Annotated in this window: 58 protein-coding genes, 2 tRNA genes, 3 pseudogenes, 1 CRISPR repeat array and 1 other annotated feature (1 of these 65 cut by a window edge); of the genes and pseudogenes, 30 read left to right on the forward strand and 33 right to left on the reverse strand. The window is 41.6% G+C overall.

Annotation, left to right across the window (positions count from 1 at the left end; genetic code table 11):
• Window positions 1–98: 98 nt before the first annotated feature.
• The 5 genes from HWQ38_RS34860 to HWQ38_RS34880 all read right to left on the reverse strand — a co-directional run bounded on the left by HWQ38_RS34860 (window position 99) and on the right by HWQ38_RS34880 (window position 3630).
• Window positions 99–740: a hypothetical protein gene (locus HWQ38_RS34860; protein WP_292803301.1), complete on the reverse strand. Its 642-nt coding sequence runs from the start codon at window positions 738–740 to the stop codon at window positions 99–101.
• Complete coding sequence (locus HWQ38_RS34865; protein WP_292803304.1) at window positions 737–2203, reverse strand: hypothetical protein; 1467 nt, start codon at window positions 2201–2203, stop codon at window positions 737–739. Before HWQ38_RS34865 ends, HWQ38_RS34860 begins: the two co-directional genes overlap by 4 nt.
• Complete coding sequence (locus HWQ38_RS34870) at window positions 2190–2375, reverse strand: hypothetical protein (protein ID WP_292803307.1); 186 nt, start codon at window positions 2373–2375, stop codon at window positions 2190–2192. Before HWQ38_RS34870 ends, HWQ38_RS34865 begins: the two co-directional genes overlap by 14 nt.
• A 395-nt stretch (window positions 2376–2770) precedes the next feature.
• A complete protein-coding gene (locus HWQ38_RS34875) occupies window positions 2771–3163 on the reverse strand; it encodes a hypothetical protein (protein ID WP_292803309.1) in 393 nt (130 codons plus the stop codon).
• Window positions 3160–3630 carry a hypothetical protein gene (locus HWQ38_RS34880; RefSeq protein WP_292803311.1) on the reverse strand — a complete coding sequence of 157 codons (471 nt, stop codon included), beginning with the start codon at window positions 3628–3630 and terminating at the stop codon, window positions 3160–3162. Before HWQ38_RS34880 ends, HWQ38_RS34875 begins: the two co-directional genes overlap by 4 nt.
• A gap of 99 nt (window positions 3631–3729) precedes the next feature.
• Here HWQ38_RS34880 and HWQ38_RS34885 point away from each other — a divergent pair, with 99 nt between their 5' ends.
• Window positions 3730–4203: a helix-turn-helix transcriptional regulator gene (locus HWQ38_RS34885; RefSeq protein ID WP_292803314.1), complete on the forward strand. Its 474-nt coding sequence runs from the start codon at window positions 3730–3732 to the stop codon at window positions 4201–4203.
• A gap of 23 nt (window positions 4204–4226) precedes the next feature.
• Here HWQ38_RS34885 and HWQ38_RS34890 read toward each other — a convergent pair whose 3' ends face one another.
• Together HWQ38_RS34890 and HWQ38_RS34895 are read right to left on the reverse strand one after the other, a co-directional pair.
• A complete protein-coding gene (locus HWQ38_RS34890; RefSeq protein ID WP_292803317.1) occupies window positions 4227–5333 on the reverse strand; it encodes a hypothetical protein in 1107 nt (368 codons plus the stop codon).
• Window positions 5334–5464: 131 nt separating this feature from the next.
• Window positions 5465–5812, reverse strand: a pseudogene (locus tag HWQ38_RS34895) (UPF0758 domain-containing protein); the annotation flags it as partial.
• Between the two features lie 171 nt (window positions 5813–5983).
• On the opposite strand from HWQ38_RS34895, the gene HWQ38_RS34900 reads away from it, so the two are divergent.
• Window positions 5984–6214: a hypothetical protein gene (locus tag HWQ38_RS34900; protein WP_292803320.1), complete on the forward strand. Its 231-nt coding sequence runs from the start codon at window positions 5984–5986 to the stop codon at window positions 6212–6214.
• Window positions 6215–6251: 37 nt separating this feature from the next.
• Here HWQ38_RS34900 and HWQ38_RS34905 read toward each other — a convergent pair whose 3' ends face one another.
• The gene (locus HWQ38_RS34905) at window positions 6252–7190 is read right to left on the reverse strand and encodes a phosphoribulokinase (RefSeq protein WP_292803496.1); all 939 of its coding nucleotides are present in this window, start codon (window positions 7188–7190) and stop codon (window positions 6252–6254) included.
• A 266-nt stretch (window positions 7191–7456) separates the two neighbouring features.
• Window positions 7457–9448 (reverse strand): alpha-amylase family glycosyl hydrolase, encoded by a 1992-nt coding sequence (locus tag HWQ38_RS34910; protein WP_292803323.1) that lies wholly within the window; start codon window positions 9446–9448, stop codon window positions 7457–7459.
• 511 nt (window positions 9449–9959) lie between these two features.
• Between HWQ38_RS34910 and HWQ38_RS34915 the strand changes: the two genes are divergently transcribed.
• Entirely contained in the window at window positions 9960–10622 is a 663-nt protein-coding gene (locus tag HWQ38_RS34915; RefSeq protein WP_292803326.1) for a class I SAM-dependent methyltransferase, read from the forward strand.
• Window positions 10623–11058: 436 nt separating this feature from the next.
• On the opposite strand, the gene HWQ38_RS34920 is transcribed toward HWQ38_RS34915, so the two are convergent.
• The 3 genes from HWQ38_RS34920 to HWQ38_RS34930 all read right to left on the reverse strand — a co-directional run bounded on the left by HWQ38_RS34920 (window position 11059) and on the right by HWQ38_RS34930 (window position 13484).
• A complete protein-coding gene (locus HWQ38_RS34920; protein ID WP_292803329.1) occupies window positions 11059–12495 on the reverse strand; it encodes a DUF4157 domain-containing protein in 1437 nt (478 codons plus the stop codon).
• Window positions 12496–12550: 55 nt separating this feature from the next.
• A complete protein-coding gene (locus HWQ38_RS34925; RefSeq protein ID WP_292803332.1) occupies window positions 12551–12859 on the reverse strand; it encodes a hypothetical protein in 309 nt (102 codons plus the stop codon).
• Between the two features lie 490 nt (window positions 12860–13349).
• The gene (locus tag HWQ38_RS34930) at window positions 13350–13484 is read right to left on the reverse strand and encodes a hypothetical protein (RefSeq protein ID WP_292803335.1); all 135 of its coding nucleotides are present in this window, start codon (window positions 13482–13484) and stop codon (window positions 13350–13352) included.
• A 28-nt stretch (window positions 13485–13512) separates the two neighbouring features.
• On the opposite strand from HWQ38_RS34930, the gene recQ reads away from it, so the two are divergent.
• The gene (recQ, locus tag HWQ38_RS34935; RefSeq protein ID WP_292803338.1) at window positions 13513–15675 is read left to right on the forward strand and encodes a DNA helicase RecQ; all 2163 of its coding nucleotides are present in this window, start codon (window positions 13513–13515) and stop codon (window positions 15673–15675) included.
• Between the two features lie 44 nt (window positions 15676–15719).
• Here recQ and HWQ38_RS34940 read toward each other — a convergent pair whose 3' ends face one another.
• Entirely contained in the window at window positions 15720–17306 is a 1587-nt protein-coding gene (locus HWQ38_RS34940) for a glycosyltransferase family 39 protein (RefSeq protein ID WP_292803341.1), read from the reverse strand.
• Window positions 17307–17985: 679 nt separating this feature from the next.
• Here HWQ38_RS34940 and HWQ38_RS34945 point away from each other — a divergent pair.
• Window positions 17986–18570 (forward strand): CVNH domain-containing protein, encoded by a 585-nt coding sequence (locus tag HWQ38_RS34945; RefSeq protein ID WP_292803344.1) that lies wholly within the window; start codon window positions 17986–17988, stop codon window positions 18568–18570.
• 104 nt (window positions 18571–18674) lie between these two features.
• Here the strand turns inward: HWQ38_RS34945 and HWQ38_RS34950 are convergent, their stop codons facing one another.
• Window positions 18675–18920 (reverse strand): hypothetical protein, encoded by a 246-nt coding sequence (locus HWQ38_RS34950; protein WP_292803347.1) that lies wholly within the window; start codon window positions 18918–18920, stop codon window positions 18675–18677.
• Between the two features lie 230 nt (window positions 18921–19150).
• Between HWQ38_RS34950 and HWQ38_RS34955 the strand changes: the two genes are divergently transcribed.
• Together HWQ38_RS34955 and HWQ38_RS34960 are read left to right on the forward strand one after the other, a co-directional pair.
• Entirely contained in the window at window positions 19151–21127 is a 1977-nt protein-coding gene (locus tag HWQ38_RS34955; RefSeq protein WP_292803350.1) for an AMP-binding protein, read from the forward strand.
• A 41-nt stretch (window positions 21128–21168) separates the two neighbouring features.
• Window positions 21169–21618: a YlqD family protein gene (locus HWQ38_RS34960; RefSeq protein WP_292803498.1), complete on the forward strand. Its 450-nt coding sequence runs from the start codon at window positions 21169–21171 to the stop codon at window positions 21616–21618.
• Window positions 21619–21680: 62 nt separating this feature from the next.
• Here HWQ38_RS34960 and HWQ38_RS34965 read toward each other — a convergent pair whose 3' ends face one another.
• Window positions 21681–22202: a hypothetical protein gene (locus tag HWQ38_RS34965; protein ID WP_292803353.1), complete on the reverse strand. Its 522-nt coding sequence runs from the start codon at window positions 22200–22202 to the stop codon at window positions 21681–21683.
• A 442-nt stretch (window positions 22203–22644) separates the two neighbouring features.
• On the opposite strand from HWQ38_RS34965, the gene HWQ38_RS34970 reads away from it, so the two are divergent.
• Together HWQ38_RS34970 and HWQ38_RS34975 are read left to right on the forward strand one after the other, a co-directional pair.
• Window positions 22645–23946: a dihydrolipoamide acetyltransferase family protein gene (locus HWQ38_RS34970; protein ID WP_292803357.1), complete on the forward strand. Its 1302-nt coding sequence runs from the start codon at window positions 22645–22647 to the stop codon at window positions 23944–23946.
• A gap of 204 nt (window positions 23947–24150) precedes the next feature.
• Window positions 24151–25053: pseudogene (locus tag HWQ38_RS34975) on the forward strand (Rpn family recombination-promoting nuclease/putative transposase).
• A gap of 8 nt (window positions 25054–25061) precedes the next feature.
• Here HWQ38_RS34975 and HWQ38_RS34980 read toward each other — a convergent pair.
• From HWQ38_RS34980 to HWQ38_RS34990, 3 genes are all read right to left on the reverse strand, one after another.
• A complete protein-coding gene (locus HWQ38_RS34980) occupies window positions 25062–25874 on the reverse strand; it encodes a class I SAM-dependent methyltransferase (RefSeq protein WP_292803360.1) in 813 nt (270 codons plus the stop codon).
• Between the two features lie 107 nt (window positions 25875–25981).
• Window positions 25982–26878: an AraC family transcriptional regulator gene (locus tag HWQ38_RS34985; RefSeq protein WP_292803363.1), complete on the reverse strand. Its 897-nt coding sequence runs from the start codon at window positions 26876–26878 to the stop codon at window positions 25982–25984.
• Between the two features lie 220 nt (window positions 26879–27098).
• Entirely contained in the window at window positions 27099–28280 is a 1182-nt protein-coding gene (locus HWQ38_RS34990) for an RtcB family protein (protein ID WP_292803366.1), read from the reverse strand.
• A gap of 693 nt (window positions 28281–28973) precedes the next feature.
• On the opposite strand from HWQ38_RS34990, the gene HWQ38_RS34995 reads away from it, so the two are divergent.
• Both HWQ38_RS34995 and HWQ38_RS35000 read left to right on the forward strand, forming a co-directional pair.
• Window positions 28974–29702, forward strand: coding sequence for an HAD family phosphatase (locus tag HWQ38_RS34995; protein ID WP_292803369.1), 729 nt, complete (start codon window positions 28974–28976; stop codon window positions 29700–29702).
• A gap of 65 nt (window positions 29703–29767) precedes the next feature.
• A tRNA-Ala gene (locus HWQ38_RS35000) sits at window positions 29768–29840 on the forward strand.
• A 269-nt stretch (window positions 29841–30109) separates the two neighbouring features.
• Here HWQ38_RS35000 and HWQ38_RS35005 read toward each other — a convergent pair.
• Window positions 30110–30250 (reverse strand): hypothetical protein, encoded by a 141-nt coding sequence (locus HWQ38_RS35005; RefSeq protein ID WP_292803372.1) that lies wholly within the window; start codon window positions 30248–30250, stop codon window positions 30110–30112.
• A gap of 4 nt (window positions 30251–30254) precedes the next feature.
• A CRISPR array of direct repeats spans window positions 30255–30801; the repeat unit is 37 nt; unit sequence CTTTCAACCCACCACCTAGCGGGAGGGCTTTAGAAAC.
• Window positions 30802–31452: 651 nt separating this feature from the next.
• Complete coding sequence (gene cas12k / locus HWQ38_RS35010) at window positions 31453–33540, reverse strand: type V CRISPR-associated protein Cas12k (RefSeq protein ID WP_292803375.1); 2088 nt, start codon at window positions 33538–33540, stop codon at window positions 31453–31455.
• Window positions 33541–33758: 218 nt separating this feature from the next.
• Here cas12k and HWQ38_RS35015 point away from each other — a divergent pair, with 218 nt between their 5' ends.
• The 12 genes from HWQ38_RS35015 to HWQ38_RS35070 all read left to right on the forward strand — a co-directional run bounded on the left by HWQ38_RS35015 (window position 33759) and on the right by HWQ38_RS35070 (window position 43708).
• Window positions 33759–33959 carry a hypothetical protein gene (locus tag HWQ38_RS35015; protein WP_084227262.1) on the forward strand — a complete coding sequence of 67 codons (201 nt, stop codon included), beginning with the start codon at window positions 33759–33761 and terminating at the stop codon, window positions 33957–33959.
• A 197-nt stretch (window positions 33960–34156) separates the two neighbouring features.
• Window positions 34157–35650: a type I restriction-modification system subunit M gene (locus HWQ38_RS35020; protein WP_292803380.1), complete on the forward strand. Its 1494-nt coding sequence runs from the start codon at window positions 34157–34159 to the stop codon at window positions 35648–35650.
• Window positions 35572–36081, forward strand: coding sequence for a hypothetical protein (locus HWQ38_RS35025; RefSeq protein ID WP_292803383.1), 510 nt, complete (start codon window positions 35572–35574; stop codon window positions 36079–36081). Before HWQ38_RS35020 ends, HWQ38_RS35025 begins: the two co-directional genes overlap by 79 nt.
• On the forward strand, window positions 36075–36548 hold the full coding sequence (locus HWQ38_RS35030) for a hypothetical protein (protein ID WP_292803386.1): 474 nt from the start codon (window positions 36075–36077) through the stop codon (window positions 36546–36548). The genes HWQ38_RS35025 and HWQ38_RS35030 overlap by 7 nt, the downstream gene beginning before the upstream one ends.
• 15 nt (window positions 36549–36563) lie before the next feature.
• Window positions 36564–36761, forward strand: coding sequence for a hypothetical protein (locus HWQ38_RS35035; protein ID WP_366933381.1), 198 nt, complete (start codon window positions 36564–36566; stop codon window positions 36759–36761).
• 231 nt (window positions 36762–36992) lie between these two features.
• The gene (locus tag HWQ38_RS35040) at window positions 36993–38315 is read left to right on the forward strand and encodes a restriction endonuclease subunit S (protein ID WP_292803392.1); all 1323 of its coding nucleotides are present in this window, start codon (window positions 36993–36995) and stop codon (window positions 38313–38315) included.
• Window positions 38316–38324: 9 nt separating this feature from the next.
• A complete protein-coding gene (locus HWQ38_RS35045; protein ID WP_292803395.1) occupies window positions 38325–38810 on the forward strand; it encodes a PIN domain-containing protein in 486 nt (161 codons plus the stop codon).
• Window positions 38797–39012, forward strand: a complete 216-nt coding sequence (locus tag HWQ38_RS35050) for a hypothetical protein (protein WP_292803398.1) — start codon at window positions 38797–38799, stop codon at window positions 39010–39012. Before HWQ38_RS35045 ends, HWQ38_RS35050 begins: the two co-directional genes overlap by 14 nt.
• 219 nt (window positions 39013–39231) lie before the next feature.
• On the forward strand, window positions 39232–39468 hold the full coding sequence (locus tag HWQ38_RS35055; protein ID WP_292803401.1) for a type II toxin-antitoxin system Phd/YefM family antitoxin: 237 nt from the start codon (window positions 39232–39234) through the stop codon (window positions 39466–39468).
• Window positions 39465–39854: a type II toxin-antitoxin system VapC family toxin gene (locus HWQ38_RS35060; RefSeq protein ID WP_292803403.1), complete on the forward strand. Its 390-nt coding sequence runs from the start codon at window positions 39465–39467 to the stop codon at window positions 39852–39854. The genes HWQ38_RS35055 and HWQ38_RS35060 overlap by 4 nt, the downstream gene beginning before the upstream one ends.
• A gap of 103 nt (window positions 39855–39957) precedes the next feature.
• Window positions 39958–43002, forward strand: a complete 3045-nt coding sequence (locus HWQ38_RS35065; protein ID WP_292803406.1) for an HsdR family type I site-specific deoxyribonuclease — start codon at window positions 39958–39960, stop codon at window positions 43000–43002.
• A 1-nt stretch (window position 43003) separates the two neighbouring features.
• Window positions 43004–43708, forward strand: coding sequence for a SprT family zinc-dependent metalloprotease (locus HWQ38_RS35070; RefSeq protein ID WP_292803409.1), 705 nt, complete (start codon window positions 43004–43006; stop codon window positions 43706–43708).
• Between the two features lie 262 nt (window positions 43709–43970).
• Here the strand turns inward: HWQ38_RS35070 and HWQ38_RS35075 are convergent, their stop codons facing one another.
• Entirely contained in the window at window positions 43971–44882 is a 912-nt protein-coding gene (locus tag HWQ38_RS35075; protein ID WP_292803412.1) for a hypothetical protein, read from the reverse strand.
• Window positions 44883–45186: 304 nt separating this feature from the next.
• Complete coding sequence (locus HWQ38_RS35080; RefSeq protein ID WP_292803414.1) at window positions 45187–45699, reverse strand: TniQ family protein; 513 nt, start codon at window positions 45697–45699, stop codon at window positions 45187–45189.
• Window positions 45700–45883: 184 nt separating this feature from the next.
• On the opposite strand from HWQ38_RS35080, the gene HWQ38_RS35085 reads away from it, so the two are divergent.
• From HWQ38_RS35085 to HWQ38_RS35095, 3 genes are all read left to right on the forward strand, one after another.
• A complete protein-coding gene (locus tag HWQ38_RS35085) occupies window positions 45884–46084 on the forward strand; it encodes a hypothetical protein (protein WP_292803417.1) in 201 nt (66 codons plus the stop codon).
• A 100-nt stretch (window positions 46085–46184) separates the two neighbouring features.
• Window positions 46185–46496, forward strand: coding sequence for a hypothetical protein (locus tag HWQ38_RS35090; protein WP_292803420.1), 312 nt, complete (start codon window positions 46185–46187; stop codon window positions 46494–46496).
• The gene (locus HWQ38_RS35095) at window positions 46489–46773 is read left to right on the forward strand and encodes a helix-turn-helix domain-containing protein (protein ID WP_292803422.1); all 285 of its coding nucleotides are present in this window, start codon (window positions 46489–46491) and stop codon (window positions 46771–46773) included. The genes HWQ38_RS35090 and HWQ38_RS35095 overlap by 8 nt, the downstream gene beginning before the upstream one ends.
• Before the next feature lie 208 nt (window positions 46774–46981).
• Here the strand turns inward: HWQ38_RS35095 and HWQ38_RS35100 are convergent, their stop codons facing one another.
• From HWQ38_RS35100 to HWQ38_RS35110, 3 genes are read right to left on the reverse strand one after another with little or no spacing between them, the layout of a single operon-like run.
• Window positions 46982–47728, reverse strand: coding sequence for an ATP-binding protein (locus HWQ38_RS35100; protein WP_292803426.1), 747 nt, complete (start codon window positions 47726–47728; stop codon window positions 46982–46984).
• Window positions 47729–47733: 5 nt separating this feature from the next.
• Complete coding sequence (locus HWQ38_RS35105; protein WP_292803429.1) at window positions 47734–47931, reverse strand: hypothetical protein; 198 nt, start codon at window positions 47929–47931, stop codon at window positions 47734–47736.
• Between the two features lie 30 nt (window positions 47932–47961).
• Window positions 47962–49635 carry a Mu transposase C-terminal domain-containing protein gene (locus HWQ38_RS35110; protein ID WP_292803431.1) on the reverse strand — a complete coding sequence of 558 codons (1674 nt, stop codon included), beginning with the start codon at window positions 49633–49635 and terminating at the stop codon, window positions 47962–47964.
• A 518-nt stretch (window positions 49636–50153) separates the two neighbouring features.
• Here HWQ38_RS35110 and HWQ38_RS35115 point away from each other — a divergent pair.
• On the forward strand, window positions 50154–50453 hold the full coding sequence (locus HWQ38_RS35115) for a DUF1998 domain-containing protein (RefSeq protein WP_292803434.1): 300 nt from the start codon (window positions 50154–50156) through the stop codon (window positions 50451–50453).
• Window positions 50450–50701: a DNA-directed RNA polymerase subunit omega gene (rpoZ, locus tag HWQ38_RS35120; protein WP_292803437.1), complete on the forward strand. Its 252-nt coding sequence runs from the start codon at window positions 50450–50452 to the stop codon at window positions 50699–50701. The genes HWQ38_RS35115 and rpoZ overlap by 4 nt, the downstream gene beginning before the upstream one ends.
• An 87-nt stretch (window positions 50702–50788) precedes the next feature.
• On the opposite strand, the gene rplL is transcribed toward rpoZ, so the two are convergent.
• The 8 genes from rplL to rplS form a co-directional block, all read right to left on the reverse strand.
• Window positions 50789–51178, reverse strand: a complete 390-nt coding sequence (rplL, locus tag HWQ38_RS35125) for a 50S ribosomal protein L7/L12 (protein WP_292803440.1) — start codon at window positions 51176–51178, stop codon at window positions 50789–50791.
• A gap of 93 nt (window positions 51179–51271) precedes the next feature.
• The gene (gene rplJ / locus HWQ38_RS35130; RefSeq protein WP_292803443.1) at window positions 51272–51916 is read right to left on the reverse strand and encodes a 50S ribosomal protein L10; all 645 of its coding nucleotides are present in this window, start codon (window positions 51914–51916) and stop codon (window positions 51272–51274) included.
• 63 nt (window positions 51917–51979) lie between these two features.
• Window positions 51980–52147: a sequence feature (ribosomal protein L10 leader region), on the reverse strand.
• Between the two features lie 43 nt (window positions 52148–52190).
• Complete coding sequence (gene rplA, locus HWQ38_RS35135) at window positions 52191–52904, reverse strand: 50S ribosomal protein L1 (RefSeq protein WP_292803446.1); 714 nt, start codon at window positions 52902–52904, stop codon at window positions 52191–52193.
• A gap of 98 nt (window positions 52905–53002) precedes the next feature.
• Entirely contained in the window at window positions 53003–53428 is a 426-nt protein-coding gene (gene rplK, locus HWQ38_RS35140; RefSeq protein WP_292769481.1) for a 50S ribosomal protein L11, read from the reverse strand.
• Window positions 53429–53434: 6 nt separating this feature from the next.
• On the reverse strand, window positions 53435–54094 hold the full coding sequence (gene nusG / locus HWQ38_RS35145) for a transcription termination/antitermination protein NusG (RefSeq protein ID WP_292803449.1): 660 nt from the start codon (window positions 54092–54094) through the stop codon (window positions 53435–53437).
• Entirely contained in the window at window positions 54094–54315 is a 222-nt protein-coding gene (gene secE / locus HWQ38_RS35150; RefSeq protein WP_012412090.1) for a preprotein translocase subunit SecE, read from the reverse strand. Before secE ends, nusG begins: the two co-directional genes overlap by 1 nt.
• A gap of 283 nt (window positions 54316–54598) precedes the next feature.
• A tRNA-Trp gene (locus HWQ38_RS35155) sits at window positions 54599–54671 on the reverse strand.
• A gap of 151 nt (window positions 54672–54822) precedes the next feature.
• Window positions 54823–55185: a 50S ribosomal protein L19 gene (rplS, locus tag HWQ38_RS35160; RefSeq protein WP_273766612.1), complete on the reverse strand. Its 363-nt coding sequence runs from the start codon at window positions 55183–55185 to the stop codon at window positions 54823–54825.
• A 154-nt stretch (window positions 55186–55339) separates the two neighbouring features.
• Here rplS and HWQ38_RS35165 point away from each other — a divergent pair, with 154 nt between their 5' ends.
• Together HWQ38_RS35165 and HWQ38_RS35170 are read left to right on the forward strand one after the other, a co-directional pair.
• Entirely contained in the window at window positions 55340–56308 is a 969-nt protein-coding gene (locus HWQ38_RS35165; RefSeq protein ID WP_292803458.1) for a glycosyltransferase family 2 protein, read from the forward strand.
• Between the two features lie 178 nt (window positions 56309–56486).
• Window positions 56487–57037 (forward strand): annotated as a pseudogene (locus tag HWQ38_RS35170) (Rpn family recombination-promoting nuclease/putative transposase); it runs 250 nt beyond the window's last position.

Genomic DNA, 57037 nt, shown 5'->3' on the forward strand with positions numbered 1-57037 from the left:
TATTTCTAACCCTTTGAATCTAGCAGCATAGACCAGATGATTGTTCAAAATTCTGCCAAATATATACTCTGAAACAACAATGCTAGGGATATAGTTCGTCAAGCCACCTCCAGATTTCGCTTACCATTTCTGTTTCTGGACTTCTTCGCCTCTGGCATCCAGTTCCCAATTTGTACTAGCAGCCAAGTACCGGCGATCGCATTTCCATTGACAGCCTTAGCTACCAAGGGTGCACCCTCGATTGTGCAAGCCCAAATTGCAAAATCTCTAAGATGGATTTTGTAAGACGATCCCTCACGGGTTACTTTCAACCCCTGACGAATCCAGATGTGAACTGGGTCTTCAGAGATGCACAAGCAGTGACGAAGTTGATTGAGGGATAGCCAGCCAGCAGACTCATCTAGATTCCGCCTACCGTCAATCGCACCTTCTCGCTTTAATAAGGTAATGCGTCCATTCAGAGCATCATGAGATCGCGGCTTCCACCCCCTAATTTTGGCAAGTCGGTTCCACCTCTTATACAAATTAGGTGTGCGGTGAATATCAATCAAGTACGCCTCCTCCTTTGCCGACCAAACATCTCTGCCTGATGGCATTCTCCCCGGTGTTAGGGCGATCACTAGGGGATGTTTTTTAAGTCTCAAGCTAAAAGTAGTGCGGGTAATTCCGAGTTTTGCTGCCCACTCCTTCTTGCACAGTCGCTCTTTGGTTTGTGGGTGAGTGATGAAATTTTTATTCATACTGCCACCTCCGCAAGCTCCTGGGACATGATTAGCCTTAAGAATGAAACTCGGCAACACTTGATTTTCCTGAGTTCCCGCCAGTGTACGTCTACTTCGTTTGTATGCGGATAGACTTTTACGACCGTCCCATGCCATGAATAGGCTGGATTCTTAACATCACACGACGCTACATTACTACCCTGAGCGATGCCCGATATAGTAGGCAGCACCTCTATATCTGCAAGTCTGTAAACATCGTCTGGACTATCAGATTTAATTGGGAAGTCCCAGTCGATTACCGCAGTTTCGTTCTCATCGTCAATATCGGCTAGCGTCCCGTATCTGTCTTCATAGACAACTCTGCGCCCCGCCAATGGGACGCGATCCATCTGATATCTGATTTGTTCTAATAATTCTGATACCTCCGAGTACATTTTTCTCTTAGGGGGAACTAGGGCGATCACTCTCAAGTGTAATTCCGGCTCAAACTGCTCAATCCGTTTCACGGATGCCGCAACCTCGGCGTTGACTACTTTTTGCGCTTCTTTGGTAAAAGTGCTTTTTCCCCAATCTTGGCGCGGTTCCATCGCTCTCTCTAAATCAGCAATTCTCTGTAATAGCCTCTTGTTCTCCTCCTCAAGTAGCCGGAGGGATTCAAGCTCCATGATTTTTTGCTGCAACTCAATAACTTCTTTTGTCTTTGATTGCGCGATCGCCTGACTTGCAATTAATTGCTCTTTTACTGATGTGATCGCTTGTTCTTCTAGCTCCACTTTGAACCCAATTTTGGATTCGGCGATCGCGCGGTTGATCTCAGACTGCAATTCCTCTTCTGTGTAGGTTTTGGGTGTGACAATTCGTTCTACTGGTACTGTTACGCTCTCCTTCAAAGCATCCAAGTCTGTGCCGGCGTTGACGCAAGAATCAGAGTTTGAGTCCGGTAGATGTCCAGTACTGGACATCTTTTCTTTGTTTTCTCGCCGGACTTCTTTGCCGGACTGTATATGCTTCCGTTTCTCAAACTTAAGGATTTTCCCCATCTCCTCAAGCTCCTTCCTCGTGTCCCCGACCACAGTAGGCGAACACTCAACAATTTTGGCGATCGCCCGATTACTCCACTCCACAAACTGAGCATTTTCCAGCAAGAACCTGACAGCCGCCTTTTTGCTTGGCTGCTTATGGGCTTCAATGACATCCAATGCAAGCGATCGCACCAGCGTTGCAACCGGGGAATTTAACAGCAACCCCAACCGAATTGCCCCCCGTGGTGTCCACCCGTCATCATTAAGTTCCGAATCCTCCAATTCTTCATGATGACGGTCAACGACATCAAATATTTTTTGAACTTCTACCTCGTAATATTTGGCGATCGCTTCTGTCGATATTTTTCCATCGGGATTGTGCCAGATGGCAGCAAATATACACTCAGGCTTACTAAGAATGGAGTAATCAGGTTCAACAAAAGAGCTAGTTGCTAGCATTGGTAGCTCCTCTGTAAGTATTCAAATTAACTTCATCAATCCTTAATAAAACTTGTACGGCTAGCTGAAATCCCTTTTCCCTGGTTTCGATACCACTGATTACACAGTTTTCTAATTGTGTCTTTTCGACAGCTTCATCTCTGCTTAAAATTGCAATATTTGATACTGACATTATTTTCTTTCCTTTTTTGTACGTATATACGTAGTCGAGCGGAATGATGAAAGTAAACTGATATTTGCTGTAGTTGTAAAGGCTTGATATATGGCGGGTTTTGTGCCATAATTAGAGCCTAAACAAAGCGAGAAACGCGGTCTTGGGCAAAGCCCCAAGTGGAGCGATTTCTCAAGACCTAGTAACAAAAACCTGTTACATAGCAACCGCTAAGTAATGCTTGTTATTTGGTTTTTCGACTACAACGAAACAAAATTCTTCTAGGTCGTGAATGTGGCGTTCGCGACCTAGCTTTGTATAAGGGATTCACGTTCTCATCACTTCAGATGTACACGGAATAAGCACCCGCTCAATATTTATGCACCAAGATTTGTAGCACACCTCTGATGATTTATTCATGCTGCTTTCCTGCCTTTTCGCTTGACTGGTGGTGTCGCTAAACGAGCTTCACATTTGGTGAGATGAAATTGATAGTGCGGAAGCTTTGCATCAGGCGATCGCACGTCTCGCACCTCATCATCCCTACCTACCCTCAAGATGCCGTCTGCGACCATCTTTCGCAGTTGCTTAGACGAAGAAAGCCCCAGTAGCCGATATGCCGGATTTGTGTCATACCATTCGCGTTGGGATTGTTGTGGCGTTGTGGTGTTGACACCTAGCATTTCTGCTAAGATTTCTCGGATTGCTTCCCTGAGTTGGGATTTAGGAATTAATCTTTCCGTTATATAAGAAGATCCAACGCGATCAATAGATAGTCCATCTTGCGGATCTAAGTCGTTTTCTCTCATGCTGCTACCCGTGAGAAAGATGAGTCTTGGTAAGCTTGCGCCTGATAAGAAAGCGTCTTTTTTTTAGATCCTAGTAATTCTAGAGGTGCGTCTGAATTCATTAATTCAATAAATTGCTGTGGAGTTTCGCATCCCCATTTAGAAATTCGTTCATCAATCTCTAAAATTAAACATTTTTCTAAAACATGAGATACGGGAATTTGTTCAAACTTTTTCAAAAGTTCATCCAACTCTCTGTCTATGTAAATGCTTGTCGGATTTTCTCTTCTCCCTATAGACTGTTTGATTTTGAAATGCAATGGTAAAAGTCCAACAATCTGCTTTTTGCAGGATTTTAGAGTATAGATAGAAATTGGCTCTTTACTAATCGCTGCAAATATATGCAAACAATGGCGATATTCGTTATTGGGCGAATAAACAGTTTTGTCAACTACAAAACCCTCTATTTCCTTTTTTCTAACGCGCATAAACTTTTGCGAAACACTATGTGTTGCACTCTAATACGAAACACTATGTGGGGCAAGTGCATCTTGTAAAGTTTCACGTACAACAGCAAAGCTGGGTGTATGGCTAAAACTGTGTACACTCATGAAGGCATACAAAAACTAGCGGAAATTATTCGTGCCGCAAGGGGACATCTGTCGGGAAGGGCTTTTGCGAAAAAAGTGGGTCTAAGTCCGACATCCATTGATCGCATCTTGAATGGCGAGGTGATGGAGCCGGAGCTTAAAACCTTGGAAAAACTCGCGCCGCATTTAGGCTATACAAGAGATGAACTGATAGCCATTTGTGCTGATGATAATTCGCCGCAGCCAGTGAGAGAGTACAAGCTTGCTGAAGATGTTATCCCAGTTATTGACCAGCTGCCAGATCGGGAAGCTGCAAAAGTTGCACAGTATATAATTGCCCGATTGACACAGCCTAAAGTTTCACTCAATGGTGTCAAGGGTGAGGGGGTATCGTTTCACCTTGAGCTGATGTCACAAACTGATTTAGCGGATTTGCTGAGAGCGATCGCAACAAGGGTGGAAAAAGAGTAGAGAAAACAAGTTGGGTTCGCTATTTACGGCGCTTCGCCATCAAACCGTGCGATCGCTCTTTCCACTGCTTTAGAATTGGTTTTCTCATCAATGTGGCGCTGGTAAGTTTTCAAGTGTTCCGTCACCGAATGCCCCATGAGTTTAGCTGAGGTAGTCACAGGCAATTCAAATACAACGCTAACTCGAATTGCATAACAGTGACGTAAATCGTAGGGAGCTAGGTTGGCTCCTTCGATTTTTTTGAAGTAATAGTATAGCCCTTGGTAAACTCGCTTCCCCAATTCCCAATATTCCACTTTTTGGGTGCGAAACTCTTGCTGCTCCCAGAGCTTCCAGCGATCTGCCCACTCAGGGTAAAAAGGGGCGATCGTTCTTGCTCCGGTTTTGCCCTCTGAAAGGTGGCACTTGAAAGGTGGTTTGGGTTCAACTGTGGCAAAAAATATTTCATGGGGACGGAGTCCGTAGGCTGCAAGCATCCCATAGCCCCATTGCCATCGAACACTTGTGATTTGCTCCCGAATTCGGGCGATCGCTTCGTCAGTTGGTAAGTCCTTAATTATGTCCGTGGAATTGTATTTGCCTTTGTAGGGGCGCAAGTCAATATCAATCCCTGCAAAAACAGCGAGTTTACTATAACTGCTGGCGGTGTGGTATCTAGTCCAAGTGTTGGCAGGTAAGGATAATAGCGTTCTTAGCAGCAAATCTTTGGTTAGTTCGGCTTTCGCTGGAAGCCTATGAAATTGCAGCGAATAATGCCTTTTCCACGTACCAAGAGAGAATTGCTGCTGTTTGATTAAAAATTCTTCCTTAAACGCTTCTACCCAGTATTCACAAGTACTTCCTTGGGTTAGTTTCCCGGAAATCCAGTTATTCCAGGGAAATACTTGTCCAGCTTTCCACTTTACAATGTCAGCCGCTAATTCTATCGCCTTATCCTCTGCTGCTTTTAGTCCAGCAGGGTTGGCGTACATCCCCAATGCTATATCTTGCTGATGTGATTTATTTTTATTGCTATTTGGGCGCGGTGGCAGTGTTGCTCTAAGACTCAGCGTATCTCCTCTTTGCCTCAGAGATACGCCCCTCTTGCTTGCTTTGAGACGCTTATTTATTTCTTCTAACGAATACTTCATCGCCCTAAATTTGCCCTAATTATTTGGGATAATTTAGGACATTTTAGGATATTTAAGGACATTCAAGATATCCTAAATCACGAAATGAAAAACAGCCTAGCTTGCTTTACAAGCGATTGCAGAGGTTTTAGGCTATCAATTAATGTGCCGTCATTAGGACGAGATTGAAAGGCGCGTTTGCCCAATTCAATTGCTGCTAAGATACTTGTCGCCTTCGCTGGCCCAACACCAGAAATTTGCATCAATTCGGCGGGGGTAACTTCTCGCAGAACTACCAAAGGATCGCGTTGGTGTTTGCCTAATTCGCTCAAGATATATTGTCCCAAACCCACAGCAGAGAGTTTTCCCGGACCTTGACCGGTGCCTAAAAGAATTGCAATTAATTCTGCTGTGGCTAAAATTTTGGCACCATGCGTCATTAGTCGTTCACGCGGACGCTCATTTGTAGGTAAGTCGGCAATTCTGAGGCAATAAGTCATAGAAAACTAAGAAAATCGTCACTAAAGATGTAACTATCCTTAGTTATCCCTTGTTTGCTCTAAAAATCATCTTTATTTGAGAAAATCTTTAATTTTGGGAAATTTTCTCTATTTATGTATATTTTTTACCTATAAGTTTAATAAAAGAATTTTATATGAGAGCAACACACCATGTCATCCGCAGCGATCGCTACTGTAGTGAAGATGATGGAGTCTTTATCTGTTGAGGTACAGGATAAAGTTGCAGAGCATCTTCGAGAATACATTAATGACTTACAAGATGAAACTCAGTGGAACGAATCTTTCCAGAGAACGCAACAAAAACTTGTAGCTGCTGCACAGCGTGCTAAACAAGAAATCGCTGAGGGACAAGCTAAGGCGTTGGATTATGACCAACTATGAAATCGGCAGTGCTACCCTGATTTTGGTCTGAATATAGTTATTGGTACATTTGCGTTGCTTTGAGCATGTGGTAGGTAATTATTAACTGAGTCAGAGCCAGGGGATAACTTTGGATTGTTTCCCCAGTTGTACCAGCAATTTTACCCAGTTCTGGATTACTTTCGCGATCGCAAATATTTCGTAAATGAGGCATATCGGAACAAATAATATGCTCTAGCTGATTCACCTGTTCTAAGGTGGCATGACCATCAACTTCTAAGACATCTACGGGCTTACTCATATCTCTGTCTAGCCCCAAGCGGATCGCTGAGTCGGAATTACCATAGCCAGAGTTAATAATCTGAGTAAAATCTGGATGGGGAATTGTCGGACGTAGTACCAAACGCACATTTAAATGTCCATTAGTTTCATCATCTTCCCCGGTGGGTGGATAAAAACTAATGACGATATCAGACCATTGCCGTTGCGGACGAATAAATTGTGCTGAGTCTGGTTCGCGCTTTTCTAGTTCCGCTAGTACCTGTTCAGCAGAGTAGCCCCGCTTTTGGGTATCCCGATTGACTTTCCACTTAGCGCGTAGTGTTTCCGGGGGTGCAAGGTAAACTTTCACGTCGTAAGAGTCACGCGCCGCACGAGTAGAATAACCGAGTAATCCCTCAATAATCACGAATTTATTCGGCTTGATATACTGCGGCGCCTCGAATGTGCCGGTTTTATGGCTGTAAACTGGTTTGAGAATCGGCTGTCCTGTGCGTAGCAACGACAGGTGTTGCTGCATAATATCTAGGTGGTTGCAGTCCGGGTGGAGAGCAGTGATGTTAATATCTGCACGTTGTTGGCGATCGTAACGGTGATAATCATCTGTACAAATGATTGTGACATTTTCTGGGCCGAGTACCTGAGCGATTCCTCGCGTTAGTGTTGTTTTCCCAGCAGCGCTGTCGCCGACAATACCAAGAATTATTGGACGACTCATCATACCTCCCAGAATCAAAGCAAGTTTATTAATAAAATTCCCGACGATAGTTTTAATTCTAGAAGGGTTTAGGCGAGTAACTCAAACAAAGGCTTGCTATGCAATATCTCTACATATAGAATGTCTGTGCGCTGGTTTATGGATGTAGCTGCTGAGTTTTAGAATCAGCGTCCGAATTTTGTGGTATTTCACTCTGGCGATCGCTTTAAGTCAGGTTGAAGTAACAAACCTGACCTAAGATTATCTTTCACTGAGCGGCATCAAGATTAAACTAGAGCGTAGACTTTAGCTTCCCAGGGGAAAATACCTTCTCTGCCTACCCATTCAGATGCAACTATCCGCTCTTGAGTAATTTCCTGCCACTGCTTACCAACTGGGGTTGCAGGCCAATTCGGGACTCTGTACTCAGAACCAACAGAAGTGCCATAGTCAGAGAAATTCGCCACAACAACTACTAATTCATCGGCTTTATTACCACGCTGCCAGACTATAACTCGTTTACCATCATTAAAGTCAACATGAATAAATTGAGTATCATTTACAGCTAAAGCATTGGAAGTTTTACGCAAGCGAACCAACCTAACAACGTATTGGAAAATGCGTTGCCGCCAATCATCTTTTACACGGCTGTAGTTAACTGGGTCAATCTGCTTATGCTCATCTGTTGGAACTAAATCCTGCTGGTCGGCAAATTCGTCTCCGGCAAGGATCATGGGAATTCCTACAGAGGTAAGCAGGCAGACAAATGCCAACTTAATGCGCGGTTCAGTATGATCAATTCCATTACTAACAAGGTAGCTGAAAAAACGCTCGTTACCATAACCGCCAACATCATGAGAAGTGATATAGTTTACCGCCTGAGAACCATCTGTAAAGCCTAAGTTTCGGCAATCAATTAGTTTGCGGATACTCCATTCAAAGCTGGGTTCATCCCAGGCATTCTTACCTAAAATCACCTGTCGGATGATTTGCTTAAACTTTTCATTCCAAAGTCCATCCAGACGATTTTGTTGGATGAGAGATAGGGGTACACTCAATTCTTCGCCAACTACGAGAAAGCGGTTGCCGCTTCCACCTCTTTTATCCCAAAGGCTGCGGGCAAAATCCTTGAATTCCTGCAAAAAGTCATAGTTGGCAATATTATTGACGCTATCTAACCGTAGACCATCAACTCGATAGTATTCCAACCAGTGGGCAATATGGGCTTTTAAATATTCACGGGCTGGGACAAGCCAGGACTTTTGCCCAGTAATCGGGTTATAGCCCTCTACCCAATAGTTGTACTTAAATAAATCGCCACCAAAGCCATCTCTTGACCCTTGTTCTGGATCACCACTAGCCCATTTGATGTAAAATTCCAAAAAATTAACGTTATGGTAAGGATTATGCAGCGAAAATGCCATCACCACATCCACAAAAAAGCGCAACCCTTGATGATGGCAGACTTTGATCAGATTAGCTAAATCAGTCGAAGCAGTAGGTGCTGATTGGCTATCTGGGCGTCCTAAGTCAAAATCTGCTGCAAAATAATTTGCTGTACCATAGCCCCACTTGAGATCATCATCACTGTCTTCTGGTGGCAAAAGTTCTAGAGCGTTGATTCCCAGTTCCACAAGATGAGCGCGGTCATTCAAGGCGCTGACTATGAGAAAAGTCGGAGCGATCGCTTCTGGTATTAACAGTGCCAGTACGTCACGAAATGTGCCAGTTCCTTCTTCAATCAATCCATTTGAGTTAATCTTTGTCCAACGGGTTGGTAATTCGTAAATCACCAGTTGATTATTGGTTGGCAGCGTCTCTAAAGGAGCATCGTCTTCCCAATTTACAGTTTGTCCTTCGGGATCACAGGGAATCAGCGCCCCATTTTGATAAAGCACGACGCTTGCCGGATCCGAGCTAGTAACGCCTCCCGATTCTGACGGCGTTGGTGCAAGTAAGCGTCGATCCACAGTCGTTGCTGTTGGATCTGTGCAGTAGAGAATTTGGTTAGCATTAGCAGAGTCGTAAGGATCTGCGTTGCGGACTTTAAACCAGTAAAAGTACACCTGTCCTTCTGTCAGACTAGATTCTTGAGCTGAAACTTCCCACAATTCTGGAAATTCTGTTGATTGACGAAGCGGGATTTCTTTGAATTGAGCTAATCTGTCTGGGCTTTCGGGAGCAGTGTTGCCAATGTAGAGAGTAGGAGCTAATTCTGAAGCACCGGGACGCCACAAGACAAAATGAGTTTTTTTGCGGCTCAATAGATCGATAGGCATTAGAAAAACCTCTGGGTGATTAAAGTTCAACTATGAAGTTCTTATACAGCAGCCGAGTGTTATTCCAGACAATAGGTTGAATTTCTTTAAACTGTCAATATTAGGCAGTGAATTAAGTATTTTGCTGGTAAATTTAGCGCTAGTAGGTTGGGTGGAGCGGAGCGCAACCCAACATATATCAGGATGTTGGGTTACGCAAAGCCTCCAACGCCACTTGCTACAACGCGGGGAACCCGCGCAACGCAGTGGCTCCCCAACCTACAATTTTTTTGTCACATTTTAGCCTAGACGCTCCACTACAAGACTAGCGAGATTTTTTCAGAAATCAAATATGATTCCTATATTCCAGACGATAGGTTGAATTTCTTTAACCTGTCAATATTAGGCAGGGGATCAAGTATTTTGCTGGTAAATTTAGTAAGTGTTTAATAAATTAGTCAAAGAAATTAAAAAACTTTTTTAATAATCATGTTAAGCCGGAATTTTCGTGGATTAAAGAAAAACGCACGTTATGACAACTCAAACACTAGGACTCGAACAAAACCTCTATGACTATTTACTGTCGGTCTCTCTCCGAGAACCGGAAATTTTAACCCAACTGAGACAGGAAACAGCCCAGTTTCCAATCGGGAGAATGCAGATTGCTCCCGAACAGGGGCAATTTTTGGCGTTACTGGTACAGTTGTTGGGAGCTAAAAAAACTTTGGAAATTGGGGTATTTACAGGTTATAGTTCCCTGGTGGTGGCGTTGGCGTTACCGAGGGAGGGTAAGGTGGTAGCCTGTGATATTAGTGAGGAATTTACCACGAACGCTCGGCGCTATTGGCAGCAAGCAGGAGTGGCGGATAAAATTCAACTGCACATTGCCCCAGCTTTGCAGACTTTGGATCGACTACTGGCAACGGGAGAAGCGGAAACTTTTGATTTTGCCTTCATCGATGCAGATAAGAGCAACTATGATGGCTATTATGAGCGATCGCTGCAATTAGTGCGATCGGGGGGACTGATTGCGATCGATAATGTTCTCTGGTCAGGGAAGGTTGCCGACCCCGAAGTGCAGGATAATAGAACTAAAAGGATTCGTGCCTTTAATCAGAAGTTGCATCAAGACCAGCGAGTTAGTCTGAGTTTAATTGCGATCGCAGATGGCTTGACTCTGGCACTGAAGAAGTAATGTTAAGGTACTCCCAAATCGTGTTGAAGTACTCCCAAATCGTGTTGAGGTACTTGAAAGTCGTGTTGAAGTACTTGAAAATCGTGTTGAGGTACTTGAAAATCGTGTTAAGGTACTCCCAAATCGTGTTGAGGTACTTAAAAGTCGTGTTAAGGTACTCCCAAATCGTGTTGAGGTACTCCCAAATCGTGTTGAAGTACTTGAAAGTCGTGTTGGAGTACTTCAAACTTTGTCGCACCGCGATCAAGTACACAGGTACGATCGCTTTATCGCTCAATTTTTGCCAGACCCAATTAAAAAGTTATAACTTCTCTTACATATATAATAGGGTTGAGGGATTATGAGCAAAACGGTAAATTAGAGAAAAGCGTTTTTAATAAAAACTCGCCCCGTGGCAAAAATTACTTTAGAAGTACCAGACGAACCAACAGACCAATTAGCACAGATAGGCGATCTTCCTCTCTAGCGACTGCCGCCGATTGTCCACATCAATACTCGGGGGTGCCGACTCATTACCCTTCCCCTTCACATAATCTTCCCACAAAATCCTCTCCATATCTAATTTTTTATTCTCCGTGTCAAAATCTTTCACTGACACCCCAACCGTTTTTAATCCCGACACGTCCCTGTTACCCTTCCTCCAAACTTCCCGTCTCCCTTTCTCTATACATTTGTTGTAGTATATTTTCAATAATTCCAATAACTTATTCTGGTCTTCCGTGTATCTTTCAATCGTCCGCTCTCTTTTCATCGCCTCCGCCTCTTCGTTATTCAGCGCTACTTTCTCTGCCCGTTTCCTTGCCTGTTCTTCCTCTTCCTTCGTTAGGCTCTTCGTCGAACTTGGATTATCAAAATTTATGCTTGGATAATACGATTCCGCTACGTATACTATCTTTTTATGTTTTGTCCAGTTTCCCGGTTTATTAAATATGTGACCTATGCTATTTGATGCTGTGATATCTATTAGCGCTTCCTCCCCATTGCTCAACGAGATCAATACATCGGGTCTCGTCCCCTTCAGTCTTCCTGTTACTTGTAACCCATGACCTAGCATCGCTATCCCTTTGTTTGCTTTTCCCTCTATGACGTAGCCTGCTGCCGTCGATGGGTGCATTTTTTCCTTATTTTTTTTATACTCTGACATTCTGTAGATATATAAGTCTGTTTGGGCTTGGGACGCTCCCGTATAATCCCCTTTAATGAATTCCTCATACGCTTTCATTACTAATTCATCAACTTGTAACGCCAACCTGTCCGCCTCATTCTCGATTTCCGGCAAGCATTCGCCTGTTTTTTTGGGTTTGTGTTTTATGAGAGTCCTTTGGATTACTCCCTCTGGTATTCTCTGCGCTATGTCGGGTTTGGCTTTAACTGCGCTCCCTTTCTGCTGGATAACGTGAGTCAGCTCATGGGCCAGCAACTCTTGTCCTCCTTGACTTCCTGGGTCGTATTCCCCCTGCCGAAACAAGATAGCTTGCCCTGTGGTAAAAGCTTTTGCCTGGATGGATTGGTTGAGCTTGTCTGATTTGGCATCGGTGTGTATCTTAACGCCGCTGAAGTCAGCCCCAAAAGCTTGCTCCATTGGTAATTTGATACTATCAGCTAATGATTGTCCGCTCCCCCGTGCCTGTTTTATCTCCGTTTCCAAGTCCGCTGTAGCTTTTAATCCACCCACAGCAGCTCGTAGCTGTAACATTGGCTTCATTTGAAGTTTTTCCTCTTCTTCTGCCACCTCCTCGCGTTGTCTCCGCTGACTTTGACCGGCCTGCTGTGGTGCTGGTGTATTGATCTGTTTAACTACCTGGGAAGCTACCCCGTCTGCTTCTTGTTCGTACTTATCTCCTGGCTCTCCAATCGTCAGTTTCCTTTGCACCTGTGGCTGTGATGCTGCATACGCACGACTTATGGGGATTTTGGCAAAGTTGTAACTAAAGCGAGACGCATATTCCTGTCTCCTCTGCGACAAACCACTCATTTTTGCTTGCAATACAGTGAGCCGTTCCTGTCCCTCTGGCGTTTCCCTCTGGCGTTATTGTGGCATTTTTCGCCTGGAGTTCTAGTTTCGTCACCTCTAACTTCTGCTGTTGTAATTCTTGATCTTCTGTTTCCGTCTGCGTGAGATGCTTTGAGGATTGCGGTTGAGCTTGGACAATACAGGAGTGCGACTGGAACTGACTCTGCACTGGGTTTGAAGCGGACGAGTCAGCTTTATTGTGGATGTGCGATCGCTTGTTCATTGCCTACCTCAGAACTTAACTATCGGTAAAAAAATATTATCTCACACACCATTGCCTTAAACCATTAGACATTAGTCCATATCATTGTTGGCGCTCCTTCTTCGCGATCGCCGAAGGCGGGGCGAAGCGCATCGCACGCTGATCTACCTTCATGCATGGGCAATGTTGATGTTTTATCGACTAATGAGTCTCAAATGTTCTCCCGTAGCGATGAAGAACAATTAAAATGGGCATTAGATAATCAGCGTGTTATTTATAGCTTTAATGTTCGAGATTTTTAGAGAATTCATACTAATTTAGTAGAACAAGGACAACGACACGCAGGTATCATTTTAGGGTTTCAAAATTATTCGATTGGTGAGCAAATGCGTCGAATTTTACGATTTTTTGCCAATAAATCAGTAGAAGAAATGCAAAATCAAGTAGAGTTTTTGAGTGCTTGGGATGAACAATAGTGCGATCGCGCCATTATTTGCTGGTTCAACCTCACCTAAAAGCGATCGCTCATGATTGATGAGCGTGTGTCACTGAATAGCCCGTCGTAGACATCGCCAACAGAAACGCAAGCCTGACCAAAGCTGCCAAAGATGTGAGTTAAAATACTAATATCTTCATAACTACTCACGCAGACAGTCCCCGAAAAAGCGATCGCTATGCTTCAGTATCCCCATCTCGAACAAGCGCTAAAATATCACTTTGGTTACGACCAATTCCGCCCCGGACAACGGCAAATTATCGAAGAGGCGCTGCAAAATCGAGATTTAATGGTTGTGATGCCGACTGGTGGGGGGAAATCTCTGTGTTTTCAGCTACCAGCGTTGTTAAAAAATGGTTTAACGGTAGTGGTGTCGCCCTTAATTGCTTTGATGCAAGACCAAGTAGAAGCACTGCGAAATAATAATATTAATGCGACATTTCTGAATAGCAGTTTGAATGCTTACAATGTGCGATCGCGGGAAGAAGCCATCCTCAACGGGAAAGTAAAATTACTCTACGTCGCCCCTGAACGTCTGCTGAGTGAAAGGTTTCTCCCGTTTCTCGATTTAGTTAAAGAAAAAATCGGTATTTCTAGTTTTGCGATTGATGAAGCGCACTGCGTTTCTGAATGGGGACACGATTTTCGTCCAGAATATCGCCAGTTAAAATCTCTGAGAAAACGCTATCCTGATGTTCCTACTGTCGCCCTCACCGCCACAGCAACCGATCGCGTTCGTAGTGATATCATTCAACAATTGGGACTAAAGCAACCTAGCATCCATCTCGCCAGTTTTAACCGTGAAAATCTTTATTACGAAGTTCGTCCTAAAACTAAATATGCTTACGCTGAATTGTTAGAACTAATTCGAGAAACTGAAGGTTCGACAATTATTTATTCTTTAACTCGGAAAAAAGTTGATGAACTCACTTTTAAACTGCAAAATGATAAAGTTGTTGTTCTGCCTTATCACGCCGGATTAACTGATGAGGAACGTAGTAGTAATCAAACGCGATTTATTCGAGATGATGTCCGAGTTATGGTGGCAACAGTCGCCTTTGGGATGGGAATTAATAAACCCGATGTGCGGTTGGTAGTTCACTTTGATATGCCCAGAAACATCGAAAGTTATTATCAAGAATCGGGTCGGGCAGGTAGAGACGGAGAACCATCTCGGTGTACAATATTTTTCAGCTTTGGTGATGTTAAAACAATTGAATGGAGCATTGATCAAAAAACTAACCCTCAAGAACAGTTGATTGCCAAACAACAACTGCGGCAGATGATCGATTATGCTGAAGGCACTGATTGTCGGCGAACGATTCAACTGGGTTATTTTGGAGAAAGGTTTGCTGGGAATTGCGGTAACTGTGACAATTGTCGTCATCCCAAACCGATGCAAGATTGGACAATTGAAGCCATGAAGTTTTTATCTTGTGTGGCGCGTTGCAAAGAAAGGTTTGGGATGCTACACATAATTGATGTGTTGCGGGGGGCAAAAAAAGACAAAATTATCCAGTACGAACACGATAAACTTTCTACCTATGGTATTGGTAAAGATAGAACTCTAGATGAATGGCGAATGTTGGGGCGATCGCTTTTACATCAAGGGTTAATAGAACAAACTAGCGATGGTTACTCAGTTTTAAAACTAAATGCCTTAAGTTGGCAAGTAATGCGAAAACAACGCCCAGTTTCCCTAGCTGTAACCACAGTCCAAAAGATTACCTGGGAAGCGGGGAGTGAAAAAGCAGAAGTTGCAGAGGTATTATTACAGAAATTGCGATCGCTACGTAAACAATTAGCTGATGAGCAATCTGTACCACCTTACGTCATCTTCCACGATTCTACTTTAAAAGTGATGGTACAGGTACAACCCCAAAACTTAGCTGAATTTGCCAAACTTTCTGGTGTAGGTAGTCACAAACTCGCTCAATATGGCGAAAAGTTTATTACAGAAATTCGCGCCTACCGCCAAGAAAAAGGTTTGCAAAATAAATCTGTTACTTCCGCTTCCGTATCATCTCCCAACTCATCTTCTTACACCGAATTACAGACATTACAATTACATCAACAAGGTTTAAATATTGCTCAAATTGCCCAAAAACGCAACCTTAGTCCGGCAACAGTTAGCAATCATTTAGAGAAATTAATTGATAAAAATCAGCCAGTTGATTTAAATATATTAGTACCTTTAGAACATCAACAAAAAATTTGGCAAGTTTTAGAAGTACTCGGTGACATTTCCCTCACTCCCATCAAAGAACAACTAGGTGAAAGCTACACTTTTGATGAAATTCGCTTATTACGGAGTAAGTGGCGGCGCGAAAATCGCAAGTGATATTATGTCTATTAAGCTTGCTGCTATTATTTTTTGTTTATATTTTAGTGAGAACTTTTCACTTCCCAGAGGTTTTGCTTTCGACCTTTGTAGACAAGCTTCACTTTCAGTTTTTGATTTTCCTCAAATTTATTGACTGGAAATCTGGGAGACTCCAGTAAAAATATATTGGTGAATTTATCAGGAATAATTGGGAGTTGTTTAGTATTTATAAACTGGAACTCAACGTCTGGATTAAGTACATGACTAAGAGATAGTACCGTTGGTATATTCTTTTCAAGAATTAATAGCGGATGAGAAGTTTGGTTAATTAGCTTAGATGCTATAACGTGGTCAAGAGTTCTTTTAGTCCACCAAGTTTCTGCCTGGGAACTAACATAACAAGATATAATCCCCCCCATCAGAAGAGCAACAAAAGATAATTTCCATAAGTTAGCGATAAACAGTTTTCTATTTATAGGATTCATTTTCTTAGCAAATAGATAGGCTACAGATAAATGAATACCCAAGTAAGAGGGAACAAAATATCGTGCCATAATCGACCGATATCCCCCTGAAACCAAATCTAATAGCACCATGGGTAGAGAGTTAGCAGCCATCAATATCAGAAGAAAAACTGATATTGATGCGGGCGTTTCACGGCAAACAAAATAAATGGAGTATCCAACTAAAATCAACAGTAGAGGAATTAAATAAATACCGAAAGATAGATTAAATCTAGAATCTGGTAAGTATGTAAATAAATACCAAAAATCCATAAAGCTATAGCTGATATTTCTCATCCATTCTTGAATGATATTTGATATTGGCATAGTTTCAAATGCCCACTTTGAAGTTTCTTGAAAACTATTATAATTAACAGCAATAGCCAAAATCCAAGGAAGAAATGCTAAAAGTGCCAACAATGACGCGAGAATATAAGCAATGACAGTTTTAGTAAATCTGAAGCGTTCAATGACCAGCAGATATAATCCATTTCCAATTGCTACTAATATAGTGAGTAGGTATGTGTATAAGCCAATCGTCATTGTTATTGCATAGAGCAACCAACTCACCTTTGTTTTTAGTCGCAATGCTCGCAAAAATGACGCACTTGATAGGACAATAGTTACTGCCCATAAACTATAAGGTCTTGCTTCTTGGGCATACAATATATTAAAAGGTGAAACAGCCATAATTGCCATTGCTATCCACCCCACCATTGATGAACCAAATAATTCTAGACACAACCAATATGTGCAAGGGAAGATTAGCAGACTTATCAGTGCAGAAATACTCCGCGTTACTGCAATAGAATTACCAAAAAGTTTTACCCAAAACCTGGCTATTAGAAAATATAGTGGTGGAAGCTGTGGTTCTTCTAGTGCTAATCCTTTAATAGTATCAGTGAATTTTTTTTGAGAATTTGTGCGTTGATATTTGTGTATATCTTCTATAGTAACTATTCTACCATCAAATAGTTGGCTCTCTACTTCTTTTGCTGTATAGCCTGAGAGCCTTAATGATGTGAAAGTTTCATCTCCCCAATAAATCTTTTTATCTAAATTAATGAATCGAAAAAATATTCCCAATGTCAATACAATGATAATTAAAAATTTTATGCCTATTGGAGTTATTGATAATTTCTTCATTCAACTATTTTCCTCTTTCTTTTTCTATATGGTGTGATTCATATTATGTCAATCGTTATATTAGTTACGTTTTAGTTTAGCTTCAATCAGTAATTATACTGAATAAATTCTCGCAGGGGCGCACATTTAGCTGTGCATTGGTGTCAACTTAAGCTCAAACCCCTTTTAAAACCTCCTTTCCAGCCTGATTGGGCTACTTTGCCGCAAGTCAAGATACGGAGCCTCTGATTACTCTCATTAGAGAATATATAAATCCTTGTTTCTTCGTGCTTGATTGTAAGCAAAGATTTTTTGGCTTTGCTGATAAAGCAAGGCTTTAACTCATCCCCCGGCTTCAAGCTGGGGGATTTCGAGTCATTAGTCATTAGTACCAATGACTAATGACTAAATCGGCGGGCGGCTATTCCTCCCACTCCTTGAAGGTAGGGGATTCCCGCCGATTTTCGTTGAAAAAGATTCAAAGCCAGCATCTGGTTTTTCTCTCTTCACAAATATAAAAGAGCGCTAGGGTATCTCACTTCAAGCATCAGCAAACTTGTAAGCTAACCCCGTAACAAAATGTAACACGTCAAAATCTTTGTGATTGCTTCGTTGTACTTGCAATCTGCTGTATATTAACCCTGTCCTTTTTCACGTAAAATAAGGGCAATAAAACTCAATTTATCAAAGGAGAATACTCGTGTCTTATCTCGCAAAGCTAAATCAGTCACCACGTTTAATGACTCTTGCTGCTTGTGCTGCAATCATGGCTACAATTCCAATTAATTCTGCTTTTGCAGCACCGACCGATCCTAGTAGTTATCCAGCTTCCTGTGGGAACATTCGTGTTACTGGAGCTACCTTAACGGCAAGTTGTCGCAGAATTAATGGCACATATAGGTCAACATCAATTTTGATTCGGGGAATATACAATAATAATGGAGTTTTGCTTTATAGTAGTAATCCCAGATCCGCTAGTAGTTATCAAAATTCTTGTCGGAGAATTGGTGTTACTGGAGCTACCTTAACGGCAAGTTGTCGCAGAATTAATGGCACATATAGGTCAACATCAATTTTGATTCGGGGAATATACAATAATAATGGAGTTTTGCTTTATAGTAGTAATCCCAGATCCGCTAGTAGTTATCAAAATTCTTGTCGGAGAATTGGTGTTACTGGAGCTACCTTAACGGCAAGTTGTCGCAGAATTAATGGCACATATAGGTCAACATCAATTTTGATTAAGGGAATATACAATAATAATGGAGTTTTGCGCTATTCATAGGTAGACATTAGGCTGCGTTAAAGTTTGTTGTTTTACCAAAATTTAGATGAGGTAGTTTATCTACCTCATCTAAATTTTAAAATAATTTACTTGCAAAGAGTCCATTAGTTCGGAGAACACTTGGCACAGAAATCAGGACTGAATTTACAGAATTGGCTACCTGTCAATCCATAAGCTGTACAATAAGGAAAACTGGTAAGTTCGACTCTGGCAGTTTGTAATTTGGAACCATTGGGTAACGCTTCACTAAGTTTGGTTTTATCAGCCAGAAGGATAGCTACAAGTCTAGGGAACGCCACGCAAGCAGCAATATTGAGCAGCGTTAGCAGTATAGTGTCTATCAAATTCATAGGTAATCATCTCCTGTGAAACGTAGGCGATCGCTATTCTTAGATGCAAATACAATCTATTGCTTGCAGTCTATGTAAATCAACTTTAACATAAATTTTTGTAAATATAAACGTGGAATTCCTGGAATTATCATATACAGAAGGAAATGTGGATAATAAGGATGGTCATTGTAGCGTAACAACAAAATAAACTGGAAAACAATCAGTTTACAATATTTAGGTAAGGTGTTATGTCAAAAACCCAAACCGCGTCTTCTTTTTTATCTAACATCAGTGAGCGAGAAAGGCAGGCATTAAAGCGGTTGGTAGATTACACAAATGTAGAATCGCTACCAGAAATTTGGCCTTTGGCAGCTCAACAATTTGGTGATGTTATCGCCCTCCGTAGCCCTCACGCTAAACCAGAGGTAGTGATTACTTATACCCAGCTAGCAGAGCAAATGCAACTATTTGCTACTGGGTTGCAGGCGTTGGGAGTAAAGGTAGGCGATCGCATTTCCCTAATTGCTGACAACAGTCCTCGCTGGTTTATTGCCGATCAAGGGATAATGACGGCTGGGGGAGTTGATGTGGTGCGTAGCTCCCAAGCGGAAAAAGAAGAACTGCTGTTTATCATCGCTAATAGTGGCAGCACGGCAATAGTAGTTGAGGATTTAAAAACACTTAAAAAACTCCAAGATCGCCTCAATGATTTACCAATTCAGGTAGTCATCTTACTTTCGGATGAAGCACCACCAATAGACCAAACCCTAAAGGTGCTGAACTTTGCCCAGTTGATGGAAATTGGGGTAAATCATAATTTTGTGCCAGTCAAACAAAATCGTGACGCTCTAGCAACCCTAATTTACACCTCTGGTACCACAGGCAAACCCAAGGGTGTGATGCTGTCTTATAACAACTTAATGCACCAAGTAACAACATTTGGGACAGTAGTGCAACCAAACGTGGGCAACATGGTTCTCAGCATCCTACCTTCGTGGCACAGTTATGAACGAACTGTTGAATATTACCTACTATCTCAAGGTTGTACGCAAGTTTATACCAACTTGCGCTCTGTCAAAGGAGATTTGAGACAATTTAAACCGAACTACATGGTGGGTGTACCCCGCCTGTGGGAATCGATTTATGAAGGAGTTCAGAAACAGTTCCGCGAACAACCAGCGAATAAGCAACGCCTAATTAACTTTTTATTGGGCATTAGCGAAAAATATATCAAAGCGCGGCGAGTTGCTCAAGGGTTGAATTTAAATAATCTTCATGCTTCACCCGTCGAACAATTAGCAGCTAGGATACAAGTAGCTGCTTTATTACCCCTCCATGCCTTGGGAGAACGACTGGTTTATGCCAAGGTGCGAGAAGCCACAGGAGGAAAAGTTAAGCAGATGATTAGCGGCGGGGGTGCGCTTCCCAGACACATAGATAACTTCTTTGAAATTATTGGTGTGCAGATTTTGCAAGGTTATGGCTTGACAGAAACTTCTCCTGTTACCCATGTGCGGCGTCCTTGGCGAAATTTGATTGGTGCATCAGGGCAACCACTTCCGGCTACAGAAGCTAAAATTGTAGATCCTGAGACAAAAGCGCCTTTACCAATAGAGAAACGAGGCTTAGTATTGTTGAGGGGGCCGCAGATAATGCCAGGCTATTACCAAAATCCCGAAGCGACAGCGAAAGCAATTGATGCTGAGGGTTGGTTTGATAGCGGCGATTTGGGCTGGCTGACACCACAAGATGATTTAGTGCTGACTGGCAGGGCAAAGGATACGATTGTATTGACTAACGGCGAAAATATCGAGCCACAGCCGATTGAAGATGCGTGTTTGCGATCGCCATACATTGATCAAATTATGCTCGTCGGCCAAGATCAGCGCAGTCTGGGAGCCTTAATTGTCCCCAATCTCGAAGCCCTAGAAAAATGGGCAGCAAGCCAGAATCTGACACTGGATACGCCCAATGATCAGGTTACTTCCTCACCTAGTCAAAAAATTGACTTGCAGAGTAAAATGATCCAGGATTTATTTCGGCAAGAATTGAATCGGGAAGTGCAAAATCGTCCAGGCTTTCGACCGGATGACCGCATCGGAACGTTTAAACTCATTCTGGAACAGTTTTCTATCGAAAATGGCTTGATGACACAAACACTGAAAGTTCGCCGACACGTCGTCAGCGAACGCTATCGCGATATTATTGACGGCATGTTTGCCTGATGATTCCACCTGCTAATTACAAGAGTGAACGTGAAATATTTATGGATGTCTCCAAATCTAATTTGCTTCTGAAACGTGTCGTTAACGTCAAAGTCATTGTTACTCCCCTGTGGAAAGAGGAAGTACAACAGCAGCTGCAAACGCAGATCAATCAAATCGACCAGCAACTGCAACAGCTAGAAGTCGAAGGACAAAGAGCGGTGGCGGCAATTCAAAAGCAGAGTCTGCAACCACCTGGACCCCAGACCCTTCAACAAATTGACAATATTCAACTCCAAGTCAATGAAAAGAAAAGTGAACTGCTAGAGCAGAAAAATCAGTTGCTGCAAAACCTCCAGCAAGTGCAGTTTCTCCAACAGGATCAGGAAGTCAATCAATTTCAAATGGAAGGCTTTTTCCGGGTAGAAATCGGTGATAACTTAATTAGCAAAATGCAGGTCGAAATCGTTCTACGCGATGGCGTTGTAGAAGAAATTCGCGGCGACATTTAAATTTGTCATTTGTCCGTTGTCATTTGTTTTGTGACTAATGACCAATGACCAATGACTAATGACTAATGACAGATGTGATTTAACTTCGTGTGAGAGCGGCTCCCAATCGAACATTCTTCCTGGGAGCCAGCCCAAATAATTTGCCACACTGGAGGTGAGCTAATAAAAAGCGATCGCCCAAAGGTTGTCATCTCAGCTCGATATTTAACTATACCAACAGAATTATCACCCCGCTTGATTTGCGTAATCGTCACTAACGCCTGATTTGGCTGCGGATAAACTACCTCGATCTTTCGCTTTCCTCCCACTGCTATGTCCTCAAAGGCATTCAGGGCGAGGGTAGTAGGATTACTGCCTTGGAGAGATGAGTTAAGTTTTTCTAAAGGTATAATTTGATAATCGGAACGCTCTGAGAATGCTGCAACTTCCTGAGACTGATGTATTGCTCCCATCTGCTGGGTTTGCTCATCACTAGTCTCAACAATCGGTGCAGATTGCTGGTGCTGAATAATATAAACTCCAGTACCAGCCGTGGCAGAGATACTTAATATCACAATCAAAAAGAATTTCAGCTTTGCCGACATAAAAGTAAACAGGAATTTCAAATAGGTTTATTACCAATTTTGAATTCTAGATTGAACCGCATCCCATATCCTCTATCCGTGAGAAGCTCTTGTATTCTTAAGTAGTGGTTATGAGGAATATTAAATAGCAATCCCATTTAATCTGTGAGAAACTCGTGGTGGTTTTTGCAAGTCAATGACTAAAACGAGATCGAGCAAGATATTTGCTAACCATTGAGGATAGTTCTGTATTATAGACCTCTAAACTATATTTAGGTTCCTAGAGTCATTAGTCATTAGTGAATGGCCAATGGCAATTCCCAATTCCTAATGCCCCATGCCCAATTCCCAATGCCCAATGCCCAACCTAAAATATAAACAGTCTAAAACTCTCCCATCAAGATACAATTCGATCTGACAAAAGCTGTTAAAGTCCATAAACCATTGATTTCCAAACCACCCTATGAGCATTCACGAAGTATTTATGCCGGCGCTGAGTTCCACCATGACCGAAGGCAAAATCGTTTCCTGGGTGAAATCGCCAGGTGAGAAGGTGGAAAAAGGCGAAACAGTGGTGGTTGTAGAGTCAGATAAGGCAGATATGGATGTAGAAACCTTTTATGAAGGATTTCTTGCCCATATTATAGTTGAAGCTGGTGAAACTGCCCCGGTAGGATCTGCGATCGCCTTCATCGCCGAAACAGAAGCTGAAATTGAAACTGCGAAATCTCTGGCCAATTCCGGCAGTGCGGCTGCTACTACCTCTTCCCCTGAACCAATCGCCGCCGACACAGCCTCAGCTGCAACACCTGCCTTAGCGTCTCAAAAAGGGTCTAACCACAAAGAAGGAAGGCTTGTAGCTTCACCCCGTGCCCGCAAGTTAGCCAAAGAACTGAAAGTTGATTTAACTACACTCGAAGGTAGTGGCCCCCACGGTCGCATTGTCGCCGAAGATGTAGAAGCATTCTCGAATCAGGGCAAACAACCCGCCACTGCCCCAGTTGCCCCAGCAGCACCCGTACCAATCAGCGCCCCAGTTGCACCCCCAGCACCTCGGACAGCAGCACCCGCAACCGTAGTAGCGGCTGTTCCGGGTCAAATCGTGCCTCTAACTACCTTCCAAAATGCCGTAGTGCGGAATATGGTAGCCACCATATCCGTGCCCGTCTTCCGTGTCGGTTATACAATTACCACCGATGGATTAGACAAACTTTATAAACAAATTAAATCCAAAGGCGTGACAATGACAGCGCTACTGGCGAAAGCTGTAGCAGTGACGTTGCAAAAACACCCATTGTTAAATGCTAGCTACTCAGAGCAGGGCATTGTCTATCATTCTGATATTAACATTTCCGTAGCAGTAGCGATGGATGATGGCGGATTGATTACGCCTGTGCTGCAAAATGCCGACGCAGTGGATATCTATTCTCTATCGCGTACTTGGAAGTCTTTGGTAGAACGTGCCAGGGCAAAACAACTACAGCCCCAAGAATACAACAGTGGTACTTTTACCCTGTCAAATTTGGGGATGTTTGGAGTAGATAGATTTGATGCGATTTTGCCGCCTGGACAAGGTTCAATTTTAGCGATCGGGGCATCCCGTCCGCAAGTGGTAGCAACACCCGACGGTTTATTTAGTGTACGGCAACAAATGCAAGTCAATATTACTTCTGACCACCGGATTATTTACGGTGCCCATGCTGCGGCGTTCCTGCAAGATTTAGCGAAATTGATTGAGATGAATCCTCAATCTTTGACAATGTAATTTTGAAAAGACACCAAATTTAAATGTTAGCGCTACCAGCGAGCAGCAGTTTGTCATAGAGTAGCGCTAACAACAAACAATAACTAATACCAATTCAAAATTAAGAAAGCCTGATTTAATCTGGGTTTCTTTCTTTTGTATCTGTTAAATTCTTTTTTCAAATTGGTATAAACTTAAATTTCTGATGTCCAAACTGATATCAAAGTGACATACGACAACACCATGAAATATCTGGTTGAGCAGTATCCAGAAAATTTTATCCGCTACTTATTAGCATCTGATGCAACAGATATCCAGATTCTCAAAACAGAATTAAATCAAGAACCAATTCGTGCCGATTCAGTAACCTTTTTGCAAACTGCCAATCAAATACTGTATTTAGAGTTTCAAACCTTGCCAGCCTCGACTCCACCCTTACCACTGCGGATGTTGGACTATTGGGTGCGGCTATATCGACAATACAATTGCGATATCGAGCAGGTAGTGATTTTTCTTAAACCGACAACTTCAGAAGCTGTATTTGTAAATGAATTTACTACCCGCAATACTACCCACCGTTACCGCGTCATCCGAATCTGAGAACAAGATCCAGAACCGTTAATGTTATCTCCTGGTTTATTACCTCTAGCAACTTTGGCGCGAACAGATTCTCCTCAAAGCTTACTTCAACAGGTAGCAGTTCAGGTGAGTATGATTGAAGAAGCAGCCACCAAGCAGAGTATTTCGGTATGTACCCAACTACTGGCAGGGTTGGTATTTGAGCCAGAACTCATTCGTCAGTTTTTGAGGAGAGAAGATATGAGAGAATCTGCCATTTATCAAGAAATTCTCCAAGAAGGACTTCAAGAAGGGAGAGAACAAGGCATAGAACAAGGCATAGAACAAGGCATAGAACAAGGTATAGAACAAGGCATAGAACAAGGAAGACAATCAGAACTAAGGCTAGTCATGCGTCTATTAACTCGTCGGCTCGGTTCAATTAATTCTCAGTTACAATTTCGGCTGCAAGAGTTGTCTCTAGCTCAGTTAGAAAATTTGGGTGAAGTATTACTAGATTTTGCTAGTGAAGCTGATTTAATGAATTGGCTAAACACAATAGAAAGTTAGAGTTTGTTCTAAAGTTTTCGACCAGTTACAAAAAAAGTCAGATTTTCATACCAAGCACCTTGCTCAGTTGCTTCTGCTTCAATTTTTTGATCATACTCTGTTTTTAATTCTTCGATTTCCTTTGATGAAACCTCTAACAAGGGATTTTCTCTGGGATGAAACCATCCTCCATTCCATGCTCTAGCTTGCTCTAGATTGCGGTAGAAACCTAGTTGTTGGGTCTTCACTTCAATATCTTTAAAACCAGCTTCTGTAAGCAGATGATGACACTTTTCGGGAGTGCCTGTTGGCTCATTGATATTTGTCAGTAAAATACCATGTTTGTCACAAATCTCGATTATAAGTGGCGCTCCACAAGATTCTTCAGAGCAACAAGAAAAACCTACAACTCCCCCTGGTTTGAGAAAACGATACCATTTACGTAGAGCAGCAAGAATATCTTTGAAATACACTATTGCTGTAGAGCAAAGAATTACATCGAAACTATCATCATTGAAGCCGATATACTCAGCATCAGCTTCAAGAAATTCGATATTTTGCAAGCCTAATTCTTCAATTTTCTGTTGTGCTTGAGCTAGCATCCCTGAAGAAAAATCCACCCCAGTTACTTTTCCTTCAGAGCCAACAATTTGTGCAACGGCAATGGCAATGATACCTGTGCCAGTTGCCATATCCAATACTTTTTGTCCCTTTTGAAGTTGAACTAAATCTACTAGAGGTAGAGCACGATGGATTGTGTAATCGTTGTCATAGCTAGTTCTGCTATCAAAGAAATCAATTACTTTTTTCTTATACTGTTGTTCGTATTCACTATTTTGCATGATATTCTCGATTTTCACTGGTCAATTATGAGAATAAATTGTGAGTGAAACTTCTGTCTTCTGAAAACTTGCTTTCAAAATGTTTAAATCTTGCAAAATTCCAAAAATTATATGATTTCTCTATATGCTTTGGGTGTGATTCCTATATGCTTACGAAAAAGGGTAGTAAAGTTGCTTTGGCTAGAACAGCCAACTTGAAGTGCAATTTCGATAATAGGTAATTGAGTATAAGTGAGTAAAAATTTAGCTCGCTCAATCCGGCATTGAATAACGTATTGATGTGGGGAAAAACCCATTAAACGTTTAAACCAACGACAGAATGAATAAGAACTCATATTCACTAGACTAGCCAGTTCTACCAGCGTTAATTCTAGTGCTATGTTGTCATAAATATAATCAATTACCTCCCGTAATTGACGCTTGGAAAGATTAACCTCAAATGCAATTAGTTGCCCTGTTCCAGAATAAGTCTTGAGGAGATGGGCTGCTAGAGCGATCGCAACTGATTCACCATATAGTTTACCAGATGGACATCCGGCTTCAAGCTCTATTTTGAGTGCCATTCCCAGATGAAGAATTTGGCGATCGCAGACTCCGCGCTGTGGGATAATTTCAATAGTGCGATCGCTCCCAACGATCAGTTCATCTGCTACTCTCTTAAATAGACTCGAATCAAAAGAGACTAAGAGAAATTTTATTTCCTGATGCCAACGGGCTTGAGTCGGAATCCCCTTTGGAGTAACATTTACCCAACCTCTCCTCATCTGCGTACTGTGCAACCTTCCACCGGCTAGTCGCCAGTCTATTTGAGATGAATTACCAAGCCAAATATTAATGCTGTGCTGCTGTAAGCAAAGTTCTGGACATTCAAAGGCGGGTAAATGGTGCTGTTCAAGCACAATCCCATTCCAGTGATTAATGCTGGACAAAATAGGAGGTTTGCTGGTCATCGGCACAAGATTTCCGCTTGCCACATGAATGGCTGAGAGTTGTTCAGATTTCATGTTGCCTAATAACTTGTGAGCTACTACAAAAAATATAGTAAGCTAATGCGTGACAAAATTACACTATTAATTTATTTTCGCTAGCGCTAGCAAATGACCCTATTTATTCAGTCAATTCACTTAAAACAATCATTTGTTCCCCAGCGTACCTCTGCGCTTCCCTCAGCGTGCCTCTGCGTTTAAAAAAATAAAAAAGGTGGAGATTACCCACCCTACAAATTTATCCTTTCACACAAAGAACTTGCTTAAGTGTTGCTACAACCTCAACCAAATCAGCTTGATTTTTCATAACTTGTTCTATCGGCTTATAAGCACCAGGAATTTCATCTAACACACCCTCATCTTTGCGGCATTCTACGCCTTGAGTTTGCTCAATCAAATCATCAAGTGTGTAGACATTTTTTGCCTTATTTCTAGACATCAAACGCCCTGCACCGTGGGAACAAGAACAGAAACTCTGGGCATTACCTTTACCCTTAACGATGAAAGACTTTGCCCCCATCGAACCAGGAATAATCCCATAATCTTCAGTCTGGGCGCGGACTGCACCTTTACGAGTAACGTATACATCCTCGTCAAAATGCACTTCTTTTTCGGCGTAATTGTGATGACAATTAACCTGCAATAAAGGTTTAGTTGCCTTTCCACCTGCTAAATGCTTCTCAACTATATGCTTAAAACGCGCCATCATCACATCGCGGTTGACACGCGCATAGTTTTGTGACCATTGCAAATCGTGCCAGTATGCTTGGAATTCTGGCGTACCAGCGACAAAGTGAGCCAAATCAGGGTCAGATAATTTATTACCTGCCATTTTTGCTAATTCTCTGGCTGTGTGAATATGACATTGGGCTAGTTTATTGCCGATGTTGCGCGAACCAGAATGCAGCATCAGCCAAACTTGATTCTCTGTATCAAGGCACACTTCAATAAAGTGGTTTCCTCCACCGAGGGAACCCATCTGTTTCATCGCTTTAGTTTGTAGGTCTTGCACTCCGCGATGCAAGTCTTTAAAATCATCCCAGTGTTGCCAGTTGGTGACAGATTTTTCAACGTCTTTGTTTTCGTTAAATCCAGTAGGAATTGCTGCTTCAATATCCAGGCGGATTTTCTTCAGTTTACCTTCTAGTTGTTCGGCGGTAAATGATGTTTTGATAGCGCTCATACCACAACCAATATCCACACCAACAGCAGCCGGTATAATTGCCTGTTTGGTCGCAATTACAGAACCCACTAAGGCACCTTTTCCTAGGTGAACATCTGGCATCAAGGCTATGTGCTTAAACACAAATGGTAGCGATGCCATATTCTTTGCCATCTTGGTTTCTTCTGACCCCAAAGAGTGATTTGCCCAAGAGAAGACGGGTGTTGGTGTGGTAATTTCTAACTTTTCGTAGGGCATAATCTTTTCTATTTTGGATTTTAGACTTCGACTTCTCTCCGAGAGGCTACGCAAACGCTCAGTCGAACGATTTTAGATTTCAGATTTGGTATATGACATTGATAATTATCACTATGATTTATAAACCATTACCTAGTTAGTTGTAGCAATTTAAATGTTATATTGTCTTTCATTTGGCTGACTCAATTTTTGGGAGCATCTCAATGAGTGTAGAAAGCCTAAACCTCACCCCAGCCCTCTCCGTGAGTTCGGAGAGGGAGCAGGAATCTTCTTTCTCCTATGGTGTAGTGTATTTGCTTTCACTGAGATGCTCCCCAATTTTTGTAAAGCTGAAGAACTACTTTTAGGAGTAATTTTTGCACACTACAAATGTAACAAAATAAATTACAAACGTCAAGCCGATGGCCACGGCAATCAGGTATGATTACCACAACTACTAATCAGGATGTCGTTGCCTAAGTTCGCGTCAAGTGAGTATGCTGCTGGTAGCGTGGAAGCGAAGATGGATGCAGTCGGATTTGAAGCTGTGCGATGTCTACGACGGGCGTAGCTGCCGCAAGATATATGATCGATAAATCAGGTAACTAGTGCCGTTAAACCGATCACAACCGAAAATGTTCGCCAGTATGCTCCCACATCAATAGATAATAATGATTTGGAGGAACTTGGATCTCCAGTATTTGGCATAATGGCATGAGTTTAAAGGCAGTTCTCTTTGATTTTAATGGTGTGATCATTAACGATGAGCCAATCCACCTGCAACTGATAGATGAGATTCTCATTCAAGAAAATCTCCAACCCCAACGGGTGAGTGAGCGTCAAGCTTCTCTTGGACGCAGCGATCGCGCTTGTTTTGGGCAATTACTCGCTAATCGTGGTAGAGTAGCTGAGGAAAACTATTTAAGTCAGTTGCTTTACCGCAAAGCCCAAGCTTATACGGTCGAACTAGAGAAAATCGAGAAACTGCCTTTATATCCAGGCGTAGAAGATTTAATATTTCAAGTGCGATCGCGTCATCTGAAACTAGGATTAGTTAGTGGCGCGATTCGCAAAGAAATAGAATTGGTACTCCATCGCGCTAAACTAGCGGAACATTTTCAAATTATCGTCGCGGGTGATGACATCACCACCAGTAAACCAGAACCCGATGGTTATCTATTGGCAGTAAAACGCCTGAATCAAGAATATCCCGAATTGAATCTTCAACCATACGAGTGTTTGGCAATTGAAGATACCCCAGCAGGTATTGAAGCGGCGAAGCGATCGCAAATGCAAGTTGTGGGTGTAGCGAATACATACCCATTCCACATGCTTCAGCGTTGCTGTAACTGGACTGTTGATTATCTCAGTGATTTGGAACTCGAACGCGTACAGAAGGTTTATTCTCAAAAACAGCCTCAGCAATCGGTAACTGAATGTTAGAATAATCTATGGTGATAATGTATTGAGTTAATGAGTGATATTACTCTGGACTCATCGCCGATTAAGGGGAATTAGCTCAGTTGGTAGAGTGCTGCGATCGCACCGCAGAGGCCATCGGTTCAAATCCGTTATTCTCCATCTTGTACATTAAATAATTATTGTCACTTTTAAAGAATTAATGTCCATTTTTTCCAAGTTCAGGGGCATAAGTTACGTAGTTTCGCGGCTTTCAGCAATTAAATCGGTTTTAAAGAATTATTGTCCAGAGTTGAAACCAGTTTTAAAGAATTATTGTCCAAAATCAGCCTGTAAAACTCGGCTAAATATATGTTTTCTAATTTAATTGATTACAGTAAGCCCAAGGCTCTTAAATTACAAGAGTAGCTTTAAAGCTCTTTATTTGCAGTCTAATTACAAAAATATACTACCTCTTGTTTTGCTGTTTCCACCCAAGAAGAGGCTCCAATAATATATAGCTGCGTTTTACGTGCGATCGCAGCACTCCTTTCAAACCACCCTAATACAGAATTATATAGCCAAAGTGCCATAAAACTTTCTGCCTACCACCTAAAGGAGGGCTTTGGAAACCCCACACTCCCCTTTGCAGGTAAGACGTAAGACAACTTTAATTCCTTTCAACCCACCACCTAGCGGAAGGGCTTTAGAAACGAAATTCTCCAAAGCGCCAACTCCAATCCTCATCAGCTTTCAACCCACCACCTAGCGGGAGGGCTTTAGAAACGTTGCTGAAAGTTATCTTTTAATGGAGACTCGCCTTTCAACCCACCACCTAGCGGGAGGGCTTTAGAAACACCAATTAATCAGGTAGTTGGGGAGACGTTGGCTACTTTCAACCCACCACCTAGCGGGAGGGCTTTAGAAACCTATCGTCGGGGTTCATAACGCTGGTTCAGTCAACTTTCAACCCACCACCTAGCGGGAGGGCTTTAGAAACCCTGGAGTCGTTGAGTCGTTTTTTGTTACCCGCATCTTTCAACCCACCACCTAGCGGGAGGGCTTTAGAAACACGAATTAACCAGCAGGGCTTGCCTGTATCAGAGACTTTCAACCCACCACCTAGCGGGAGGGCTTTAGAAACCCCACCCACGAAAACTCGTGCCAACAATGGTTTTTGAAGGCAAATTTGACAAGCCTTCTTTAATTCCTATTTTCTACAGCCAATGAATAAAATTTTATTCATGACTGAAACAGTAATACCCAGTGCAGACAAGAGTTTTGGACGATTGGCAGCACCCCAGGGATTTTGACCCCGCTTTGGCTTGCCAAAAATAAAAATTAGGGGGTGGTAGTTCGGTAGCCACCGTGACGGTATACCCGTACCCTTACTTTGTTGTAAAGTAAGAGGTAATGATCCTCCTCGTAAAACCAAAATCTAAGATTTCAGTAGTACAGGCCGCTCTGGCACCCAACACCAAGCTAAAAGAGTTTGATGTCAAGAGCTAAGGTTCTGGGCTGTTTGGAACCCTAACACCTTATACTTCCCATGCGTCTCGGTGCGAGTACTTTCTCATCTAACAGCAGTATTAGCTTACCCAAGCAATTACCACTAACAAACACTTAGATGATCGCACAGGTAGAGTTGGCAGCTACCAGGGCCAGAAAGAATACGCTTTTTAAGCGTTAAACTAACCCATTCTTACAGTATTTACATAAAGGGGTCATACTGTCGCATCATTAATAGATGGCACCGATTTAATACACCAAAATATAGAATATTGAGGTAGAAATTTTATCTACCTAAAGTATTAATTCTGCATTGGTAAGCGTAAAATGCTAAATCTCTTGCTTGTTCTTCCAGAGTGCCATAATGAGGTTGGATACCATATTCAATACTAATTTTAAATTCAGCAGCTTTCGACTTTATGGATTCTTGAAGTCTGTTGTAACTCCAATTGTGTATCTGACGGTTATATTCTTTTACGTATAATTTTTGACCATTTACATCACCTGAAATTTTAGTCTCAGCTTTGGCTTGAATTGCACTGGTGCGAATTTCCCTTATATCTTTTAATCTAGGTAGTACAATACAACCTGCCTGATAAGACTTAGCGATTTCTACTATTCTCTTTGCTAGTAATTTTTCAATGTATTCACCTAGTTTCGATTCGCCTATATTACATGGTGAATCTTTTTTTTGAGCTTTTTTTCTCTCTATACTTAAATGTACTTGTTGCCGTCGTCTGCGGCTTAACAGGTGAAAAGCATCGCCTAGTAACTGTTTGACTGTATTACAGGCAAGTACTTTTTTAGTATTTATATCAACTATGGCAACCGTCGCTAACTCAACAGGATGAAAACTGATACCAACAATTATATTAGATTGACCTCGATAAACTAGCTTACTAGGACGAGCAAATGAATTCTTAAGCCGAGATAATGAAGATTTATCTTTATTCAGTTGTATTTGTTGATTGTTCTCTAACTTTTTATTTTCTTCTGCTTTACTTAATCGTTTTTGTGCCTTGTCAGTCTTTTTATTTTCTTCTGCTTTACTTACTCCTTTTTGCGCCTTATCAGTCTTTTCTTTTCTCACTTCTTCAGTACCCTCTGCTGTCCATAAACGAGCATCATAGGTACAATGCAGAGCTAATTTATGAACTTTCCACGGGTCACCCTTGCCTTCACATTGTTGCCATAGCAACTGTGCAGAACGTAGTGTAATTAAACTTCCTGAAAGTTTTTCTTCACTTTTCTCGCTTTTTTTAAAAGCTTTGTGGTCTTCTAGAAAGCGTTCAAAAAAATGACGTTGGCGTTTATTACAACAAATTTTAAAGTGATATTCACTCCAACCATTGAAGTAAACAACAATATTGCCCTCATTGTTTTTATACCAAGTTAAATCACCGTATAGATAATCTATAGGGTATGGTAAATGTGATATTTTCCTCGATAAATTAGCTATCCAGTCTTCCCACTCTTTATTATCTTTAGGTACTTGATTCATTAAGTTGTCAAATGCTTCACTATATCTTTCTCCTGTTATATCTCTACCACTAGGTAATCGATTATCTTGAATTTGATTCTCTAGACGTTTTATCTCTACTTTTTTCTCATTACGACGCTTTTTTAGTTTTTGAACATCCTCCTCTACTTCACTAATTTTATTATGATTTTTTATCAGGTAAGCTACTGCACATCGGGTTAGAATATCCTGTGTTTGTTTATGGATTTTATATAAAACATTAGTTAATGTTTCTAATTTATTTTCATCTACATTGTTTGGAGAACTAGAATCTTCCCTTTGTTCTGCATTGGTACTTTTATTATAAATATTTCTGTTAACTCTTTTTCTAGCTGACTTGGTTTGTTTTACATCTTCATCATTAATAGTAAGTTGTTTTAGAAATTTTTCTGGTTGAGTAAGTACTTCTTGTGCTTTAGAACGTATTGTCTGTAAATCACAGTTACTTTCACCTACAAGTTCAACATCACTTTTAAGTATATTTTGGAGAAAGTATTCTTTACCCTCTTTCTGCCTTTTTCGTTTCTGATATAAAGTAAGCCATGAAGAATAAACCTCTTTTACAAAAGACTCTGCTGATGAGCGAAGACGGCCTGATTGTTCTTCAATTTCAGGATTTTTTGTGACAATTTTACGTAATTCTACGATTTCTTTCTTAGTTATTTCTCCCTTTTCTTTATTAGCTTCAAATTCTGGTTGTTCGTTTACACTCTTTAACAATTGAACAATCAGAGGAGTATTTTTTTGAGTCATTTCTTCCCATACTTGGCGAAGTATATTTTCACTAGCATCTAAATGGCATCGTATGGTTCTATAGACTGAAATCGTGGATTTCTTCTTACGATCGCTACTCATGGTGACAACATCTCCACCGAATCAATAATTTTTTTTTGTTTGTGTAATTTAGAACTAACTACTTATTCGTCTTCGCCAGATAACGATCGCCACTTGACCTGATCGCCATCCAAAAACCTCGGTATTATCGCACTTGTTCAGTAATGGTTTTAATCTACCATAAAACATTGTCAAACATTGTTAAACATTATTGAGCCTTGTTCCAAGGTTACGGGAGTATGATGAACTGGCAACAAATCTTTGTAGTGTTGATGAGTCAAAGCGATCGCGTACAAACTTCCATATATTTCCCCAAAGATATCCACGAGGCATTGGTGAGATGGGCTGAGGAAGAAGACCGTCCCATCAGTAATCTTGTTGTGCGGCTTGTGAGTAAGGCAGTTGAGGAGCGGGAAAAGAAGCAAAATCCGCCGCAATAATATCTAGCTTTTGCAGATAGGACAATTTGTAAATTCCTGGTATACGATATATCCTCAGCCACTACATGAGCAAAGTCCTTGTGCGTGGTATGTTATTGGTTCTTTGCACGATGTAAAAACTTCAAGGCAAAGTGTCAGACGGGCTTAAGAACGTCTGGCAAAGTTGAGCGGGGGAGGTTTTTTGAAGGCTACACGAAATGGCAATTAAAAAAAGTGAACTTTATAGTTCGTTATGGAAAAGCTGTGATGAACTGCGAGGTGGCATGGATGCCTCGCAGTATAAAGATTATGTACTAGTTTTATTGTTTGTTAAATATGTATCTGACAAATATGCAGGTGTAGCAGATGCACTGATTGAAGTGCCTGAAGGCGGAGGCTTCCAGGACATTGTTGCCCTCAAAGGACAGAAAGATATAGGGGATGGCATTAACAAAATTATCGCCAATTTAGCCGAAGCCAATGATTTAAAGGGTGTTATTGATGTAGCTGATTTCAATGATGCCGATAAGCTGGGCAAGGGTAAGGAAATGCAAGATAGGCTTTCCAACTTGGTGGCGATTTTTGAAACCCCTGCTTTGAATTTTAGTAAGAACCGCGCCGATGGTGATGATATTTTGGGCGATGCCTATGAGTACCTGATGCGTAACTTTGCGACGCAATCAGGCAAAAGCAAGGGTCAATTTTATACTCCGGCGGAAGTCTCCCGTGTAATCTCTCAAGTTATTGGCGTTAATTCAGCCCAAAGTCAGAGTCAAACGATTTACGACCCGACTTGTGGTAGTGGTTCTCTGTTGTTAAAGTCGGCGGATGAAGCAGAACGGGGCTTAACCATCTACGGACAGGAGATGGACAACGCTACCCGCGCCTTGGCTCGGATGAACATGATCCTGCACGGACACCCTACTGCTGAAATTTGGCAAGACAATACTTTATCAACTCCTTACTTCAAAGATGCGGATGGTAGCCTGAAAACTTTTGATTTTGCTGTGGCTAATCCTCCCTTTTCCTCGAAGGCTTGGAGCAATGGACTTAATCTAGCCAAAGACGAATTTAAACGGTTTGATAACTATGGTATCCCTCCGGCTAAAAATGGGGACTATGCTTTTTTGCTGCACATGGTTCGCTCCCTAAAAAGTCAAGGCAAAGGGGCGATTATTCTGCCGCATGGGGTGCTGTTTCGCGGGAATGCGGAGGCGGAAATTCGGAAAAATCTGATTAGCAAGGGAATTATCAAGGGGATTATTGGGCTACCGCCGAATCTGTTTTATGGGACGGGGATTCCAGCCTGCATTATTGTGTTAGACAAGGAAGATGCCGAGAATCGCCAAGGCATTTTTATGATTGATGCCAGCAAGGGGTTTGTTAAAGACGGCAATAAAAACCGCCTACGGGAGCAGGACATTCATAAAATTGTTGATGTCTTCAACAAACAGCTTGAAGTGGCGAAGTATTCGCGGATGGTGTCAGTTCAGGAAATTGCGGGGCATGAGTACAATCTGAATATCCCGCGCTATATCGACAGTCAGGAAGAGGAAGATATTCAGGATATTGAGGCGCATCTGTTGGGGGGGATACCCGCTATTTTAAAGCTGAACAGGCGGCGATCGCTACCTTGGAAACGAAAAAGGATGAAATTGTTCGCCAGCAGGAGGAACTGCAAGAAGAACATGGCGGTGAGGAGGGTTTGCTAGAGGAAGCCACTAATGACAGTGGGAAAATTACCAAAGCGAATGTCAATGATCGCATTAAGGCAATCAAGAATGATGCCACGTTTGCGGATGAGTTAAAGGTATTAAAGGCTTATTTAAAGCTGATTGAGCAAGAGGCGGAAATTAGTAAAGAAATTAAAGTATTGACTCAATTTTTGGATAATTATATTTTAACAAGATACGGGGATTTAACCGAGGACGAGATAAAAACGCTGGTAGTAGATGATAAGTGGATGCCGACGTTAAGACAGGCGATCGCTTCAGAGATGGATCGGATTTCGCAACGGTTGACAAAGCGAATCCAGGAGTTGGCGGAACGATATGATACGCCTTTACCGGAGTTGACGAGTCGTGTGGAGGAGTTGACGGCTAAGGTTGAAGCGCATTTGCAGAGGATGGGGTTGGTGTGGTAACGGATAAACAGGAAGGAAACTATAAAATTTATCTTGATGTTTGTTGTCTAAATCGTCCTTTTGACGACTGCACACAAGAGCGAGTTCGTTTAGAAGGGGAAGCTATTCTTAGCATTATGGAGCGCATTCGTATTAGAGAATGGCGACTTGTTACCAGCGAAGCTATCAGGGTGGAGTTAGAGAAAATGCGTAATCTCGACAAATTAGAGAATATATTAAAATTCTTGGAATTTGCTGTGATTACTATCAATATAGATGAAGGTGTAGATTTTCGCTCACAGCAATTGGAGAATTTAGGTTTTGGTCTTTATGATTCTTTTCATATTGCTTGTGCAGAAGTTGCTCAGGCAGATGTCTTACTTTCTACTGATGATCGGTTACTGAAGAACTCACTACGGCATCAAGGTTTGTTAAAAGTGTCTGTGGATAATCCTGTAACTTGGTTGATGAATACTTATTTAAATTAGGAGGATAAATAAATGATGACACCAATTGAGTTGAGAAAAAAAGGTTATCAAATTTTAGTAGAACATTTGGGTCAAGTAGATGCTATTCGCTTTTTACAACAAGCTGGATGGGGAAGCGGTGACTATACACAAGAAAGAAAGGAAACGTTAGATAAAGTCACAAGAGAAGAGTTTTGGGAAGACCTGAAGCGGATTAGAAAAACATCGTGTTGAAGTACCCAAACATCGTGTTGAAGTACCCAAACATCGTGTTGCAGTACCCAAATATCGTGTTGAAGTACCCAAATATCGTGTTGAAGTACCCAAATATCATATAGAAAGGTTAATTAAGCTCTTTAAACGATTTACGCAGAGGATTAAGGAGTTGGTGGAACGGTATGATATGCCTTTATAAGAGTTAACGGCTAAGGTGGAGGGGCATTTGCAGAGAATGGGGTTGGTGTGGTGAAAAAAAGTCTGAATCACGGATTAGAGGGATTACGGGATGACACGGCAGGGATAGAGGGGTATAAAAAAACTGAGGTGGGGGTGATTCCTGATGATTGGGAAGTAAAAAGGTTAGGTGATATTGCTGATATAAAAACAGGCCCATTCGGCTCCTCTCTACATGAAAAAGATTATGTTGAGGATGGCACACCTATTATCACAGTCGAACATTTAGGTGAAAAAGGGGTAGTGCATAAAAATTTGCCAATGGTTTCCCATGCAGATAAAAATAGATTAAGTGCTTACATTCTTAAAACAGGTGATATTGTTTTTAGCCGTGTTGGATCTGTAGATAGAAATTCATTAATTAGCGATGTGGAAAATGGCTGGCTATTTTCTAGCCGCTTACTAAGAATTAGAATTAATCCTCAAAATATTAGCCCTGCATACCTGAGCTATCATTTTCATCAAGAACCAACAAAACAGAGGATTAGAAGTGTTGCAGTTGGTCAAACAATGGCATCACTTAATACTGAAATACTAAAAAATATTGAAGTTATTCTTCCGCCAACTCGTCTTGAACAAAAAGCGATCGCTCAATCCCTCAGCGATGTCGATGCCTTGATTACAGAGTGCGATCGCATCATCTCCAAAAAGCGCAACACCAAGCAAGGCACGATGCAGCAACTCCTTACGGGCAAAAAACGCCTCCCCGGTTTTAGCGGTAAGTGGGAGGTGAAGAAATTAGAAGAAGTAACAGCAATTACAAGACTCGCAGGTGCAGAATATTCTTCTGTATGGAAGGAAGATGATAATGGTGAAATAATTGCATTGAGAGGATTTAATATTGTAAAAAATCGAATCATTGAGAAAGACTTAGCCAGAATTTCAAATGAACTTTCTTTGAAGCTAAATAGATCAAGACTTTATAGAGGCGATGTTGTTTATCCTTGTGTAGGAACAATTGGAAATGCAGCTGTTATAGAGGAAGATGATAAGTACCACATTCAGCAAAATATTGCCAAAATAACTCCTATCAAAAGTGTCCTTTCATCATATTATTTAGCTCATTATTTGATAAGTCCTCTTGGATTGGATGAAGTCTTAAGGTTTAACGCAACTTCCAGTCAGCCAAATGTTTTAGTAGGAAGTTTAAGAAAGTATAGGATTCCCCTCACTTCTATACCCGAACAAAAAGCGATCGCCCAAATCCTCAGCGACATGGATACAGAAATCGCAGGCTTAGAACAAAAGCGCGATAAATACAAAGCTATCAAACAGGGCATGATGCAAGAATTATTAACCGGAAAAACTCGCCTAAAATATGATTTAAATAAATAATTAAATAATATGGGTAGAAAATATAAAATATATCTTGATGTTTGTTGTTTAAATCGTTCATTTGACGACCAAACACAGCCGCGAATTCGTTTAGAAACAGAAGCGATTTTAGAAATTATCAGCCGTTGTCGAGATGGAGAATGGGAATTGGTCAGTAGTACAGCCCTAGAATCGGAAATTGCACAAACCCCAGATGTAGCCAGAAGAGAACAGGTACTTGAAGCATTAGCGATCGCTCAACATCAGATTTTAGTCACCGAAGAAATATCTAGACGAGCTATAGAATTAACAAACTTTAATATTAAAAATTTTGATGCGCTTCATATCGCTTGTGCTGAAGGGAACGCCGACATTTTCTTGACAACTGATAACCGTCTATTGTCAAGAGCATTAAACTATAAGAATAACTTAAACATAATAGTTGCTAACCCAATGATCTGGTTAGCAGAAGTTACCACTAATCTCGTAGAAGGAGGAGAAAATGACCCCGATTGAATTATATAGAAAAGGATTTCAAGCCTTAGTAGATGCTTTGGGATATCCTGATGCTATCCGGTTTATTCGCCAATTTGACAACGGAAGTGGAGACTACACCCAAGAACGTCATCAATGGCTCGATCAGCTAACGATGGATGAAATCCTCACAGACATTAAGCAACGCCAAAAAATATCTGACTCCAAGAATCAGGAACAATAATGAGCCAAGTTGGACAACGGGAACGCCTAAGCCAAAACCGCAAACAGGGAATCATGCAAGAATTATTAACCGGAAAGACAAGACTAATTAGCAGTTCTTAATCAACGCCAAGGTTTTCAACCGCCAGTCTCTAAAATAGAAGTTAGAAAGCTCCCCCATTAGCAGCAAACGCCGCACACACTAACGACCAATTCCAAATGACAAGGGCTAAAGCATATTATGGAACACATTGCTACCAGCGAATTACCCGAAACGCTTCAACAAATATTTGCAGAAATACAACGCACCAAAACACCCTTAACCGTCACCCATGAAGGAGAACCCTTAGTCATTATCTATCCTGCCACTCCTCAACCCCACCGCCCAGCATTTGCAGTAATGAAGGGTAGCGGCGAAATATTGGGAGAGGTGATTGCTCCAGTAATTCCTGCTAACACATGGGAAGCCCTCCAGTGAAGCTCTTAATTGATACCCACATCTGGCTTTGGTATTTGCTTGGTAACGAACGCCTATCTCCTCAGCTTCAAACCATTATTGCAGCAGGAACAACCGAACTTTGGCTCAGTCCAATTAGTATCTGGGAAACGCTACTCTTAGCAGAAAAAGGACGACTATCTTTACAGCCGAATCCAGTTGCATGGGTCGATTTAGCCTTAAATACCCTAGAAATTCGTGAGGCTCCACTTAATCGCCACATCGCTATTTTAAGCCGTCAGATTAATTTACCACACCAAGACCCAGGCGATCGCTTTATTGCAGCTACCGCAGTTTACCACCAGTTGATATTAGCTACAGTCGATACCAATCTCACGGGTGCTTCCTGGTTACAAACATTAAGCTAGACAGAAAATTCACGGATAACACAAATAAAGATGACATAGTTTGATAAACAGTGTCATATTTAAAGCTGAGTAAATCCGTGATTATCACAGTGAGAGAGTTGCTATGAGCAAGGTCGGACAACGCGAACTCCCAACCCAAAACCGCATTGTGCAATTATTCCAGCAACAATTAAACTATCGGTATCTGGGTAATTGGCACTACCGACCTAACAACAGCAACATTGAAACGGAAATCCTCAGCACCTTCCTTGGCGACAAACAAGGCTACAGCAACAGCCTCATCACCAAAGCCTTGTATGAACTCAACAAAGTCGCAGGCGACAAAAGCCTTTATGACATCAACAAAGAAGTTTATAGCCTGCTGCGTTATGGGGTGAAAGTCAAAGAAGAAGTTGGCGAGAATACCCAAACCGTTTGGCTGATCAACTGGGAAGAACCCCTAGAAAATGACTTTGCGATTGCTGAAGAAGTCACAGTTAAAGGCAAAAACCCTAAACGCCCAGATATCGTACTTTATGTTAATGGTATTGCGATCGGTGTACTCGAACTCAAACGCAGCATCATTTCCGTCTCTGAAGGCATCCGCCAAAACCTCGATAACCAAAAATCCATATTTATTAAATCCTTCTTCACCACCATGCAGTTAGTCATGGCAGGTAACGACACTGAAGGACTCCGCTACGCCACAATTGAAACCCCAGAAAAATACTTCCTCACTTGGAAAGAAGATACTAACAGCGACATCACCGATCCTTTAGATAAACACCTGCTGCAACTCTGCGCCAAAGAACGCTTTCTAGAGTTAATTCACAACTTTATCGTCTTTGACCGGGGTATAAAAAAAGTCTGCCGCCATAACCAGTATTTTGGGGTTAATGCTGCCCAATCTTACCTCCGTCGCCGAGAGGGGGGTATTATCTGGCATACTCAAGGCAGTGGTAAAAGCTTGACAATGGTTTGGCTAACTAAATGGATTCGGGAAAACATTACTGATGCTCGTGTTCTGATAATTACTGATCGAGATGAACTAGACAAGCAAATTGAGAATGTCTTTAAGGGAGTCAACGAAGCGATTTACCGCACTACAAGCGGGAAAGACCTAATTAACAAACTCAACAGCACCACCACCTGGTTACTCTGCTCCCTAATCCACAAATTTGGCAAGAAAGACAAGGCAGACGACGCAGACTACAACAGCTACATCGAAGAACTCAAGCGCAGCCTGCCCAGCGACTTTAGCGCCAAAGGCGATATCTATGTATTTGTGGATGAATGTCATCGCACCCAATCAGGCACACTGCACGACGCGATGAAAGAAATCCTACCCAATGCTGTATTCATAGGCTTTACAGGCACACCCCTACTCAAAAAAGACAAGCAAAACAGCATCAACGTTTTTGGTGATTACATTCACACCTACACATTCAAAAAAGCCGTAGCCGACCAGGTTATCCTTGATTTGCGCTACGAAGCTCGTAATGTTGACCAAAACATTACCTCACAAACCAAAATTGACCAGTGGTTTGAAGCCAAAACTAGAGGTTTAACAGAACACGCCAAAACCCTACTCAAGAAACGCTGGGGAAATCTGCAAAAAGTTCTCAGTTCAAAATCCCGGTTGGAAAGAATTGTCAGCGATATTCTGCTAGATTTTGAAACTAAAGACCGCTTGCAAAGTGGTCATGGTAACGCTATGCTCATCTCTGGTAGCATTTACCAAGCTTGTAAATATTACGAGTTATTCCAAAGCGCTGGTTTTATCAAATGTGCCATTGTCACATCCTACAAACCTTCCCCGAATGATATCAAAGGCGAAAGTACGGGAGAAGAGGAACTGACGGAAAAATTACGGCAGTACGAAATTTATCAAAAAATGCTCAACGGCAAAGCGGCAGAAGTATTTGAAGACGAAGTTAAAAATAAATTTGTCGAAGAACCAGCCCAAATGAAACTGCTGATTGTAGTCGATAAGTTGCTGACGGGATTCGATGCACCTTCTGCCACTTATCTCTACATCGACAAAACCATGCGCGACCACGGACTATTTCAAGCCATTTGTCGCGTCAACCGCTTGGATGGTGAAGATAAAGAATATGGCTACATCATCGACTACAAAGACTTATTTAAAAGCCTGGAAAAATCAATTAACGATTACACCAGCGAAGCATTTGAAGACTACGAACCAGACGACATCGATGGATTATTGAGTGACAGAATCGCCAAAGGCAGAGAACGCCTAGAAAATTCCAGAGAAAGCATTAAAGCCTTGTGCGAATCTGTAGAGCAACCCCAAGACACCCATGCCTATATTCGCTATTTCTGCGGTGCCGATACTGAAAACCCAGACTTTATAAAAGAAAATCAACAACAGCGCATTGCCCTTTATAAATACACATCAGCTTTAGTCCGAGCCTATGCTAACCTATCCAATGATATGGCAGAAGCCGGATACACCACAACAGAAACTGAAATTATTAAACAAGAAGTTAAGCATTACGAACAGGTACGCGCAGAAGTAAAGCTAGCCAGTGGTGATTATATTGACTTGAAAGCCTACGAACCCGCCATGCGTCACTTGATTGATACCTACATTGGGGCAGAAGAAAGCGAAATAATTTCAGCCTTCGACGACATGACACTAATTCAGTTGATTGTCGAACGCGGTGCAAATGCAGTTGAGGCATTACCCAAAGGCATCAAGCAAAACCAAGAAGCCGTCGCGGAAACCATCGAAAACAACTTACGCAAAGTTATTATAGATCAACAGCCGACCAACCCGAAATATTTCGACAAAATGTCCACACTGTTGAATGAGTTAATCCAAGCACGAAAAGCAGCCAGCCAAAACTATAAAGCCTACTTACAGAAAATTGTTGAGTTAAGTAAACAAGTTGCTCAACCGAGTAGCTCATCACAGTATCCTCAATCATTGAACTCTCCTGCTAAAAGAGCTTTATACGATAACCTTAATCAAGACGAAGCGTTAGCTCTAGCGATAAATGACGCGATTCGCAAAATCAAAAAAGATGGGTGGCGTGGAAACATAATGAAAGAGCGCGAAGTAAAAAATGCCATTAAGAAATATTTAGATTCCCCGGAAGATTGCGATCGCATTTTTGAAATAGTCAAGAGCCAAAGCGAGTATTAGGATGCACCAAATAACTGTCGGTGAACTCGTCATAGACGTTGCCAGAAAAGACATTAAAAACTTGCACTTGGCAGTGTACCCCCCCGATGGTCGAGTACGTATCGCCACACCCTTAAACATTGATGACGAAGCTGTGCGTTTATTCGCTATCTCCAAACTAGCCTGGATTGAAAAGCATAAAGCTAACTTTGAAACGCAAGAACGCCAGTCAAAAAGAGAATTTGTATCTGGTGAAAGTCATTACTTTCAAGGAAAACGCTATTTATTAAATGTCATTTATGGACTGGGTAATCCCAAAGTAGAAGTTAGAAATAATACTTATATCGACCTTTATGTTAGAGAAGGAAGTAATGAAGCGCAACGCCAACAAGTCATGATGTCTTGGTATCGACAGCAGTTAAAACAGGAAATTCCCCCATTAATCGAAAAATGGCAAAGGAACATGGGAGTAAAGGTTGAGGACTGGGGGATAAAGCTGATGAAAACCAAATGGGGTACTTGCAACATCCAAGCAAAACGTATCTGGCTCAACCTCGAACTAGCGAAAAAAGATAAGCGTTGCCTAGAGTATGTTGTAGTTCATGAAATGGTGCATCTGTTAGAACGTCATCACGGCGATCGCTTTGTGGCTTTCATGAATAAGTTTCTGCCGAATTGGAAATTTTGTAAGGATGAGTTAAACCGCTCCCCACTTGGAAGCTATTAAGTTCGACTATTAGCCCGATTTAGCTTATAAAGAGCAGGTGATCGCCATTTTCTGTGATAGTTCGGTTAATAACAATCTTAACAAACGCAAGCAAGACCAAATTGAGCGTTATAATTTCAGCTACAACATAAATTACCTTGTCTTGGCTCTACGACATAATGAAGATAGCTGATGAAGTTGGGAATTCTAGCAATTCTTAATCCCACCAAGACTGATTTACGATTTACACAGTCAACAATACGATGTAAAGTATTGTACAAAATCAAAATAGCTTACTCCAGTTACGACGAAGAATTACACCACGATAGTCTTCGATATAACTCAATGCTGCTCGATTGGTATCAATTACTTCTTCAAAATCTCTTGCTTTATCACGAATGTTAACCGAGCGGAGCTTTTGAAGGATTTGCTCGGCAGAATCTAATAGGTTTCTGTGATATTCAACTGATTCATCAAATGAGCTTCGCCTGGATGCAAGAGTCTGTGTTCTCAAAGTCTGCAAGTAATGACGAAATGACTCTGATTCCCTAAATCCAGTGGAGCTAGGCTGAGATCCGCTAAAGAGAATTTTTGCCTCCCAAATAAGGTCACTATTACTAGGTAAGTTTGGTAGCAACAAATAAGATTCTGAAGCAAACCAAGTATTTTGAAAGGCTTGATTAAGTCCTTGTTGCCAATTATTAATTTTTGCCTCTATCACGATTAATCGTTGGATCGCAAAAATTTCTTCTAATGGTTTAGCTTCCCATCTACCTTCCTTGCAATGAATAAGATTTGCCTCAAGTAAACGGCGTAATGATTTGTAGAAATAATTAGGGAAAACCATTTCTAATGTTGATGTTTCAACACTAAGTTCAGAAAATATATAATGCAAAATACGTAAGTCAAGCTTAGTAATTTTTAACCTTGTAGGCAACCATTTTTTAGCAATATCAGGTTGAAAGTAAACAATAACAATATCAGGAAATCCTGAATCAATTTGAGGCTCTAAAAAAATGAATTTTAACTCCCCATTTTCCGATGGTGATAATAATTTTGATTGAATATATTTGTATACCATTTCATATTCAACACCTTTAGTTGGCTTTCTCAATGATAAACTAAGCGTTCCTAAAGATGGAAACTCTTGAAAATTTTCTGACTGAATAATAATAGTATGTGAAGAAAGTTGCATTCCTACTTTTTTCTTATGTTAATATAGTATAACATATTCTTGTTTTAGCTAAATTTTAATGCAAATATTTTTATTTATAAAAAACTTTATCTTAATTAAAATAAAATTTTTTGAAGGGATTATTTTTTGACTTTAAATGATTTATATTTAGTAGTTTTTTTTAAATAAAAATTCACTATTTATTTGTTATTATATTGGATAAAATAGGTTTTACTATTTGTGCCTTTTTTTTCAATATATAAGTGTGAGAAATCCCGGTTCAGTTTTGATTCGACTCAATGAGCGCACTCAGCCGGAGCATTACTTAGTAAGCTTTATGTCGCTTTTTCATACTTCTAAAAGGAGCATGGCATTTGTTACATTCTCCCTGTTCCCATAACGCTGGGATAGTAAAACGCTCTTTGCAAAAGGGACATTCTGAAAGTAGACGTAACTTGTGGCGATCGCACCCCACGGTTGATTGAAACTGCCACTCTAATCGATGATATGGTTGCTCTACATAACACACAGCACACAACCGTATTGGCTCCATTTTCATTTTTTCACCCTTGGGCGGGAGCATTTGAGCAATTCGATCTACATCTAAACCAATTAATTTAGCAATTGCCTCTAATTCCTTTTGACTGGGAACCGGATTCAACCGAAATTTCTCCCACCTTGCTAATACTGGGCCAATTCCTGCGGCTTTACTTAAACTACCAGGAGACGAGACGCAAACTGCTTCGTGTCGCCTAAATCGTCCAAAATAGTGACTAATACTCTCCCCTTCGTTGGGTTCTACATACCAAGGCGGATGTTGAACAGCTTCTGGCTCCATAACTTACATTTAAATACCTAAACGGCTTGCTATAGACTAGGAAAATAAAACTGTTTAACAACTGCCATAGTAGTCCAGTCAGGTATCTTGGCAGGCAGCAAGCTGGTTGAAATCCTGGATGCTAAGAGTATTATTCGGTTAACCGAATCTAATTGTTCGGTTAACCGAATAATACTATCAAAGAGTGCGATCAGAAATTTTAGGAATCTTTTCTCGCCTATCTCGCCAAAGCCTCGTGGATATCTTGGGCGGAAAGATTATATCGAAGTTTGTCCGCGATCGCTTTGGCTTATCAACTTTAGAAAGATTTATCGCCAGATCCATCAGATCGCTGCAACCTTCTTTAAAAACTCAAAAAGGTTTAGCAATGTTTTTTAATGTGTGACAATGTTTGTATGCTAAAGTAAGAATATTGAAAAACACTAATTTAATGCTTGCAGTAACTTGAAGAATGCTTATAGCTTTTGAGATATGGGAAAGCCTCTATGCGTGATATTCTCCCCCAAATACCGCCAGTAGCAATGCCAGAGGTAATTCCCAGCGAATTACCCCAGCAGAAATATCATCTCGGTGAATGGGTGCGCTGGTTTCAAGTACTCAATGGCGATTTTGGTCGTGTCATCGGAGTAATCTACACCCAACAAGCTAGTTGCATCGCCACTGGCTTGCACTACTTGATTTTGTTAGATGAGCGCAGTCCCTCTCGTGACACCTGTACCTGCGACTTCGCTTTCGAGGATGATATCGAATCCTTGGATAATTCATCCTTGCTACGGCTTAGGGGCAATCATGTCTGAAACTCAAAATTTTCAGCAGTTGCTAAAACTGCACAACCAAATATTTATGTCCCCTCAAGACTTTAGTTACCGTTGGGGATTGGGTTACGAAGAATTAGCAAAAATCTGTGCCATCTCTAAATCTACGGCTTATCACTGGTTGAGTGGACAAGCCAGCCGCCGAGAAGCTGGATTGCCTTACCAGAGAATTATGGCTGTGGCTGATTTTCTTTTCACCAACGCCGAAGTAATTAACCCACTGTTGGAACAGTGGCATAATTCTCAACCACCAAATTAATTCTTCAGTTTTTGCAAATTGACAAAACTTTTCTTCATCACCTTGACTGACATAAAAAATAGGTAGTAGGGTGCAATTTATCGTCACCAGCCTACCCACTGTTCCATGAACCGCTCCACCAATGACTCTTATTACCTGCCCTCCAGTATTGAATTGACACAAAACCATGTCCTGATTCATCGCTTGGCAATCCCTCTCAAAAATGCCATCAGCTACTTACAACAATTCCCCCACTCAGAACATCTTGAGTAAGAAATTTTTGCTCCCAATCGTCCACAACTTCAATAACATCTTCTTCAGTTAAGTTGGGAAACTCGTATGGCTCTAAAAATGAGTCATGAACGCGCACGTATGGAAGACTTTTTCGTTCGAGAATATTATCACTTAAATAGTAAGTTCCAACCAAGATAATAGGGATTCGTCGTTTCGTAAAAATATCAATTAGTTCGTTAAATCCTTCCAAAGTTAGGTAGTCAGCATTACCAACTATGAGTATTTTGACACCATAGCTTTTAAGAGTTCCCCATGCCCGCGATCGTAAATCTCGCAGCGCTCCAATATTAGTAAGCGGATGACCCACTTCTTCTAGAATTGAGTAATACAAATCTGTTGGGCCACCATGCTGATCAATTTCGGCATAAATAACAGTCGCCGGAATTTCTAACAATGTCCCTCGCCGTTTTACATATTGCATCCTATAGAGTTGGCAAGATTTCAGCAAACCAGAACCTGTAGCAGATGTAACATAACCACAGAGTTTTGCATCACGCTGGTCATCAAGCCAGTCAAATAATTCTGTATCGCGGTCTAATGGTAAGTAAGTGTCAGCTTTACCAATTCGCTCAACTTCAGCTTGGATCTTTGGTGAGCGACGCAGTTCCTCAGCAGACTGTAAACTAGCATCAAACTGCTTCTGAAGTTTTGGTTCTACATGGGCTAAGTTAGTCTCTGACATTTTACTTACCAGTTATCTTTCACAAATTGGTTCCAATTTTGTACCCCTACTCTCGGTCGTCTAGCCTTGGTAGTGCGATTAGTTTCAGATTTGTCCTGTTTGTCTATAGAATTTACAGGTTTTTGTGAGGCAATATCAGGTGCAGATGTAAAACTTTCTTGTGATATAGTTGTTTCCTCCAGTATTGCATTTTCAGGAAACATTTCAACAATTTTCGATCTATTAGACTTTTGTTACTGTTTTACTTGAGCTTTTCTTTGCCGTTTTCTACGACTTTTACGTTCTTGTTCCACGTCCTCAAATATATTTAGTCGTTCATTCAAAATTGAAGAATTATCAACTTCCTTAGCTTCCACCCGAAGCTTCTTCTTAATCCAATTTAATTCCCCCAGAGAAAGCCTCTCTTTTTCTAAATCCCTAGCTTTTACAATACCAATAAACTCTCCTGGTTGACCGTCAAGAGGACGAGTATAAGCAAGCAGAGTTACAATATTGCGCTGGTCATATCTTAAGGAAATTTTCTGACCTTCATACTTTACTAAAGAATCTCCCTGATACACCAAACCTCCAAAGTTGGCAGAACCATATTTTTCGACATTCCGATACGCAACTTTCATTAAGCAGATGTCTAATTCACGTTCATCGAAAACTTCTGGATCACTTAAGAGCATTGATTTCCAGCGTTTAATACGTTTTTGGTTTTTTACCTTTGGATAATCATGCTGATTGTAGTGGTCTACAAAATATCTCACTAATATTCTTTCTAGCTTATCAAGTGTTAAACATGCAGTTCTCTCTGCTTCTTTAGGGCGTTCCTCAATACTCGATCCGGTATATCCTCCATATAAAGACAAAACTTCCTTATTAATCTTGTCAAATATAGTCTCAATTAAACCGCCTGCCGATGGAAAAGCACGTAGCCGACGTTGGAAACCTAACTGTAGCGAAATTTGCTTCAAATGTGCAGACTTAAATTCCTTGGCGCGGTCTGTAACTAAATATTCTGGAACACCGAGAATATCCCATTCTTCTTGCAGTTTGTACTCTGGTTCGTAATGCTTTGGCAACATTGAATGACGAAAGGCAAGTGCAACTTCATGTGACCCAGCAGCCTCATATCCCAAATAAAACCCAACCACACAACCAGAATAGCTATCCATCACTAATGTTATGTAAGGGCGACCAATAATTTCTTTGTCTTCATCATCAATCAACAAAATATCTAACTTGGTATGGTCAACCTGCCAAATCTGGTTGCTATGGGTAATTTCTAAAATTCCTTCAGTTGTCTGAATAATTTGTCCTTCTGTTGGTGAACCGGGATGGCGAACTATTCTGCTTTCTTGGTCAATATTAAAATTTATAACTTTATAGACGGTGACATGAGAGGGACACTTTCTCTCTATTAAATCCTTTAATACCTCTGGGTATTGTTTGAATTTTTCAGCATACTTTTTAGAGCGTAGTTCTTCACCCTTAGATGCCAAAGCTATCAAGTATCCGTGAATTTGATTATGATTTACCCGCGAACCCTCTTTTTGACCCCATTTATGAATTTCAACTATAAATTGGAACCATTGTTTGCTAATACGAAACTGCCCTTTATCCTGACGACCAACTGCAAGGGTAGCAACTCCGTCTTTTTGAACTCTCTCAACCATTCGTCTTATAGTTCGGATGCTTTTGCCAAGTGTTTTAGCAGCCTCTGCGATCGCCTCTCTGCGAGTATTCTTATCAGGTGCTTGCACAATGGCATCAATGACATCGACTTTTTGCTGAAACTCTGGCGCATCATCATTGAACAGTAGATAAGGCTTTCCCTCTACCTGCTCCCCACCCTGCTCCGTAGCAACAACTTCCTCATGATCGGAGAGATTAGTGCCTTGACTCAAAGAACGCGTAGACATACACTTGACCTGTCTTCCAAGAAAAATGACATCATTTACTTTAAAAGTTTATCAGATAAATGACATCATTTGCTTTAAAACTTGCGAGAGAATAATAAAAGCAGAAATATAGCTCAAAGACTTTTGTAGTAAGGCTTTGAGCTTGTTGGACATTTATCGTAAAACTGGACATTAATTCTTTAAAAGTGACAATAATTATTTAATGGACAACTGCGATCGCCTGGAGACGAGAACGCATTACCTGCGACGAAGAAGAACGCCTCAAATACGGTTACAATATCACCACCCATTTCCGTTACGACCAGCAAAAACGCCAATCAGCAACGGTACAAACCGCCGATGGCACAGAATTATTACGTTTAACCTACGGCGCTACGGCAGACATCTGGCATATTAATCGCGGACTGAACAAGAAAAAAAGTGAGGAACGAGGATTTAAACTCGATATCAAAACTGGTATTTGGGGCGATGCCAAAAACGACTCAGCAAAAGATAGCATTCACACCGATGTTAATTTAATGGTGAAAAACACCTGCAATATCTTAGTTGTTGAACCATTAAGTGTACCCACAGACGAAAGAGAAGCTTTTATTGCCACTCTGCAATATGTCTTAGAAACTGCCATCCAAGCAGTCTATAAATTGGAAGCCGATGAACTCGACTCGGAACGCCTGGGAGACGGTAAATATTTGCTGTTCTGGGAAGCGGCAGAAGGCGGTGTAGGTGTCCTTTCTCAACTATTAGAAAAGCCTGATGCTTTCCAAAAAATAGCCGATGCAGCTTTAGATATTTGCCAATTAGCAATTTTGCTAATGTGACTGTAGTTAAAGCACCACAGTTGATATCACCAATATTTATAAAAATTTCTGATATCTACGACGATAAGCAAATTCTGAAAATCAGTGAAGCACTCCTCGAAGCTTCACCCAATCGCTACCGTCTTGTCATCTTAGTAGCTCGCCGTGCTAAACAAATATTTAAAAATTACGTAGAGGAAGATATAACTTTAAAAAAAGCAGTCATACAAGCGATTGAAGAAATGTCCCTAGAATTATCACAACTATAGATTTGACTGGCACAACAGTCAACAAGATCATAAAAAAAAGGAGCCTGACTCAGACTCCTTAATAAAAAACTAATAATAGAATTGTGACTACTTAACAGTCACCTTACCGCCAGCTTCTTCGATGCGCTTCTTAGCATCTTCAGCAGCATCCTTAGCAATACCTTCTTTAACTGCCTTGGGCGCAGCTTCCACCAAGTCTTTCGCTTCTTTGAGACCCAAACCGGTCAATTCCCGGACAATCTTTAGCACGGCAATCTTCTTATCAGCTGGAACTGATTCGAGAATCACTTCAAACTCGGTTTGCTCAACAACTTCCTCAGCCGGAGCAGCACCAACACCAGGGCCTGCAAACGCTACGCCAACGGGTGCAGCAGCACTCACACCAAAAGCTTCTTCAATTTGCTTGACTAACTCAGAAGCTTCCAACAAAGAAAGGGTTTTTAGTTGTTCTAAAATTTGATCGGTTGCAGTAGACATTGATATAACTCCTGTAATTTTGATTATTTATTTGTCATTGGTCATTAGTTTTTAACTATAGACTTTTGACTCTTGACTGATGAACCACGAAGTCTATTCAGCAGCCGTTTCAGTACTGCTATCTTGTACAGCAGCCGTTTCAGTGCTGCTATCTTGTACAGCAGCCGTTTCAGTACTGCTATCTTGTACAGCAGCGCTTTCAGTGCCACCACCAGCTTGTTCTTGGTCAGCCACAGCTTGCAAAGCACGAGCCAGCGAACCAGGAACTTCGTTGATACCCACAGCAATCTTGGTAGCCAAAGCGTTGATAGCTCCAGCAATTTGTGCTATGAGTTGTTCCTTAGATGGCAAGTCTCCCAGTATCTTGACATCAGGTTCTTTGAGTAGACGACCTTCCAGTACACCACCGCGAAGTTCTGTCTTCTTGGTGACTTTTTGGAATTCTTGATATGCCTTAATTGCCGATGAAAAATCTTCTTTTACCAGCAAAAAAGCGGAAGCACCGTTGAGCAATTCCGACAAAGGCTCCCATTTTTGATCATCTTTAATGGCAATGCCCATTAGAGTGTTCTTCGTCACCTTACAAACGGTGCCACTAGGACGCAGCCGCCGCCGTAAGTCTGTGATTTCAGAAACTGTTAGCCCCTGATAGTCAATTACCAGTGCCAGAGTTGACTGACTCAAAGTTTCTTTGAGGTCAGCTACTATCTCTTTTTTATTTTCTAGTGTTCTACCCATTCCAATCTCACCTCCTTAAAATAATCGGTGAAGTGCCCTACTTGTACGTTTTTTCTAAACCTGAACCCAAACAACAAACCCCAGCTAATCTAGCCGGGGTTGAGTATTAAGACTCTTAACGCCATAGTTATCACACCTTTATAGGTGGCAATTCTGACAATTAGAGTTTTAACCTCGGCAGGATATTAAGCTATTAGCACCTGCTGTCTCTGGCTTTGCCTATTCAGTTTAAAATTAGGAGTGAGTAGTTTTATTCCTAACTCCTAACTCTTAGTTAACCTACTTCGCTCAGTTTCAAATCTCGTAGGGCAGTAATATCAACTTTAATCGATGGGCCCATAGTGGCTGCCACATAAAATGTGCGCCAATAACGACCTTTAGCTCCTGAAGGACGGTTACGGTCAATCGTCTCCTGCAATGCCTTCAGGTTGACTAACAAATCTTCAGGCGAGAAAGTTGTCTTACCAAACATAACATGAACAATGCCAGTTCGATCAGCTCGGAATTCTAATTTACCAGCTTTGAATTCTGCGATCGCACCTGCTAAATCAAATGTCACAGTTCCACCCTTGGGTGATGGCATCAAACCACGCGGACCCAGCAACTTACCCAGCCTTGCCACCTGTGGCATGACATCAGGTGTGGCAATCAGCTTGTCAAAATCCATCCTACCTTTCTGGATTTCGTCAATCAGTTCTTCTGAACCGACTATATCAGCACCAGCGTTGCTTGCTTCGTTTACCTTTTCGCCTCTGGCTATCACCGCCACCCGAACGATTTGGCCTGTACCCTTGGGCAGTGCTACCGTTGTCCGCAACTGTTGGTCTGTATACTTGGGGTCAATTCCCAGGCGGACATGCGCTTCCGCAGCTTCGGTAAATTTAGCTGTTGCTGTCTCTTTGAGAAGGGCTAAAGCCTCTAGAGGGTGATAGTCCTTCTCTTCTACTTTTGCTTGCAGCGTTTGCAAACGACGCGATATTTTTGGCATTTTTTCTCCTGGGGTAATTCCGAAGCTTCGCCTCTCCCCCGATAATTTTTACTTATTTTTCCCTTGGCATTTGCTAGTTTTTTACTAATGACCAATGACTAATCCGTGACTGTTATACCCATATTCTTAGCCGTTCCTCCCACAATCTTCATTGCTGCCTCTATGTCGTTAGCATTGAGATCAGGGAGTTTCGTTTGGGCTATTTCTTGCAATTGTGCTTTAGTAATTGACCCAACCTTCTTTTTGTTGGGTTCATTCGAGCCTTTTTCAACTTTCGCCGCCTTGCGAATCAGCACTGATGCTGGTGGCGTCTTGAGTACAAATGTAAAACTCCGGTCTTCAAAAACCGAAATTTCTACAGGTATCACCATTCCAGCTTGGTCTGCTGTTTTGGCGTTGTACTCTTTGCAGAACATCATGATGTTGACGCCGTGTTGACCTAATGCAGGCCCCACTGGCGGTGCTGGGTTGGCTTTTCCAGCATTCAGGGCCAGTTTAATGACCGCTACTATTTTCTTCGCCATTTGTATTTAACTCTGTTTCTCTACCTGATTAAATTCCAATTCTACTGGTGTATCCCTGCCGAAAATTGATAGCAAGGCTTTAAGCTTACTCCGCTCTGGAGAGACTTCAATCACCTCGCCTTCAAAGTCTTTAAATGGACCAGAAAGCACCATTATCTTATCACCAGTAGCCATGTTAATTTTGAGAACCGGCTCCTGTTCGCTGGTTTGTTTGAATATGCGTTCGACTTCTGAAGAACTTAATGGTATCGGGTGGACATGACCTCGACCCTTACTGCTACCACGTTTTTGTTCTGAACCCACAAAATTAATTACATGGGAGGTGTTTCGTACCACCTGCCAAGTATCATCATCCATCATCATCCGCACCAGCACATAGCCAGGGAAAACTTTTTCTTCTGTATGCTGGCGACTGCCATCTTTGCGGATTTTCACCGCCGGCGTCTGCGGAATTTCTACCTGGACAATTTTGTCAGCTACATCAAAAGTTTGAATGCGTTGCTCTAAGTTAGTCTTTACACGCTTTTCACAGCCTGAAGCTACTTGCACTGCATACCAGCGTGCTTCTTTTGACGCTGCTTCTGCTGCTTCTGCTGCTTCTGCTGTTTCTGCTGTTTCCTCCGATTGCAACATTGAGTTGCGAGGTTCGTCTGTTGCAAAAGTCATCAGAACACCTGTTTTGCTGCCCAACCAAACAATCCATCGACCAAGTATATCAAAGATGCGGACAGTGCCACCATTAACAACACAGCCGCCGACTCGCTCACAATCTGCTTGCGACTAGGCCAGACTACTTTGTCAAGTTCTTCTTTGGTTCCCTGTATGAAGTTGCCCAAGCTAAACCCATTTGTGTTTTCTGGCAATTCTGCTTCACTTTTTTTGGCCACGACCAATTATCCCCCCGTTTGTCACTCAATTTTGGATTTTGGATTTACCCTATACCTTAAGGCAAAGGCGCTTCATTTTAGATTTTGGTTTGTCGATTTTAAATTTCTTCTCAATCCAAAATCTGAAATCTAAAATTCGGTGATCCAGGTTTGCAGCTTCGACTTTATTTCACTTAATGAAAGCAAAACAACTGCAAATACAATAAGTTTACCCGAAATTATTACCGCTAACTGCTAATATAGCAGCTGCGTAATTATTTCGGGCTTTGTTTTTGCTCTTGAGCGCGCCCTGGAGGACTTGAACCCCCGACATCAGGTTTTGGAGACCTGCGTTCTACCAACTGAACTAAGAGCGCACAAGCTGTTTTTGATTCACTCATTGCGCTGAACTAAATTTCAGTTTAACGCAATATGCGATTTTTATCATACCTCAATTTTGTCGGGAAAACAAGTCAGCGGCAGATGCCGCTTGAGGCTTGAAATTTCCCCATACTTTTGAAGGACGAATCACAAAGGGCGGTCAAACCGTTGCTTGATCCGGGTTGCCTTACCGACGCGATCACGGAGATAATACAGTTTAGCACGGCGGACTTTCCCGCGACGTAATACTTTAATGCTGTCAATTCGGGGAGAATGCAACAGAAACACCCGCTCAACGCCCACACCTTGAAAAACCTTACGGACTGTAATAGTTTCGTTGATGCCGCCATTCCGCATGGCAATCACTACTCCCTCGTAGGGTTGTACGCGGTATTTTTCGCCTTCCTTGATTTTCACTCCCACTTTTACGGTGTCGCCCACATAAATGTCGGGTAGATTCGATTTTATCTGTTCCGCTTCAATCGAGCGGATAATCTCTTGAGCGTTCATAGTCTTTCTGTCTGCTTAAAAAAAAACTCCCAATCATCAATCATAAATCGATAATCCTCTTTCAGTCTACTTATTGGGATTGATAATTTTACTGATACAACAACCTAAACATCAAAGCTATATTGCAGAATGCTGTACCAGAAGGGTGAAACTTATGAAATTTAGCGTCGTCATCAGTACGTATAATCGCTTGAATTTGCTGCAAAGAGCAATTGATTCGGCTCGTAACCAAACAATCGAGTGCGAGGTGGTTGTTGCCGATGACTGTTCATCTGATGACACCCAAACCTATCTCAAAAGCTTAGGTGACAAGGCTTGCCTTGAGGGCAGTCGAAAGGTTGTTTACCATCGTAACGAAGTGAACCTTGGTCATGCAGCAACGGTAAATGCTGGAGTTGCTAAAGCTAGCGGCGACTGGATTAAGTTTTTAGATGATGACGACTATTTAGCGCCCAACTGCATAGAAGAGATGCTGAAGGCGATCGCACTTTGTCCCGATGCTGTAATCTGCTCTTGTGTGGCGGCTCAGGTGGATGGTAATGGAGTTGAACTCAGTCGCACCCCCCAAGTTGGCCCCGGATTAGCTTTTTATATCCCACAAGCTGATATTCACTATGGTATGCTCTTAGAGCTTGTACCCTTTGGCACTCCCGTACAAGTAGCTTGTCGGCGTGATGCTTTCCTAGAAAGTGGTGGTTGGGATTCCACACTTGATGCTAACTGTGATGACATCGATTCCTGGATTCGGATTTCCCAGTTTGGCGATGCGATTTTCTTCAACCAGTGTCTTGCTTACCGGACTATCTGGGCGGGTGCTTATAATCAAAAGTTTTCTTTGTCTCGGCGGTTGGCGACAAATATTTTGATGAAGCAGAAAATTTACGCCTTGGTAAATGACCAACATCGCTCAGAGATTCCCCTCTTTGAGGATATAAAAAATTACCTGAAACTCCATTGGATTTTAGTAGCACTAAAGCAAAGAAATATCAAGAGTTTTCTTTCAATGATTGATCTGTCTATACTTTCTCCTCAGTCTTGGAAGTTTCTGCTAACTACTGTTTCATCACGCCGTTCTCAAGGAAACAATTCTCAGGTTCGTAAACTTGTGTTGATTGAGTCCTAGCTTTTTAAGTGTTGACGATAGCTTATCAGGTGAGGATGTATTGCCAGGATTTATGCTGGATTTAGCACAGATTTTGAAATAGCGATCGCTCCTTGAAAATTCCCATTTTTGCGTCATTAAAGATAGTTTTTTAGTGACTACGACCCACTTTGAAGTTTTGGAGTGGTAAGATTTTTGGATGTTTGATAACATCTGCAAATTCCTCGCCGAAAACTTTTCCACCGACTTTGCCACTTGGCTGTTAGGAGAACCCATTTCTCTCACTGAGTTAAGTCCTTCTGAACTCTCATTAGAACCGATTCGAGCCGATGCGCTAATTTTATTGGAATCGGCAGAACTAGTGCTTCACCTAGAGTTTCAAACTCAACCCGATGCTAATATCCCATTTTGGATGATTGACTATCGCTAGCGAGTGTATCGCCGCTTTCCCGAAAAGCAGATGCGTCAAGTGGTGATCTATCTTAAAGAAACAAGCTCTGAATTAGTGCAACAAAATACTTTTACTATTCCTGGTACTCGCCACGAGTTCGAGGTGATTCAACTGTGGGAACAGCCGACAGAAGTATTTTTGCGTTATCCAGGTTTATTTCCATTCGCGGTGTTGGGTGAGACAGATGACCGTGCAACTACATTACAACAAGTAGCACAGGAAATTATCGGGATTCCTGACCAACGGTTGCAGAATAATGTCGCAGCTGCCACAGCAATTCTAGCTGGTCTAGTATTAGA

Source organism: Nostoc sp. NMS7, from assembly GCF_017115085.1.
In the GTDB taxonomy this organism is placed as follows: Bacteria; Cyanobacteriota; Cyanobacteriia; order Cyanobacteriales; family Nostocaceae; genus Nostoc.

Bases quoted from the DNA above. Each gene is read 5' to 3' on its own strand.
- HWQ38_RS34860 (WP_292803301.1), bottom strand. From the start codon at position 740: ATGAATAAAAATTTCATCACTCACCCACAAACCAAAGAGCGACTGTGC.
- HWQ38_RS34865 (WP_292803304.1), bottom strand. From the start codon at position 2,203: ATGCTAGCAACTAGCTCTTTTGTTGAACCTGATTACTCCATTCTTAGT.
- HWQ38_RS34870 (WP_292803307.1), bottom strand. From the start codon at position 2,375: ATGTCAGTATCAAATATTGCAATTTTAAGCAGAGATGAAGCTGTCGAA.
- HWQ38_RS34875 (WP_292803309.1), bottom strand. From the start codon at position 3,163: ATGAGAGAAAACGACTTAGATCCGCAAGATGGACTATCTATTGATCGC.
- HWQ38_RS34880 (WP_292803311.1), bottom strand. From the start codon at position 3,630: ATGCGCGTTAGAAAAAAGGAAATAGAGGGTTTTGTAGTTGACAAAACT.
- HWQ38_RS34885 (WP_292803314.1), top strand. From the start codon at position 3,730: ATGGCTAAAACTGTGTACACTCATGAAGGCATACAAAAACTAGCGGAA.
- HWQ38_RS34890 (WP_292803317.1), bottom strand. From the start codon at position 5,333: ATGAAGTATTCGTTAGAAGAAATAAATAAGCGTCTCAAAGCAAGCAAG.
- HWQ38_RS34900 (WP_292803320.1), top strand. From the start codon at position 5,984: ATGTCATCCGCAGCGATCGCTACTGTAGTGAAGATGATGGAGTCTTTA.
- HWQ38_RS34905 (WP_292803496.1), bottom strand. From the start codon at position 7,190: ATGAGTCGTCCAATAATTCTTGGTATTGTCGGCGACAGCGCTGCTGGG.
- HWQ38_RS34910 (WP_292803323.1), bottom strand. From the start codon at position 9,448: ATGCCTATCGATCTATTGAGCCGCAAAAAAACTCATTTTGTCTTGTGG.
- HWQ38_RS34915 (WP_292803326.1), top strand. From the start codon at position 9,960: ATGACAACTCAAACACTAGGACTCGAACAAAACCTCTATGACTATTTA.
- HWQ38_RS34925 (WP_292803332.1), bottom strand. From the start codon at position 12,859: ATGAACAAGCGATCGCACATCCACAATAAAGCTGACTCGTCCGCTTCA.
- recQ (WP_292803338.1), top strand. From the start codon at position 13,513: ATGCTTCAGTATCCCCATCTCGAACAAGCGCTAAAATATCACTTTGGT.
- HWQ38_RS34940 (WP_292803341.1), bottom strand. From the start codon at position 17,306: ATGAAGAAATTATCAATAACTCCAATAGGCATAAAATTTTTAATTATC.
- HWQ38_RS34950 (WP_292803347.1), bottom strand. From the start codon at position 18,920: ATGAATTTGATAGACACTATACTGCTAACGCTGCTCAATATTGCTGCT.
- HWQ38_RS34955 (WP_292803350.1), top strand. From the start codon at position 19,151: ATGTCAAAAACCCAAACCGCGTCTTCTTTTTTATCTAACATCAGTGAG.
- HWQ38_RS34960 (WP_292803498.1), top strand. From the start codon at position 21,169: ATGGATGTCTCCAAATCTAATTTGCTTCTGAAACGTGTCGTTAACGTC.
- HWQ38_RS34965 (WP_292803353.1), bottom strand. From the start codon at position 22,202: ATGTCGGCAAAGCTGAAATTCTTTTTGATTGTGATATTAAGTATCTCT.
- HWQ38_RS34970 (WP_292803357.1), top strand. From the start codon at position 22,645: ATGAGCATTCACGAAGTATTTATGCCGGCGCTGAGTTCCACCATGACC.
- HWQ38_RS34980 (WP_292803360.1), bottom strand. From the start codon at position 25,874: ATGCAAAATAGTGAATACGAACAACAGTATAAGAAAAAAGTAATTGAT.
- HWQ38_RS34985 (WP_292803363.1), bottom strand. From the start codon at position 26,878: ATGAAATCTGAACAACTCTCAGCCATTCATGTGGCAAGCGGAAATCTT.
- HWQ38_RS34990 (WP_292803366.1), bottom strand. From the start codon at position 28,280: ATGCCCTACGAAAAGTTAGAAATTACCACACCAACACCCGTCTTCTCT.
- HWQ38_RS34995 (WP_292803369.1), top strand. From the start codon at position 28,974: ATGAGTTTAAAGGCAGTTCTCTTTGATTTTAATGGTGTGATCATTAAC.
- HWQ38_RS35005 (WP_292803372.1), bottom strand. From the start codon at position 30,250: ATGGCACTTTGGCTATATAATTCTGTATTAGGGTGGTTTGAAAGGAGT.
- cas12k (WP_292803375.1), bottom strand. From the start codon at position 33,540: ATGAGTAGCGATCGTAAGAAGAAATCCACGATTTCAGTCTATAGAACC.
- HWQ38_RS35015 (WP_084227262.1), top strand. From the start codon at position 33,759: ATGATGAACTGGCAACAAATCTTTGTAGTGTTGATGAGTCAAAGCGAT.
- HWQ38_RS35020 (WP_292803380.1), top strand. From the start codon at position 34,157: ATGGCAATTAAAAAAAGTGAACTTTATAGTTCGTTATGGAAAAGCTGT.
- HWQ38_RS35035 (WP_366933381.1), top strand. From the start codon at position 36,564: ATGACACCAATTGAGTTGAGAAAAAAAGGTTATCAAATTTTAGTAGAA.
- HWQ38_RS35045 (WP_292803395.1), top strand. From the start codon at position 38,325: ATGGGTAGAAAATATAAAATATATCTTGATGTTTGTTGTTTAAATCGT.
- HWQ38_RS35050 (WP_292803398.1), top strand. From the start codon at position 38,797: ATGACCCCGATTGAATTATATAGAAAAGGATTTCAAGCCTTAGTAGAT.
- HWQ38_RS35055 (WP_292803401.1), top strand. From the start codon at position 39,232: ATGGAACACATTGCTACCAGCGAATTACCCGAAACGCTTCAACAAATA.
- HWQ38_RS35065 (WP_292803406.1), top strand. From the start codon at position 39,958: ATGAGCAAGGTCGGACAACGCGAACTCCCAACCCAAAACCGCATTGTG.
- HWQ38_RS35070 (WP_292803409.1), top strand. From the start codon at position 43,004: ATGCACCAAATAACTGTCGGTGAACTCGTCATAGACGTTGCCAGAAAA.
- HWQ38_RS35075 (WP_292803412.1), bottom strand. From the start codon at position 44,882: ATGCAACTTTCTTCACATACTATTATTATTCAGTCAGAAAATTTTCAA.
- HWQ38_RS35080 (WP_292803414.1), bottom strand. From the start codon at position 45,699: ATGGAGCCAGAAGCTGTTCAACATCCGCCTTGGTATGTAGAACCCAAC.
- HWQ38_RS35090 (WP_292803420.1), top strand. From the start codon at position 46,185: ATGCGTGATATTCTCCCCCAAATACCGCCAGTAGCAATGCCAGAGGTA.
- HWQ38_RS35095 (WP_292803422.1), top strand. From the start codon at position 46,489: ATGTCTGAAACTCAAAATTTTCAGCAGTTGCTAAAACTGCACAACCAA.
- HWQ38_RS35100 (WP_292803426.1), bottom strand. From the start codon at position 47,728: ATGTCAGAGACTAACTTAGCCCATGTAGAACCAAAACTTCAGAAGCAG.
- HWQ38_RS35105 (WP_292803429.1), bottom strand. From the start codon at position 47,931: ATGTTTCCTGAAAATGCAATACTGGAGGAAACAACTATATCACAAGAA.
- HWQ38_RS35110 (WP_292803431.1), bottom strand. From the start codon at position 49,635: ATGTCTACGCGTTCTTTGAGTCAAGGCACTAATCTCTCCGATCATGAG.
- HWQ38_RS35115 (WP_292803434.1), top strand. From the start codon at position 50,154: ATGGTGAAAAACACCTGCAATATCTTAGTTGTTGAACCATTAAGTGTA.
- rplL (WP_292803440.1), bottom strand. From the start codon at position 51,178: ATGTCTACTGCAACCGATCAAATTTTAGAACAACTAAAAACCCTTTCT.
- rplJ (WP_292803443.1), bottom strand. From the start codon at position 51,916: ATGGGTAGAACACTAGAAAATAAAAAAGAGATAGTAGCTGACCTCAAA.
- rplA (WP_292803446.1), bottom strand. From the start codon at position 52,904: ATGCCAAAAATATCGCGTCGTTTGCAAACGCTGCAAGCAAAAGTAGAA.
- rplK (WP_292769481.1), bottom strand. From the start codon at position 53,428: ATGGCGAAGAAAATAGTAGCGGTCATTAAACTGGCCCTGAATGCTGGA.
- nusG (WP_292803449.1), bottom strand. From the start codon at position 54,094: ATGACTTTTGCAACAGACGAACCTCGCAACTCAATGTTGCAATCGGAG.
- rplS (WP_273766612.1), bottom strand. From the start codon at position 55,185: ATGAACGCTCAAGAGATTATCCGCTCGATTGAAGCGGAACAGATAAAA.
- HWQ38_RS35165 (WP_292803458.1), top strand. From the start codon at position 55,340: ATGAAATTTAGCGTCGTCATCAGTACGTATAATCGCTTGAATTTGCTG.